A 47901-nucleotide genomic window follows, 5' to 3' on the forward strand; every position below is an offset into this window, starting at 1 on the left:
TTTTCCGTCTCCCCCCCCCCCTTCACCGCTTGGGGGGTTTCCCCCAGGGGCGCCCCTCTCTTTCTTTTTTTTTTCCCGCGCCGCCCCCGACCCCCCCCCCCCCCCCCCCCCCCCCCCGGCAAGGGATGAAGGGGTCAGGTCAGCGCGGCACGGCTGACCATGTCCCCCATGGCCACGATGATCTTCCGCTCGCCCTCGAAGGGGTCACGGCCGTGCGAGACGAGCATGTTGTCGATGATCGCCACGTCGCCGCGCTGCCAGGGGAACCGCTGCGCCAAGGAGTCGTAGAGCGAACGCAGCAGGGCGACGGTGTCGTCGTCGATCGGCGAACCGTCGCCGAAGGAGGCGCTGCGCGGGTACGCGGTCTCGTCGTCGCCGAACAGCGACCTCATCACCTCCCGGACGGACGGCTCCAGGCAGGCCGTGTGGTGCAGGAAGAGCTGGTTGAAGAAGACCTGCTCACCGGTACGGGGGTGCTGGACGACGGCCGGTGCGTTCTGCACCGTCCGCAGCACGTCGTCGGGCAGCCATTCGCACTCCACGCCCTGGGCCCGGCAGCGCTCCTCCACCTCGGCGCGGTCACCGGTGCCGAACATCTGCTCCCAGCCGACGTCGAGCCCGGGGATGAAGTTGCGTACGTAGCGGATGCCGAGCGTCTCGAACCGGCCCCGCAGCTCGTCCGGGAGCGCCTCCCAGACCTTGCGTCCGTCGACGATCGGCGTCGCGCCGCCCTTGCTGGAAGGCTGTATGCAGCAGAAGAACTGGCGGCTGGGCCACTGCGGCATGTGGGAGCTCTCGTGGTGGAACAGGATCGACTGCTGGGCGGGGTACGGCGTCGACTTGTAGACCCGGTCGGCGTCCTTCTCGTGCGGGAGGTCGCCGTAATCGCCGTACAGGGTGTTCACCAGGGAGGAGGCCACGGCCTCGAACGCGTCGGCGTCCGCGACGCCGAAGTCGCGCAGGACGACCGCGCCGTGGGTGAGGAGCAGTCCGTCGATGGCCGGACGGTGCCGCGTCGCCCACTCCACCGCGTCGACGTCCGGTGCCTCGCACCGGAGCAGGGGCGGATAGATCTCGTCATTGAATGAGACGCCAGGACCGAACATTCCCGACCATCCCTTCCTCTCGTGGTCGCAGACACCGGCCGCGCCTCGTCCGAGGCCGCTTCGGTCTGCCCGACGGAGTGACACCGCCGGGAGCCCGGCGGCACCATGGGACGTGTTCGGCTTCTGGTCGTGCGTCAACAGGCTTGGCGCCGTGCTCAGTAGGAACGTGCACGAGTCTAGGAAGGCGCTCCCACGGGAGCCATGCCCTTAAGTTCCGGGCGAAATTCGCAGGTCAGGGCGGGTTTTCCGCCAGCTGCGGCCGGTGGGGCGGGCGGCCACCCCCGGGCGGTACGGGCCGGTGGGGCGGGCGGCCACCCCCGGGCGGTACGGGCCGGTGCGGGCCGGTGGGGCGGGCGGCCACCCCCGGGCGGTGCGGGCGGGGCCCCTCCGGGCTCACCTCCTCGAGGCCGGCGGCCTTGGGCACCGGTACGGGAGCCCTTCTGTTGCCGCCAACCTCTGCGGGGGCGACCCTGCACGGCCCCGCCCCGGCCGTCGGCCGTCTGCGGACCGTGGTCAGGGCCCGAGCGGACCGCTACTCGACGCTCCGGAGCAGCGCCTCGACGGCCTTCACCCGGTCACCCAGCTCCGCGAGCTGGCCCCGCAGGGACTCCTGCTGGGCGACCGCCTCCTCGGCGAGCTTGCGGTACGAGGCCATGGCCACGGCATCGGCACGGTGGCGCTGCAGTCTGAAGTACGCGACCACGCTCGCTGTGATGCCGCCGACGATGATCAGGACGACGGCGATGGCGATGATGGCCCCGGTCATGTGCGTTTCCCCTTCACGTCTTTCAGGCCCTTCTGGTCGTTCGGGCCCTCCGCGTCCGCCCGCTCCGGCGAGGCACCGGCGTCCCCCGCCCGGGCCTCGTCGGCCCGTACGGCCGCCAGGATCGTATCGACATTCAAGTGAAGGTCGAACGCGCCGAGTTCGAAGTACTTCAGCGCCTTGCCATCGTCGGACAACTCCAGGTTGCCGATCACCAGACCGGCCTTTTCCAGCCGTTCCAGGTGCATGTACAGCAGGGGGCGGGACATCCCGAGGCGGCGGGCCAGCTCGCTGACGTACATCCGGCCCTCGGCGAGCTCGGCGATGACGCGGAGGCGCTGTGCGTGGCCCACGGCAGCGAGAACAGCCAGAAGCTCCTCGCTGGTCATGGCCCACCTCTGACATCCCGGGAAACTTTAGGACGAGACTTTCCCACGACCTGCGCGGATGTCAAACGACCCCAGGGTCACCGCGGCGGCCGCCACGCCGTGCCCGACGACCCACCGGCCGCGCAGTTGCCCGTCGAAGAACGCCGGCTCGTTCACACGCTCCCGCCCGGCCGCCCCGTCCGCCCCGCCTCCCACCACACATGCCCGGAACACATCGGTACGGGGCTCGAAGTCGACGTCCACGTCATGGAAGCCCAGCCACACCCCCGTCAGCGGGAACCACGCCTTGTAGACGGCTTCCTTGGCGCAGAACAGCAGCCGATCCCAGCACACGTCCGCGCCGGCGCCCGTCAGTTCCGCCAGCCGGGCGCGCTCGCCGGGGCCCGCGACACTCGCCAGCACGCCGTCCCGCAGCGGCCGGTGCGGCTCGGCGTCCAGCCCGATGGCACGTGCGGCGGTGCGCGGCACCACCGCCGCGGCGCGGTAGCCGCCCCGGCAGTGCGTCATGCTGCCGACCACCCCGTCCGGCCACCGCGGGGCGCCGTGGGCGTCGGGCACGAGCGGTACCGGCGGCCGGCCCAGCCGGGCGAGGGCGAGGCGGGCGCAGTGCCGTACGGTCGTGAACTCGCGCCGCCGCCCCTCCGCCGCACCCGCCACCACGGCCCGCTCCTCCGGGAGCAGCCGGGCGCCCGGCAGGTCGGCGAAGACCTCGACGGCGGCGACGTACGGCGGCAGGATGCGCTCGATCACCCCGAGGTCGCCCCGTCAGCCCCGTCGTCCCGCCACGAACAGCTCGCCGCCGTCGGTGAAGCCCAGGTCCCCGGTGGGGCGCTCCCCGCTTTCCGGCGCGTCCACCCAGATCTCGCCGACGGCCCGCTCCGGGACCGCCCGGCGCGTGGCGGGGTCGACGATCCGCACACCGGTGCCCGGCAACGGCGTTCCCCGGCCGACCAGTTCCACCGCGCCGCGATCGGCCCGGCCCGCCGGCACGGCCTCCCCTCGCGCGAGGGCCGCACGGTCGTAGCGCCCGGTCACGACCGGGTACAGCGGCCGTGCCAGGGTTCCGCCGGGGGCGGCCCCGCCGGGGCTGTAGCCGGGGGCGAACATCTCCTCGCGGAAGAAGCCGGGGCGGAACGCGTCGGCGAACCGCCGCAGCGTCCGGGCCCTGACCGGCCCCCCGCACTCACCGCCACCGACGGCGGCCACCCGCCACGTCGACAGGTCGATGCGCATCCGCTCCGCAGCCGGGACGCGCCGGACGCACAGTTCGTACGCGACGTCCGGGGCCGTGGCGAAGACGTCCTCCTCCGCCTCGATGGCACGCAGCCACACACGCGGGTCCCGTACGAAGGCGCCGGGCTCCATGGTCACCGCCGCGGCCCCGGAGGTGAGCGGCAGGACCAGCGCCGTGGCCAGCCCCGTGCCGTGCCAGAGCGGCAGCCAGCTCACGACGGTCGTGCCGCGGTCGACGTCGCACCGGTCGCGCACGGCGGCCTGGGCGGCCACCAGGGCGCGGTGACCGACGGCGACGGCCTCCGGCGGCTGCCCGGCGGGCCGCGCGGCGTACTGGAGCAGCGCGGGTGCCGACGGGTCGGGGACCACGGGGGTGCCGCGCCGGTGGTGGGGCGCCCCCAGCTCACGCAGGGCGATCCGGGGCACGCCCGGCAGCGACGGCGCCGGGTGGCCGGTGCCGGGCACGAGCACGGCGCCGGGGCGGCAGTCCCGGGCGATGGCGGCGACGGCCGGTCCGGTCGCGGCCGCCACGGGTACGGCGACCATTCCGGCGTACAGGCAGCCGAAGAAGGCGACGTGGAAGTCGAGCGCCGGCATGGTTGGGACGATCACCCGGTCGCCGGGCCTCCCCGTGCGGTGCAGCGCGGCCGCCACCGCGCGGGCACGGGCGTCCAGCTCTGCCGGGGTGATGCGCGCGATCCGTTCGCCTCCCGGCCCCAGGGCGGTGAACAGGGGCCGGTCGGCGTCCGGGCCCGTGGCTCGGTCGAGGAGCATGTCCACGACCGTCCGGGCCGGCGGCAGGCCGGTCTCCCGGTTGCCCTCGACGACGCTGACGGCGTTCTCGATCGGCGGTGCGCTGCTCATCGGCTCGTCCTCCCGGTCCAGCCACTCGTCCCACGGTCATGCTGCCGGGGTGCGCTGACGTGTCACTGACAGCGGGCACGCCGGGGTCGCCGGCGTCGTCGACAGCGCGCACAGTGCGGCTCACCGACAGCGAGCACGGGGAGGCAGTGGGGCCGAACCGTTGTCCGGCGGGCCTGGCCAGCACCGGGAGTGAGCTGGCAGGATCGCGCCATGCTCCAGGTCCTGTCCCGCATCAGCCGCCGCCGCGCCCTCCAGGGGTCGGCGGTGGCCCTTGTGGTGCTGGGCCTGCTCCTGTGGTGGCTGGTCCCGCCCGGCGAGCCGTCCCCGCGTGGAAAGGTCACCTTCAGCACGGGCGTACCGACCGGCGTGTACCAGCGGTACGGCGAGCTCCTGGAGGAGGCGCTCGGGCGGACGGTGCCGGATGTCGCGATAACGCTGCTGGACAGCGAGGGCTCCCGGCAGAACCTGGCCCGGCTCGCGTCCGGGGAGGCCGATTTCACCATCGCCACGGCCGACGCGGTGGCGACGTACATCCGGGACAGCAGGCCGGGTGCCTACGATCTGCGCGGCTGCGCCCGGCTGTACGACGACTATGTGCAGCTGATCGTGCCCAAGGGGTCGAAGGTGCGCTCCACCCGCGATCTGCGGGGCCTGCGGGTCGGCGTGGGGCAGGAGGGGTCGGGCGTACGCCTGATCGCGAACCGGCTGCTCCAGGCCGCCAAGATCGATACGGAGACGGACATCAAGCCCGTGTCGGCGGGGATCGACACGATGCCGACGCTGCTGGAGCAGGGCAGCTTGGACGCGTTCTTCTGGTCGGGCGGCCTGCCGACCAGCGCCGTGCAGAAGCTTTCCGAGCGCTTCCCGATCCGGCTCGTCCCGCTGGAGGGCGACCTGATCAACCGGGTCCACGAGGGTGGCGGCAGTGGCCGCTACTACCGCTCGGCCGTGGTGCCCGCCGACGCCTACGCCCTCTCCCAGGAGGGCCGGCCGGTCGAGACGGTCGCCGTGGCGAACCTGCTCGTCACCACGGACCGCGCGGACCCGGCGCTGGCGGAGGCCTTCACGCGCACGGTGATCCAGAGCCGTGACCGCATCGGCCGCGAGGTGCACCCGGCGCAGCTTGTCGACCTGCGCACGGCGGTCTACACGGATCCCCTCCCCCTCCACGAGGGCGCGCGTCGCTACTACCGCTCGGTCAAGCCGTAGCCCCGACGGCTCGGGCCGGACAGCCGCCCGGTCAAGCCGTAGCCCCGACGGCTCGGCCGGACGGCCGCTCGGTCCGGCCGTGGGCCCGACGGCTCGGCCGGACGGCCGCTCGGTCCGGCCGTGGGCCCGACGGCTCGGGCCGGACAGTCGCTCGGGCAGCCCGTGGAGCCCCGGCCGCCCGGTCAGGCCGTGGGACGGCCCACGGCGCGTTCCGGTGCGGTGCGCGGGACGGTGACCGTGACGCGCAGGCCGTGCGGCTCGTGGTGGGAGTAGGTGATCGAGCCGCCGCCCGCCGCGAGCAGTGCCCGCGAGATGGACAGGCCGAGGCCCGACCCCTTGACGTTCTGGTGGCGATTGCTGCGCCAGAAGCGGTCGCCGATACGGGCCAGCTCGTCGTCGGTCAGGCCGGGGCCGCCGTCCGTGACCACGATCGTGGAGGCGTCCCCGTCGGCGGTGACGGTGACGGTGACCTCCTCGCCGGCGGGCGTGAACTTCAGCGCGTTGTCGATCACGGCGTCGAGGGCGCTCGACAGCGCGACCGGGTCCGCCCAGGCGGTCACGGCCGAGCCGCACCCGGTCAGGCGGACGCCCTTCTCGTCGGCGAGCGGACGCCAGGCGGCCACACGCTCGTCGGCCAGCCGGCCGATGTCGGTGAGCCGCAGATCGGCCGGGGCGTGCTCCGCCAGGGCGAGGTCCAGGAGGTCGTCGAGGACCTGGGCCAGGCGCTTGCCCTCGGTGCGTACGGAGGCGATCTCGTCGTTGCCCGGCGGCAGTTCCAGCGCGAGCAGCTCGATGCGCAGCAGGAGCGCGGCGAGCGGGTTGCGCAACTGGTGCGAGGCGTCGGCGACGAAGGCCCGCTGCTGTTCCAGCACTTCCTCGACGTTGTCGGCCATCTCGTTGAACGACCGGGCGAGGCGCCGCAGTTCGGGTGGTCCGCCGGCCGCCGCGACCCGGGAGTTCAGCCGGCCGGTCGCGATGTCGTGCGTGGCCGCGTCCAGAACCTTGACGGGCTTGAGCACCCACCCGGTGAGGCGGAACGCCGCACCGACCGCCAGCAGCATGGCGGCCACCTCACCGGCCGCGATCAGCAGCCAGCCGTGCAGGATGCGCGAGCGCAGCTGCCCGGTGGGCGAGTCGGTGAGCACGACGGCGACGACGTCCCCGTCCCGTACGACCGGCGATGCCACCGCGAGCCGGGCTCCCGACTGCCAGGGCCACACCTGTGGCGGGTCGTGGCTCCGGCGGCCCAGCAGTGCCTCGCGGAAGGCGCGGCGGGGCTCACCGGTCAGGGGGACGTCCCAGTATTTGGGGGCGCGGGCCATGGCGGTGGTGTCGCGGTAGAAGACGCCGACCTCGATCCCGTACACCTCGTGGTAGCGGACGAGCTCGCCGTACAGGGTGGACTGCCGCTCGTCGATGCCGGGCCCGCGCTCGGTGACGAACTGGGCGAGCGCCGCGAAGCGGGCGGTGTCGTCGATCCGGTCGACCACGACGGTCTGCTGCTGGGCGGCGGCGAGGCTGGCCGCGAGCGGGAAGCCGAGCGCGAGCAGCACGCCCGCCATGAGGACGAGGAGGAGGGGGAGCAGTCGGGTGCGCACAGGGGCTTCAGGGAGTTACGCGGCCGGCGCGACCAGGCGGTAGCCGACGCCGCGGACGGTCTCGATGAGGGCGGGCATCCGCAGCTTGGCGCGCAGGGATGCCACGTGGACCTCCAGGGTGCGGCCGGTCCCCTCCCAGCTGGTGCGCCAGACCTCGCTGATGATCTGCTCCCTGCGGAAGACGACGCCGGGCCGCTGCGCGAGCAGGGCGAGCAGGTCGAACTCCTTGCGGGTGAGCTGGACCTCCGTACCGGCCACGCTGACCCTGCGGGTGGGCAGCTCGATGGTGACGGAGCCGAGGCGCAGCGCCGCCGCGTCGTCGGTACCGGCGGTGGCGCCGCTGTCGTCGCTGTCCGGGGCGGCGGAGCGCCGGCTGACGGCGTGGATGCGGGCGAGCAGCTCGCCCGTGTCGTACGGCTTGGTGACGTAGTCGTCGGCGCCGAGGTTGAGCCCGTGGATCCGGGAGCGGACGTCGGCCCGGGCCGTCACCATGATCACCGGGGTGGTGGTGAGCTTCCGGATCTTGCCGCACACCTGGTAGCCGTCCTGGTCGGGCAGGCCGAGGTCCAGGAGGACGACACCGAAGGGTGCCCGTCCGGCGTTGGCGGCGGGCAGTACGGCCTGGAGCGCCTCCTCGCCGTTGCGGGCGTGGGTGACGTCGAACCCGTGCTTTTTGAGGATCGCGGACAGGGCCGCGGCGACATGGTCGTCGTCCTCGACGAGCAGCAGTCTCATGGCCCCCCTCCGAAAGGTGCGATCGCTTGGGTGACCATACGGCCACCTTGGCATGAACGCTGATGCGCGGGCTGCCAGTCAAGAGGGTTCCGGGTGCGGGAGAGGTTCCGTTATGCACCCGTTCTCCTGACCGCGATCCCGGCACCGTCCCGTTCACGCATAGTGTCCGGTTGCAGCCGGATCGTTATGCTCAATTTCCGCTCAGATGTAATGACGCTGGTCGCACCGCGTGCTTAGGGTCCTCCCAACCGAGGAGGACGGAGCAAGAAGCCGATGAGCGGAGTGTCAGTGACCAAGGGCGCGGAGGACGCCGTACCGACGGCAAGCGACCTGGTCGTGCTGAGCAACGTCAACAAGCACTTCGGCGCGCTGCATGTGCTCCAGGACATCGACCTGACCATCGCCCGTGGCGAGGTCGTGGTCGTCATCGGACCGTCCGGGTCCGGCAAGTCCACGCTGTGCCGCACCATCAACCGCCTGGAGACGATCGACTCGGGCAGCATCACCATCGACGGCAAGCCGCTGCCCCAGGAGGGCAAGGAGCTCGCCCGGCTGCGCGCCGACGTCGGCATGGTCTTCCAGTCGTTCAACCTCTTCGCGCACAAGACCGTGCTGGAGAACGTCATGCTGGGCCAGGTCAAGGTCCGCAAGGCGGACAAGAAGGCCGCGGAGCAGAAGGCCCGGACGCTGCTCGACCGGGTGGGCGTCGGCTCCCAGGCCGACAAGTACCCGGCGCAGCTGTCCGGCGGACAGCAGCAGCGCGTCGCGATCGCCCGTGCGCTGGCGATGGACCCCAAGGTGATGCTCTTCGACGAGCCCACGTCGGCGCTCGACCCCGAGATGATCAACGAGGTCCTCGAGGTCATGCAGCAGCTGGCGCGGGACGGGATGACGATGATCGTCGTCACCCACGAGATGGGCTTCGCCCGGTCCGCCGCCAACCGCGTCGTCTTCATGGCCGACGGCCGGATCGTCGAAGAGGCGACGCCCGAGCAGTTCTTCAGCAGTCCGCGCAGCGACCGGGCCAAGGACTTCCTGTCGAAGATCCTTCACCACTGACGGACCACCCCGCTGGGTGTCCAGCGACGATGACGATCAACGAACCACGACATAAGGGATGTTCACCATGAAGCTCCGCAAGACGGCCGCGCTGGCCGTTGCTGTGCTCGCGCTGTCCGCGACCGCCTGTGGTGGCAAGGAGGGCTCCGCGGGCGACAAGCCGGCCGGCGTCCAGCCCGGCGCCACGAACGCGCCGGCCCTGCCGAAGTACGTCGTCGCGACGAACGTCGAGCTGAACTCGCCGACGTTCAAGGCCGCCAAGGAGCGCGGCAAGCTGATCATCGGCTCCAAGGCCGACCAGCCGTACCTCGGCTTCGAGGACCAGGCCACCAAGAAGCGCTCCGGCTTCGACGTCGAGATCGCCAAGATGATCGCCGCCGAGCTGGGCTTCACCGAGTCCCAGATCGAGTGGAAGACGGTCGACTCCAGCACCCGCGAGACCGCCATCTCCAAGGGCCAGGTCGACTACTACGTCGGTACGTACACGATCAACGACAAGCGCAAGGCCCTGGTCGGCTTCGCGGGTCCGTACTACAAGGCCGGCGCCGACCTCCTGGTCCGCAAGGACGAGAAGACCATCACCGGCCCGGAGACCGTCAAGGGCAAGAAGGTCTGCTCCATCACGGGCTCCACTCCGCTCCAGGAGATCAAGCAGCCGAAGTACGGCGCCGAGACCACCGAGCTCGGCAAGTACTCGGACTGCGTCCAGCAGCTCCTGACCAAGCAGGTCGACGCGGTGACGACGGACGACGCGATCCTCAAGGGTTACGCCGCCCAGAACCCCGGCAAGCTGAAGGTCGTCGGCAAGCCGTTCACGCAGGAGCCGTACGGCATCGGCATGAACAAGGACGACAAGGTCCTGCGCGACGCGGTCAACAACGCGCTGGACAAGGGCATCAAGGACGGCACGTACAAGAAGATCTACGAGGCCACCCTGGGTCTGTCCGGCTCGGCCTACACCGCCCCGCCGGCGCTCGAGCGCTACTGACCGCCCCGGTCCACCGCGCTTCACCGATCGACCGATTCACCGATCGACCGATCGACTGCTCCACCGCTTCACACCGAAGCGCCCCGTACCTGACGCGTACGGGGCGCTCGGCCCCGTGCTCGCCCGCACCGCCCGAACGCGCGGGCACGCACCACGCACGTTCGGCCCGCCCGCACCACGCACCCCCTGGGGCGAACACGGGCGCACCACGCACCTTCCCTGGGCGCACGCACACCGCCCACCCCACACGCACCTTGACCGCCAGCCGCTGACCGCCGACGCGGAGACCCCATGAACGTACTGCTCGACCACTTCTCAGAGTTCCGCGACGGCTTCATAGGAACCGTGTCGATCACCGCCGTCAGCACCGCCATCGCGCTGGTCCTCGGCATCGCCATCGCCGGTTTCCGGGTCTCCCCCGTGCCGCCGCTGCGCTGGTTCGGCACCGCGTGGGTCACCCTGCTGCGCAACACGCCGCTGACGCTGCTGTTCCTGGTGACGACGTTCGTGGTGCCCGAGATCCTGTTCCCGGGCATGAGCGCCTTCGTCCTCGGATCGATCGCGCTCGGCTTCTACACCTCCTCCTTCGTCTGCGAGGCGGTCCGCTCCGGCATCAACACGGTGCCGCTGGGCCAGGCCGAGGCGGCCCGTTCCCTCGGGATGACGTTCTCGCAGACGCTGCGGCTGATCGTGCTGCCCCAGGCCACCCGGACCGTACTGCCGCCGATGAGCTCGATCTTCATCGCCCTCACCAAGAACTCGGCCATCGCGGGCGCCTTCAGCGTCACCGAACTCTTCGGCTGGCAGAAGCTGATGAGCGAGGACGGGTACGACATCATCCCGATCTTCATCTGGGTCTCCCTCGCCTACCTGGTGATCACCTTCACCATCAGTGGCGTCTTCCGCATCCTTGAGCGCCGTATGGAGGTCGCCCGATGAGCGCCAGCGTTCTCTTCGACGCCCCCGGCCCCAAGGCCATCGTCCGCAACCGCATCTACGCCGTCGTCGGCACGCTCGCCATCGTCGGGCTGCTGGCCGTCACCATCGTGCGGCTGAACGACAAGGGGCACCTCGCCCCCGAGATGTGGGACATCTTCAATTACGCGGGCATCCGGCAGAACATCGCCGACGCCGTCCTCGCCACCCTCAAGGCGTTCGGCATCGCGGCCGTCGGCTCGCTGGTGCTGGGCGTGCTCCTCGCCGTCGCCCGGCTCTCGGACCACAAGCCGGTCAGGTGGCTGGCGACCGGTTTCATCGAGCTGTTCCGCTCGATCCCACTGCTGATCACCATCTACGCCGTGTGGGTCGGTTTCCTGACCGACTACTCGATGTGGGCGCTGGCGCTCGGCCTGTCGATCTACAACGGCTGCGTCCAGGCCGAGGTGCTGCGCGCCGGCGTCAACTCCGTGCCGAAGGGCCAGCGGGAGGCCGCGTACGCGCTCGGCATGAGCAAGACGCAGGTCATGACGACAGTGCTGATGCCGCAGGCCGTCCGTGCGATGCTGCCAACGATCATCAGCCAGCTGGTGGTGACCCTCAAGGACACCTCGCTCGGCTTCATCATCCTCTACCCCGAGCTGCTCCAGACCGCCCGCCTGATCGCCTCCAACACGCAGGTCAACGGCATGTACCCGTACGTGTCGACGATCGTGGTGGTCGGCGCCATCTACGTCGCCATGTGTCTGGCGCTGTCCGGGCTCGCGACCTGGATCGAGAAGCGCGGCCGCCGCGCCAAGACCGGCATCGGCCCGGTCGACCCCGCCGGAACCGTGGCCGTGCTGGCCGGAGACGCCGGGAACGCGGCCGCCAACACGACCCTGCTCGACGGTGGCGCCGGTGGTGCCGGGGCCGGCGGTGGGTCCGGTACGCAGGGGAACTGACGGTATGTGACATCATCCGGGTGTCTCACGCGTTGTACGGGGGCAGTGGCGGTCGCGCCGCTGCCCCCGTCACTTGACGCAAGCACCCGCAGTGGGTTGCATACGTTCTGTGATCGCGTCGCGTCGGGCTCCAGCCGCACTTTCCCGAGTTTCCCCTGCTCACCGCACGGCCGTACGGGCCTCAGGAGTCACGCCGTGGACCCGGTGATCGTGGTCGGCGCCGGCCCGGTCGGGCTGGCGCTCGCCCTCGCCCTCGCCGCGCAGGGCGTGCCCTCCGTCGTCCTGGACGAGGGGCCCGGCAAGGAGGAGCCGCGCGCCGCCCGCACCGCCGTACTCCGGGCCGACACGGCCGCGTTCGTCGAGCGGCTGGGCTGCGCCACCGTACGCGACGAGGGAGCGCGCTGGACCGGCTGGAGGTCGATGCGCCGCAGGCAGCAGATGCGGCACGTCGAGTTCGGCCTGGAAGCCCCGTCCCCGCTGCACATCCCGCAGCACGCCCTCACGCGCGGACTGCGGGAGGCCATCGCCGCGCTGCCGGACCCGGAGCTGGTGCGGGTGATCACGCACAGTCGCCTGGACGGCATCGAGCAGGACGCGCACGGCGTCACCGCGCACACCCGTGGGCCGGGGGCCTCCTGGTGGCGGGGCAGCCACCTGGTCGGCTGCGACGGGGCCCGCTCGACCGTACGCAAGCTGCTGGGCGTCCGCTTCCCCGGGCGCACGGCCGTGGAACGGCATGCCGTCGCCACCCTCCACGTAGAACTCCCCTGGCCCGACGAGGCCCTGCTGCACCGTCAGCCGCCGTGGCGCGGTGTCGGTGAGGAGGTCACGGCCCGGCCGTTGCCGGACGGCGGCTGGCGGCTGGACTGGCTGCTGCCACCGCGCGGCGATCTGGTGACGCCGGACGCGCTCGTGGCGCGGATCCGCGAGACGCTGGCCGGCTGGTGCGGTGCGAGTCCGGCGTACGACCTGGTCGACACCGGCGTCTACACGCTGCACCACCGGCTCGCGAAGCGGTGGCGGGTGGAGCGGGCCTTCCTCGCCGGGGACGCGGCCCATCTGCTGGGGGCGCTCGGTACGCAGGGGCTGGACGAGGGGCTGCGCGACGTCGAGAACCTGGCGTGGAAGCTGGCGCTGGCCTGGCACCACGGCGCCTCGGAGGTACTGCTCGACAGCTACCAGGCCGAGCGGCGCACGGCGGTGGCGGCCCGGCTGCGCGCGGCCGACCAGTCCTTGCCGGTGCTGCGCGGTGCGGGCGGGCTGCGGACGTATCTGCGGGGCGGCGGGCATGACACGCTGCTGACGGACGGGCACGTGGGGCGCGGCCCGCTGGGTGCGCCGCCCGCGTACCCGCACTCCCCCTTGGCGCCTCCGTACGCGGAGGCGCACACGAGCGTCGGTACGCCGCTGGGCGCGCCGGTCGAGGACGTGCGGGTCACGGCACCGGAGGACGGCACGACGGCGCGGCTCCGGGACCGGCTGGGCCGCGGCAGGCTCCTGGCGGTGCTGGTCGCGCCGGGGACGGGGGTGTGGGACCGGCGGCACTGGATGTCCGCGGGCGTGATGCCCCGGCTGGTGGAGGCGGTGACCGCGCTGCCCGTCGAGAGCGAGGTGTTGGTCACGGAGGCGTACCCGGGAGCGGCCGCCCACACCGTGCTGCTGGTGCGGCCCGACGGGCACCTGGCGGCGGCCTTCGGCGGGGTCCGGCCCGCGGAGCTGCACGCGGCGGCCGACGCGGTGCGGGGCGGTGCGGTGGAGTCCGACGCGCCGTCGCATGAGCGCAGCGACCGGACGGCCGACGTCAACTGACGTCGGTGGGCCTCGGCCGGCCGTGGTTGGCCTCGGCCGGCACGGACGGGAGTCGGTGGGTGCCGGTTGGCGTCGGCTGACATGGATTGACATCGATTGACGAGGGTCGGAGCCACGTGCTCTACTCCCGATCATGACCGGCACCGATGTGCGCCTGTGGCGGAGGGTCCATATGGACCTGCTCCGCTATGCGGGCTGCGTGTGTCGTCCGTCCTGCTGAACTCGCCCTTTCCTTCACGCGCCACGTGCGCGTGCTTCCGCGACTTCCGGTTCCAGGACGGTTTTCCATGTCCCAGTCTTCCGTGTCCCCGTCTGTCTCCGCCTCCGTACGTGAGGCCCGGTCGGCGGCCCCGACCGCTGCCCAGCTCCTCGATTTCGTCCGCCGCACCGCGGCGGACACCGAACTGATCGCCTCCCTTCCGCTCGACCCGGAGGGCCGCACCTGGGTACGGCTCGACGGCCCGGGCGGGAGCGAGGCCTGGCTCATCGGCTGGCCGCCCGGCACCGGTACCGGGTGGCACGACCACGCCGAGTCGCTCGGGGCCTTCGCCGCCGCGCGCGGTGCCCTCAAGGAGAACTCCCTGTCCGTGCGGCTGCCTTCGGGCGGCTGGCGATCACTCGAACTGGACGAGGGTGTCGACCGTGAGCGCCTGCTGCGGGCGGGCGAGGGGCGGGCGTTCGGCCGGCACCATGTGCACGAGGTGCTGAACGAGTCGCCCACCGAGCACGCGGTGTCGGTGCACGCGTACTACCCGCCGCTGCCGCTGATCCGGCGTTTCAGCCGTACCGGCCCGGTGCTACGGCTGGAGCAGGTCGAGCGTCCGGAGGACTGGCAGTGAGCACGAGCATCGACGAATTGCTGGAGCTGGTCCGTGCCGGACTCGACCGCATCGCCCCCCGGGAGGCGTTCGCGGCGGCCGAGGCGAGGGACGCTCTCCTGGTGGACATCCGGTACGCGGCGCTGCGCGACCGTGACGGGCTGATCCCCGGCGCCCTGGTCGTCGAACGCAATGAGCTGGAGTGGCGCCTCGATCCCCGGGGCAGCCACCGCGCCCCGGAGGCGGTGAGCCACGACCTGCGGATCGTGGTCGTGTGCAACGAGGGATACGCGTCGTCCCTCGCGGCCGCGTCCCTGCACCAGTTGGGCCTTCACCGGGCGACCGACCTCATCGGCGGCTTCCAGGCCTGGAAGTCGGAAGGCCTCCCGATCACACCTCCCTGAGCCACACCCCTTGAGCCGCTCCCGCCCCGGTCGGAGTGCGGACGCCGCGGAGGGTGCCGGGCGCCGACGGGGGCGGGTGAGTGGGGCGGACACCCGCCCGGGCGCGGACGGCCGCCTGGGCGCGGACGGCCGCCTGGGGCGCAGGCGCTCGCCAGGGCGCGACATCCCCCAAGGGCGCGGGCACCCGCCCGGGCGCGGGCACCCGCCTGCGCGCGGGCACCCCCAAGGGTCCAGGCGTCCGCCTGGGCGCGGACATCCCCAAGGTCGCGGACTCCCGCCGAGGCCGCGGACCGGTCAGAAGGGCCCGGCCGGCAGGTCGTCCGTGTCCTCGCCCTCCGCCTCCAGTGCCTGCCGCACCACCCGCAGGGCCATGCCTTCCGGGTAGCCCTTGCGGGCGAGCATGCCCGCGAGGCGGCGGAGACGGCGGTCACGGTCGAGGCCGCGGGTCGCCCGGAGTTTGCGGGCGACCAGCTCCCGGGCCGTCTCCTCCTCCTGCTCGGAGTCGAGCTGTCCCACCGCTTCGTCGATCAGCTCGGCGTCCACCCCCTTGGTGCGCAGCTCCCTGGCGAGGGCACGGCGGGCCAGGCCCCGGCCATGGTGCCGGGATTCCACCCACGCGCCCGCGAAGGCCGCGTCGTCGATCAGGCCGACGTCCTCGAAGCGGGAGAGGACCTCGTCGGCGACCTCGTCCGGGATCTCACGCTTGCGCAACGCGTCCGCGAGCTGCTTGCGGGTGCGCGGTGTTCCGGTGAGCAGGCGCAGGCAGATCGCCCGCGCCCGCTCAGCCGGATCCTGGGGCGACAGCTCCTTCTCGGCCCTCGACGAGTCGGGGCTGTCGCCCGGCCATTCGGTGCGCCTGACCACGGGGTCAGGCCTTGGCGGCCGCGGTCTTGGTCGCCTTGGTGACCTTGGCCGCCGGGGCCGGGACCGACTTCGCCGGCTCGTCGGTGGCCGACGCGCCCGCCGTGCCCGCCGTGTCCGTGCCGGGCTCGGTCGCCTGGGGCTCGGGCCGGACGCCGACGCCCAGCTTCTCCTTGATCTTCTTCTCGATCTCGTTGGCGAGGTCCGGGTTGTCCTTCAGGAAATTGCGGGCGTTCTCCTTGCCCTGGCCGAGCTGGTCGCCCTCGTACGTGTACCAGGCGCCCGCCTTGCGGACGAAGCCGTGCTCGACGCCCATGTCGATCAGACCGCCCTCACGGCTGATGCCCTGGCCGTAGAGGATGTCGAACTCGGCCTGCTTGAACGGCGGCGCGACCTTGTTCTTGACCACCTTGCAGCGGGTGCGGTTGCCGACCGCTTCCGTGCCGTCCTTCAGGGTCTCGATACGGCGGATGTCGATACGCACCGAGGCGTAGAACTTCAGCGCCCGGCCACCGGTCGTGGTCTCCGGCGAGCCGAACATCACGCCGATCTTCTCGCGGAGCTGGTTGATGAAGATCGCCGTGGTCTTGGACTGGTTGAGCGCGCTGGTGATCTTCCGGAGCGCCTGGCTCATCAGACGGGCCTGCAGACCCACGTGCGAGTCGCCCATCTCACCCTCGATCTCCGCACGCGGCACGAGCGCGGCCACGGAGTCGATGACGATCAGGTCGAGCGCCCCGGAGCGGACCAGCATGTCCACGATCTCCAGGGCCTGCTCGCCGTTGTCCGGCTGGGACAGGATCAGGTTGTCGATGTCGACGCCGAGCTTCTTCGCGTACTCCGGGTCGAGGGCGTGCTCGGCGTCCACGAACGCGACCTGACCGCCGGCCTTCTGTGCGTTGGCCACGGCGTGCAGGGTGAGGGTCGTCTTACCGGAGGACTCCGGACCGTACACCTCCACCACGCGCCCGCGGGGCAGCCCGCCGACGCCGAGAGCGACGTCCAGCGCGGTCGACCCGGTCGGGATCACCTCGATGGGCTCGTTCGGCCGCTCGCCGAGGCGCATCACCGCGCCCTTGCCGAATTGCCGTTCAATCTGTGCGAGCGCGGCGTCGAGCGCCTTCTCGCGGTCGGTTCCTGCCATGGGTTCCACCCGATTTGCTTGAGTCGATCGCTTCACGTCAAAGACGCTAACCCCTGCCACTGACAATGGGCCCCGACGTCCCTCCGACCTGTGGATAACTCGGCGGCCCACGCCTCGCCGCCCCCGTGGTTCCGGGGCGGAACCCCATGAGAATGGATGTTCGAATTCGCTGTCAAGCGAGCCACACCGGTCCGTGGCGCCCGCTCGCCATCCCGGCCGCGCACCCCTCCGGACACCCGGTCCGCGCACGCGCCCGCACCCCGGTTGCACGCGGCCGCGAGCCTGCCGGTGGTGACGGCGCTGTTCGCGGTCGGCGGGGCCGTCGGTCTGCTCGCGCTGGCCCCGCACCTCGCGTCCGTGGCCGACTTCACCCCGCCGGTCATGATGCTGGTGGGCCTGGGCGTCGGCATCGACTACGTCTTGCTGGTCTTCTCCCGTTACCGCAGTGAGCCTGCTGGGCGGCGCCGAGCCGGAGAGGGCCACGCGCCTGGCCCTGAACGCGGCCGGGCGCACGGTCTTCTTCGCCGGCTGCACGGCGATCGTGGCGCTGATGGGGCTGGTCGCCCTCGGGCTCGGTTCATGCTGGCCCGTATCCAGGAGGAGTGGGAGCGCACCAAGGACCCGCAGGGCGCGGTACGGGAGGGGCTCGCCGCGACCGGCAAGGTCCTCACCGCGGCGGCGGCCATCATGATCGTGGTGTTCCCGGCGTTCGTCCTGAGCCCGGACCGGATGCTTCAGCAGTTCGGGCTGGGCCTGGCCGTGGCCATCTTCCTGGACGCGCTCGTCATCCGCTGCCTGATCGTCCCGGCGGTCATGCAGTTCCTGGGCCGCGGCGCCTGGTGGCTCCCGTCCCCCCTCGCCCGGTTCCTGCCCGAGCCGGTCCTCGAACGGCCCTGAGCACCCGCCGGAGGGCGGCCTTGGTGCGGGCCGCCCCAGAACGGGCCGGGTGCGGGCCTCAGACGCCGTCCGAGGGCGGTGTCGTCCGTTCCGCCAGTTCCTTCTCCTTCTTGGCGCGCAGGGCCCGCTGCACGCGGGCGAGGACGGCCTCGCCGTGCCGCCGGTGGCCGTGCATACGCGGGTCCTCCGTCACGTCGTACCGCTTCACGTACGCCCCGAGGAACGCCTGCAGGGTGGCGACCGCCGGGATCGCGATGAGCGCCCCGACCGCGCCGAGCAGCGCGGTGCCGGCGACGACCGACCCGAAGGCGACCGCCGGGTGGATGTCGACGGTCTTGGCGGTGAGCTTGGGCTGCAGCACGTAGTTCTCGAACTGCTGGTACACCACCACGAAGACCAGCACCCAGAGCGCGTACCAGGGGTCCTCGGTGAAGGCGATCAGCATCGGAAGGGCGCCCGCCAGGTACGTACCGATGGTGGGGAGGAACTGGGAGACCAGTCCCACCCAGACGGCCAGCGCGGGCGCGTACGGCACGGCCAGGAACTGCAGCAGGACGTAGTGGGCGACGCCGGAGATCAGCGCCATCAGACCGCGCGAGTACAGATAGCCGCCGGTCTTGTCGACGGCGATCTCCCAGGCGCGCAGCACCTCGGCCTGCTTCGCGGGCGGCAGGACCGAGCACAGGGCCCGCCGCAGCCGCGGCCCGTCGGCCGCGAAGTAGAACGAGAACAGGAAGATCGTCAGCAGTTTGAACAACCCGCCGAGCACGGTCGCGGAGATGTCCAGGACCCCACTGGCGCTGTTCTGCACGTACTTCCGCAGCCAGTCGGAGCGCAGCAGGCTGTCCTGGACCTCGACCCGGGAGAGCTCGGTGTGGAAGGTGTGGTTGATCCAGTTGATGAGCGAGTCGAGGTACCGGGGGAAGTCCTCGACCATCTCGATGATCTGACCGGCCAGCATCGAGCCGAGCAGGACGACGAAGCCGACGCCGACCGCCAGGACGGCGAAGAACACCAGGAAGGTGGCGAGCCCGCGGCGCATTCCCCGGGCGGCCATGCGGCCCACGGCCGGCTCGATCGCCAGCGCGAGGAAGAACGCGATCAGGATGTTCAACAGCAGGCCGATGAGCTGGTGGAAGGCCCAACTGCCCAGCTGGAAGCAGGCGTACAGGGCGAGGGCCATGACCATGGCCCTCGGCAGCCAGCGGGGCATGCGGGCGGCGGGGGCCCTGTCGCCGGCCGGCGTGGTCGCGGTCGGCTCCGCGGCCCTGCTCGGCGGCACGGCGGCCGTGTCCATGGCCGGCGACGCGGGTTCGCGCGTCACCGGCTCGGTGGTGCTCGTCTCGGTCTCGTCAGTCGGGGCCACGGGGCAAGTCTCGCCTACGGCTACGACAATCGGCCGGCCAGCCCGGAGATCACCGCCTCACAGTTGTGCCGCACACGGCCGCACCGCGTGGAGCGGTCGCCCCGGCCCGATCACCACTGCCCGGCGGGGCTGCCGCTCACCGGCCCCACCGCACGCACGACACCCACTCCCCCGGCGTCACCGCTTGTCAGCGGGGACGTCCACGGCCGCGCACACCGCGCGCCACACGTCCTTCGCCTCCCACCCCGCGTCCAGCGCCTGGTACACCGTCCGGCCGCCCAGCTCGGACATCACATGGTCCCGAGCGAAGGACTCGGCGTAGACCTCACCGAAGTGGTCCGCCATCCGCTCCCAGAAAATCGTCAACCGCATGCCTCAAGTATCCCGCTCCTGAGAGTGCAGCCCCGTCCACGCCCCTTGCCGAAAGCCCTTTCCGCCCTACGGTCTGAACATGGCTGGAACTCCTCTTTCGCGCGCCGAGCACTTCATCTGGCTGACGGCCCGCGTGCTCGAACAGCGCCGGTTCGCTTACCACTTCCTGGGCGGTGGCGCCGACCCCGTGGAGGCCGCCCTGACCGCGTACGTCAACGAGGACGGGGGGTACGGCCACGCCTTGGAGCCGGATCTGCGCGGACCCGTGAGTCAGCCGCTGCACACCGCGCACGCGCTGCGGGTGCTGGACTCCATCGGCCGCTGCGGCGGGCTGCGCGTGGAGCGCATCTGCCGCTATCTGACGGGGGTGTCCACCCAGGACGGTGCCCTTCCGGCCCTCCACCCCTCCCTCCGGGGCTACCCGGCCGCCCCGTTCATGCCGATCGTGGACGATCCCCCGAGCGAGCTGCTGGCCACCGGCCCGGTGGTCGGTGTGCTCCACCGCAACCAGGTGTGGCACGCGTGGCTGTTCCGCGCCACGGATTTCTGCTGGGCGGCCATCGACGCGCTGGAGAAGTCACACCCGTACGAGATCCAGGCCGCCGTCGCGTTCCTGGACGGTGTTCCGGACCGGAGCCGCGCGGAGGCCGCCGCGGACCGGCTCGGCCGTCTGGTGCGGGACCAGCGGCTGGCCGTGCTGGATCCGGAGCGCGTCGCCGAGTATCCGGTCGCCCCGGGATACGCGCCGGGCGAGCACCACTTTCCGCACGACTACGCGCGCGTGCCGGACTCCCTCGCCCGCCGCTGGTTCACGGACGAGGAGATGGCCCGTTCCCTGGACTTCCTCGAGGGCGACCAGGAGGAGGACGGCGGCTGGCCGGTCAGATGGCGCCAGTGGGCACCGGGCACGGCCCTGGAGTCGCGTCCGATCGTCACGATCGAGGCGCTGCGTACGCTGCGGGCGCACGGCCGCCGGATCGGCGGCTGAGCCGCCGACCGGCGCCGCTCACGGGCGTACGAGGAGGCCGTACCGTCAGCCGCCCACGGCCCGGACGCCCGCCGTCACCACGACGGCGGCGGCGACCACGACCAGGAACGGCGCGCGCAGCACCAGGGCGAGTGCCGCGGCGGCGAGACCGGCCCCCCGGGCGTCCACGACGAGGGCGCTGTTGGTGCTGAACGTCTGCTGTGCGGTCAGCGCGGCCAGCAGGGCGACGGGCAGCAGCGCCGACAGCCGGCGCACCAGCGGCCGTTCCAGTGCCCCTGCGGGCACCAGGAGCCCGACCAGCTTGAGGAGGTAGCAGCCGACCGCGGTCAGGCCGATGGCGAGCCATATGGTCACCGTTCCGTCCCCTTCTTGTCCGTGTTGTTGTGCGCCTTGTCGTAGTACGCGTTCTTGCCGTTGGCTGTGGTTCCGCGGCCCTGGAGCCACAGCACGGCGGGCGCGGCGAGGGCCGCGGCCAGGACCGGCACTCCGGCGGGCAGCACAGGCAGGAGGCCGAGTCCCAGGACGACGGCGATCCCGGCGACCGCCCGCTCGGTGGTCGTCCGCAGCATGGGGGCCAGCAGGGCGAGGAAGACGGCCGGTCCGGCGGCGTCCAGTCCCCAGCTGTCGGTGTCGCCGATGGCCTCGGCGCCCAGTGCCCCGAGGAGCGTGGTCAGGTTCCACAGCACATAGAGGGTGAGCCCGGTGACGGTGAAGCCGATACGGGCTGCCCGCCGGCCGGGCTGGGCGAGCGACACTGCCGCCGTCTCGTCGATGACCCAGTGGGCGGCGAGCGGCCTTACGGACCGTGGCAGGGCCAGGAGCTGTGACAGCCGCAGCCCGTAGAAGGCGTTGCGGGTGCCCAGGAAGAAGGCGCCGGCCGCGGCGGTGAACGGGTTCCCGCCGGCCGCGAGGGCGCCGACGAGCGCGAACTGCGAGGCGCCGGTGAAGACCAGCAGGCTGAGCGCGCAGGTCTGGAGCAGGCTGAGCCCCGCCCCGGCCGAGGTCACGCCGAACGCGAAGCCGGAGAGCCCGACGGCGACGCCCACACCGAGCGCGTCACGGACCACGGCACGGTCGGGCTTGCCCGCGGGCGGTACGCCTGTCCCTTCGAAAGCCGTCTCTTCGAGCGCCGTCCCTTCGAGCGCGGTCTCGTCGCCCGCCGTCCGGTCGCCCGCTGTCCCGTCGCGTGCTGTCCCTCGGAGTGCTGTCCCTGGGAGTGCTGTCTGTTCTGCCACGCCCCGACGCTACGGAGCGGGACGCCCCTCGGTCTTGTACGTTCCTGCACGCTCACGCTGGTAGGCGCCCGGGGGTACCCCCACGATCCGGGTGAAGTGCCGGTTGAGGTGGGGCTGGTCGGTGAAGCCGACGGCGGTGGCTGCAGCGGCCGGCGGCGTGCCGGCCTCCAGCAGGCGGCGGGCGGTACGCACGCGCGCGTTGGTCAGCCAGGTGTGCGGGGGCATGCCGTAGGTGGCCTTGAAGGCGCGCAGCAGGGCGAAGGGGCTGGTGCCGAGCTCCCGCGCCAGCTGTTCCAGGGACGGTGGCTCGACCATGCGCTGCAGGAGGAGCTCCCTGGCCAGGAAGGCCGTGCGGGACCCGGCGGCGAGCGGCCGGCGCCGGGGCAGCGACTGGCCGTGGCGGCGCAGCAGCCGTGCGACGGCCACCCGGAGGAGGCTGTCGGCGGCCAGCGCGTTGCCTTCCTCGGCCGCCCGGTGCACGGCGCGGATGAGCTGGGCCGTGTCCTCGTCCTCGACGATGGTCTCGGCGAAGCCGACGGTGCCACGCAGGGTCGTCTCCTCCTCCGCGATCGCCGCGACGAGCGCCGACGACGGGTAGAGGGTCGCGTAGGACCAGCCTTCGGGCACCCCCGCGTGCGCGGAGTGCGGCACCTCCGGGTTGATCATGACGACGGTGCCGGGGCGGGCCTGGATGGTGCCCTCGGGCATGACGACGTCCTCGACCCCTCGCCGCACGGCGCCGAGGACGAACCCCTCGTGGCTGTGCCGGCTGAAGGAATGGCGCACGTAGCGGGCGCGGAGCAGGTCGAGCCCGGGCACACCCGGGTACTGCCAGTGCCTGGCCCATTCGCCTTCCCGTTCCCGCCCCCGCGTGCTCGTCATTCCTCCATTCTGCGTCCGGCCGCACCACCGCTGACCTCGGCGTCCACGTCCCGGACAGCGCTGCCGCGCCGGATTGTCAGTGGCGGGGTGCACGATGGGGGACATGGCCAGGACTGCGCTCGATTCCTTCTCCCCCGCGACCCGAGGCTGGTTCACGGGGGCCTTCAGCGCGCCCACCGCGGCCCAGGAGGGCGCCTGGCGGGCGATCGGCGAGGGGTCGGACGTCCTGGTCGTCGCCCCGACCGGGTCCGGCAAGACACTGGCGGCGTTTCTCGCCTCGCTCGACCGGCTCGCGTCCACGCCGCCGCCCGCCGACCCGAAGAAGCGCTGCCGGGTGCTGTACGTGTCACCGCTCAAGGCGCTCGCGGTCGACGTGGAGCGCAATCTGCGGAGTCCGCTGACGGGCATCCGGCAGGAGTCCGTCCGCCTCGGCCGGCCCGAGCCGGACGTACGGGTCGGCATCCGTTCCGGCGACACGCCCGCCGCCGAGCGGCGTTCGCTCGCCACCCGGCCGCCGGACATCCTGATCACCACGCCCGAGTCGCTGTTCCTGATGCTGACCTCCGCCACGCGGGACGCGCTCTCCGGCGTGGAGACGGTGATCCTCGACGAGGTGCACGCCGTCGCCGGCACGAAGCGGGGCGCCCATCTCGCGCTGTCCCTGGAGCGGCTCGACGAGCTGCTGCCCCGCCCGGCCCGCCGTATCGGGCTTTCGGCGACGGTCCGCCCGGTGGACGAGGTGGCCCGCTACCTGTCGCCGCAGCGGAGGGTGGAGATCGTCCAGCCCGCGTCCGGCAAGGAGTTCGACCTGTCGGTGGTCGTGCCGGTCGAGGACCTGGGCGAGCTGGGCGGTTCACCGGCCGCGGACGCCGGGGGCAACGCCGACAAGCCGTCGATCTGGCCGCATGTCGAGGAGCGGATCGCCGATCTCGTCCAGGCGCACCGCTCGACGATCGTCTTCGCCAACTCCCGGCGGCTGGCCGAGCGCCTGTGCAACCGGCTCAATGAGATCGCCTATGAGCGGGCCACCGGAGAGGCCCTCCCCGACGACCAGTCCCCCGCCGAGCTGATGGCGCAGTCCGGCGCGGCGAAGGGTGCCCCGCCGCTGCTGGCGAGGGCGCACCACGGTTCGGTCTCCAAGGAGCAGCGGGCCCTGGTCGAGGAGGACCTCAAGGCGGGCCGCCTGCCCGCCGTGGTCGCCACCTCCAGCCTGGAGCTGGGCATCGACATGGGCGCGGTGGACCTGGTCGTCCAGGTCGAGTCGCCGCCGTCGGTGGCCTCGGGACTCCAGCGGGTCGGCCGCGCCGGGCACCAGGTGGGCGCGGTTTCCACGGGCGTGGTGTTCCCCAAGTACCGCGGTGACCTGGTGCAGGCGGCCGTGGTCACCGAGCGCATGCGCAGCGGTTCCATCGAGTCGATGCGGATCCCGGCCAATCCGCTGGACGTGCTGGCCCAGCAGCTGGTCGCCATGGTCGCCCTGGACACCTGGCAGTTCGACGACCTGCTGGCCGTGGTCCGGCGGGCCGCGCCGTTCGCGTCGCTGCCGGAGTCGGCGTTCACCGCCGTCCTGGACATGCTCGCCGGGCGGTATCCGTCCGACGCGTTCGCGGAGCTGCGGCCGCGCGTGGTGTGGGACCGCGTCACGGGCGCGGTCACGGGGCGGCCGGGGGCGCAGCGCCTCGCCGTCACCTCCGGCGGCACGATCCCCGACCGGGGCCTGTTCGGGGTGTTCCTGGCGGGCGCCGACCCCAAGAAGGGCGGCGGGCGGGTCGGCGAGCTCGACGAGGAGATGGTGTACGAGTCGCGCGTCGGTGACGTGTTCACCCTGGGCACCTCCTCGTGGCGCATCGAGGACATCACGCGCGACCGGGTGCTGGTCTCCCCCGCGCCCGGTGTGCCCGGCCGGCTGCCGTTCTGGAAGGGCGACCAGCTGGGCCGTCCGCTGGAGCTGGGCCGTGCGGTGGGCGCGTTCCTGCGCGAAGTGGGCTCGCTGGCACCGGACGACGCGCGGCTGCGGCTGCTGGCGGCGGGCCTGGACGCCTGGGCTGCGGACAACGTCCTGGCATACCTGGAGGAGCAGCGGCAGGCGTGCGGCCATGTGCCCGACGACCGGACGATCCTGGTGGAGCGGTTCCGCGACGAGCTGGGCGACTGGCGCGTCGTGGTGCACTCGCCGTTCGGCGCGCAGGTGCACGCCCCGTGGGCGCTGGCCCTGGGCGCCCGGCTCACCGAGCGGTACGGCATGGACGCCCAGGTCATGCACGCCGACGACGGCATCGTGCTGCGCCTGCCCGATGCCGACCTGATGGGCCTGGACCTGCTCGACCAGGACCCGGCGGCGTCCCCCGGCCTGGAGTACGACAACGACCAGGCGCCGGTCGGCGCCGCCGACGTCCTGTTCGACAAGGGCGAGGTCGACCAGATCGTCACCGACCAGGTCGGCGGCTCGGCCCTGTTCGCGTCCCGCTTCCGGGAGTGCGCCGCCCGCGCCCTGCTGCTGCCGCGCCGCAACCCCGGCAAGCGCACGCCCCTGTGGCAGCAGCGCCAGCGCGCCGCCCAGCTGCTCCAGGTGGCCAGCGAGTTCGGGTCGTTCCCGATCGTCCTGGAAGCGGTCCGTGAGTGCCTCCAGGACGTCTTCGACGTGCCCGGACTGCGGGAGCTGATGGGCGACATCGAGTCACGTCGCGTCCGGCTGGTCGAGGTGACGACCCCCGAGCCGTCCCCCTTCGCCCGCTCGCTCCTGTTCGGCTACGTGGCCCAGTTCCTGTACGAGGGCGACTCCCCGCTCGCCGAGCGGCGGGCCGCCGCCCTGTCCCTGGACTCGCGGCTCCTGGCCGAACTGCTGGGCCAGGCGGAACTGCGCGAGCTGCTGGACGCGGACGTCCTGACCGAGCTGGAGAGCGAGCTCCAATGGCTCACCGAGGACCGCCGGGTCAAGGACGTCGAGGGTGTGGCCGACGTGCTGCGCGTCCTCGGCCCGCTGACCGACACCGAGCTGGTCGAGCGCGGCGCCGACCCTGACTGGCCACGGCACCTGGAGAAGACCCGCCGGGCCATCCGCGTCCGTGTCGCGGGCGCCGACCACTGGGCGGCCGTCGAAGACGCGGGCCGGCTGCGCGACGCGCTGGGCACGGCCCTCCCGGTCGGTGTCCCGGAGGCGTTCACCGAGCCGGTCAAGGACCCCCTCGGCGACCTCCTCGCGCGGTACGCGCGCACGCACGGCCCCTTCACGTCCGCCCAGGCCGCCACCCGGTTCGGTCTCGGCACCGCCGTCACGGACGGTGCCCTTCACCGCTTGGCCGCCGCCGGCCGGTTCGTCCAGGGCGAGTTCCACCCGTCGGGCATCGGCCAGGAGTGGTGCGACGCGGCCGTGCTGCGCCGGCTGCGCCGCCGTTCGCTCGCCGCGCTCCGCCACGAGCTGGAGCCGGTTCCTCCGGCGGCACTCGCCACCTTCCTGCCGCAGTGGCAGCACCTGGGCGGCAGCAGTCTGCGCGGCATCGACGGACTGGCCCGTGCCATCGAACAGCTCCAGGGCGCGCCCGTCCCCGCCTCCGCCCTCGAAAAGCTGGTCCTCCCCTCCCGCGTCACCGGCTACAGCCCCGCCATGCTCGACGAGCTCACCACCACCGGCGAGGTGGTGTGGGCCGGAGCGGGCGCCCTGCCCGGCAAGGACGGCTGGGTCTCGCTCTACTTGGCGGACGCGGCTCCCCTGCTCCTTCCGCAGCCCCACCCGCTGGAGCTCACCGCCCTGCACGAGTCGGTCATGTCCGTCCTCTCCGGCGGGTACGGCCTGTTCTTCCGCCAGATCGCCGACCAGATCCGCGCCACCACCCACCCCGACGCCACGGATCCCCAGCTGGCCGACGCCCTGTGGGACCTGGCCTGGTCCGGCCGGCTCACCAACGACACCCTGGCGCCGCTGCGCTCCCTGCTCGGCTCCGGGCGTACGGCGGGCTCCACCGCCCACCGCGCCAAGCGCACCGTCCCCCGCGGCCGGTACGGCACGCTGACCGCGGCCGCCCGCACCGCTTCCCGCTCCGGCCCGCCCACCGTCAGCGGCCGCTGGTCCCTCCTCCCACCCCCGGAGCCGGAGCCCACCCACCGCGCCCACGCCCTGGCCCGCACCCTGCTGGACCGGCACGGTGTGGTCACGCGCGGCGCGGTGGCCGCGGAGGGCGTGGAGGGCGGCTTCTCGGCGACGTACCGGGTGCTGTCGGCCTTCGAGGACAGCGGCCAGGCCCGCCGCGGCTATGTCGTCGAGGGCCTGGGAGCCGCCCAGTTCGCGATGGACGGCGCCGTCGACCGTCTCCGCGCGGCGGCCACCGCCCGCGACCGCGCCGACTCCGCGACCGCCCCCCGCGCCGTCGTCCTCGCCGCCGCCGACCCGGCCAACGCGTATGGTGCCGCGCTGTCCTGGCCCGAGCCCCCCGCCGACGCCGGGCACAAACCCGGCCGGAAGGCCGGCGCCCTCGTCGTCCTCGTCGACGGCGAGCTCACGCTCTACATGGAGCGCGGGGGCAAGACTCTCCTGTCCTGGCCCACCGAACCGGACGACCCGGCCCTCCAGGCGGCCACCGAAGCCCTCGCGGCAGCCGCCCGCGCGGGTTCCCTCGGCACGGTCACGGTCGAGCGGATCAATGGCGTGGCCGCCCTCATGTCCCCCCTGTCCCGCTCTCTGGAAGCAGCCGGCTTCCACGCGACCCCACGAGGCCTCCGCCTCCGCGCCTGACGCGGCCGCACCCCGGCCGGCCCCGCGCCCGCCCGGAGCCCGGTCAGCCCACCACCCCAGCTACCACCACCCCAGACACCGCCTCAAGCCTCACCACCCCAACCCCCGGATCCGCATCCCCAACCCCCACCGCCACCCGTAGCCGCGCCGCACTCCGCCCCCACCCCCACCGCTTCCCGCATCATGGACGCATGCCCGAAGGAGACACCATCTGGCTGACCGCCCGGCGCCTGCACACCGCACTCGCGGGCAAGCTGCTGACCCGCTCCGACCTGCGGGTCCCGCGCCTGGCGACCGCCGACCTCACCGGGCGGTCCCTGCTCGACGTCACTCCGCGCGGCAAGCACCTCCTCACCCGGATCGAGGGCGGTCTCACCCTCCACTCCCACCTCCAGATGGACGGCTCCTGGCGGGTCTACACGCCCGACGAGCGGTGGAACGGCGGGCCGGGCCACCAGATCAGGGTCATCCTCGGCACCACCACCCACACAGCGGTCGGTTACCGCCTCCCCGTCCTGGACCTGATCCGTACCAGCGACGAACCGTCCGTCGTCGGTCACCTCGGCCCCGATCTCCTGGGGCCGGACTGGGACGCCGAGGAAGCGGTGCGCCGGGTGTGCGCGGACCCCGCCCGTCCCCTCGGCGAAGCGCTGCTGGACCAGCGGAATCTCGCGGGCATCGGCAACGTCTACAAGTGCGAGCTCGCCTTCATGGCACGGGTCACGCCCTGGCTCCTGGTCGGCGACCTGCCCCCGGGCGTCCCCGAGCGGCTGATCGCCACCGCCCACCGTCTTCTGGAGGCGAACAAGGAGCGCTTCGACCGCCGGACGATCCTCACCACCGACCGCCCCGACCGGAAGCTCTACGTCTACGGCCGCAAGAACCAGCCGTGCTACCGCTGCGGCACCGCCGTCCGCCGCAAGGAGGAGACGGGACGGGACCGCATCTCCTACTGGTGTCCGGGCTGCCAGTCCGGCCCGGCTCCCCCTAATTGACGGGCCGTCAGCTCAGTCGTACCGTCCCGGCATGGCCCTCTCGCCGTACGACCTCGCCGGCCGCACCGCGTTCGTCACCGGAGCCGCGAGTGGCATCGGCCGCGCCACCGCCGTCCTGCTCGCGGAGGCGGGCGCCACCGTCCACTGCGCGGACCGTGACGAGCTCGGTCTGCACGAGACCCGGGCCCTCATCGCCCGCCAGGGCGGCACGGCCCACCCGCACGTCTTCGACGTGACCGACCGCGCCGCCCTCCGCGCCGCCGTGGACGGCGTCGGCACGCTCCACGTCATGGCTGCCATCGCGGGCGTCATGCACACCAGCACGGTCCTGGAGACGACGGACGAGGACCTCGATCGCGTATTCGCCGTCAACTTCAAGGGCACCCTGTACGCGTGCCAGGAGGCGGCCCGCTCGATGATCGGGCACGGCGTCGGGGGCTCCATCGTGACGATGGCGTCGGGCGCGGTGGACGCGGCGAGCCCGGGCCTGCTCTGCTACAGCGCCTCGAAGGCCGCCGTGGTCCAACTGACGCGCACCCTGGCCGCCGAGGTGGGGCCGCACGGCGTCCGCGTCAACGTCGTCGCGCCCGGATGGGTCCGTACGCCCATGACACAGCGCCATGCGGCTGACCGGCAACTGGGCTTCGAGGCCGTCATGGTGCGGATGTCCCCGCTCGGCCGGGTGGGTGAGCCGGAGGACATCGCCCGGACGGTCCTCCATCTGGCCTCGGACGCCTCGTCGTTCACGACGGGTCAGATCCTCCGCCCGAACGGCGGCGTAGCCATGCCCTGGTGAGGCGCACGACCCGGGACGACACGCGGGACGATACGCGGGACGGCGCATGGGACGGCCTGGGCGTCGCATGGGACGGCGTGGGCGTCGCATGGGACGGCGTGGGCGTACGCGTCACCGAGACCGTACGGGCCGAAGCCACGTGCACCGGCAGCAGGCTCAGCCCCCAGCCTCCCGCCGCCATGGTCGCCTCGACCGGCCCCGCCTGAGCGGGCGCCAGGACCAGTCTCAGCACCGCCCACCACCACAGCGCGCCCAGCACCAACGCGAGCGCCGGCAGCGCGACCCGTCGCCGTACCATGACCGCCTCCTCCGGTCGACGCTAGTGCGGCCCGATCACATGACGGGAGGGCGTACCGGTGCGCGCCTCCAGCGCACGTGCTCCGGCACACCCTCCTGTCCTGACCATCCCGGCGCCCGGTGACGTTACGGGTTGTCCGCCTGACGGCTCTCCGCCTGGAACATCCACGCGTGCTTTTCCAGGTCGGCCGTCAGCGCGATCAGCAGATCCTGCGTCACCGGGTCGGGCTTGTCGGTCGCCTCGATCCGCTCACGCATCCTCCCGACCACGGTCACCAGCGCCTCGACCATGATCCTCACCGCTTCATCGTCCTTGATCCAGCCCGTCGGCACGTTCTTGATCGCCGTGCTGGACGCGACCGTCGTGGCCCGGCCGTCCGGAGTGACACCCAGCGCCGACGCGCGCTCCGCCATGATGTCGGAGTGCTGGCGGGCGGTGGTCACTACCTCGTCGAGCTGCAGATGAATGGAGCGGAAGCGCGGCCCGACCACGTTCCAGTGCACCTGCTTGGCCACGAGGGACAGGTCCACCGCGTCGACGAGTGCGCCCTGCAGAGCTTCGCCGACCACCTTCAGGTCGGCGTCGGACAGCGGGCTCTTCACGACTGACATTCCGAATCCTCCGTTTCCCGGCGTGCGGCGGGAGCGCACACCCGTCCACCATTGCACATACGACCTGAAACGGGCATTCGGGGTAAACGAAAGCCCCGGTCGGCCATTCGGGTACCCGACCGGGGCTCAGCCCAAAACGTTTGCTCCCAAAACGCGGGAGCCCTAGGCGGCGACGACGTCCACCGCCTCCGCGGGCGCCTTGATGGTCACCCGCTCCGTCGGCACACCCGCCACCGACGTCACGGACACAGAATTGAGCATCGGGCGTACTGGTGCCGGCACCGGCTCACTCGCCGCTGCCGATTCGGCCAGCTCAGCCAGCGAGAGCTCGTCGCTCACCTCTCGCATGAGCTCGGACATCCGTACGTCAAGCGCGTCGCAGATCGCGGAGAGCAGCTCGGAGGAAGCCTCCTTCTGCCCCCGCTCCACCTCGGAGAGATAGCCGAGCGAAACTCGGGCGGACGAGGAGACTTCGCGCAGAGTACGGCCCTGGCGCTGGCGCTGCCGACGCAGCACGTCACCCAACAGGCGACGGAGCAGAATCATCGGTGGCTCCCTCCTCGGACCGTGTAGCCGCATCCTTCACGCCCCACCGTACCGCCTCGCGCTGCGGCCGTGCGGGGAGCGATGACGTGTTCACTCAGGGCTGCAAACATCAGTTCCCCCCGTTCTGTTCCGTATCCTGTGCCCGCGCATTCTCCGAGAGTTCGCCCACGAGCAGTTCCAGCACGCTCCGTACACTCTCTCTACGAATTTCCGCCCGGTCGCCGTTCAATCGCAGTGCGGCGACTTTCCCCGCACCGAGGGGGCCGCCGACCGGCCCACAGACGGCCACGTACACGGTGCCCACCGGCTGTCCGTCCTGCGGTTCGGGCCCCGCGACACCGGTGGTCGCGATCCCCCATCCGGCCTCCAGCCGGGCCCGCACTCCTGCCGCCATCTGCAGCGCAACCTCCGGATCGACGGCTCCGCGCTGGGCGAGCAGGTCCGCGTCGACGCCGAGGAGGTCCTGCTTCAGCGCGGTCGCGTACGCCGTGACCGAGCCCCGGAAGGACTTCGAGGCGCCGGGCACGGAGGTCAGTTCCGCCGCCACCAGGCCACCGGTGAGCGACTCCGCGACAGCGACCGTCTGATTACTCTCCGCAAGGAGGGTCAGAGCGCGCGCTGCCGCGTTCATCGTCCCGGCTCCCTCTCGGAGCGCTCCCGCGCCCGTTCCGCGCGCTCGGCGGCGAGTCCCTGACGTCGCAGGACCACCGCCTGTCGCACATAGTCGAGCCCGGTCACGACCGTCAGCACGACGGCCACCGCCATCACCCAGAAGCGGAGTGTCGCGAGGGGTCCGGTCAGCATCAGAACGTACATACCGACCGCCGTACCCTGCGCCAGCGTCTTCATCTTGCCGCCGCGACTGGCCGGAATGACTCCGTGCCGAATCACCCAGAACCGCATCAGTGTGATCCCGAGCTCCCGGAAGAGGATCACTCCGGTCACCCACCAGGGCAGGTCCCCGAGCGCCGAGAGACAGATCAGCCCGGCGGCCATGATCGCCTTGTCGGCGATCGGATCGGCGATCTTCCCGAAGTCGGTGACCAGGTTGTACGCCCTGGCCAGGTGCCCGTCGAAGATGTCGGTGATCATGGCGACGGCGAACGCCGCCCATGCCCAGGCGCGCCAGGCCGGGTCGTACCCGCCGTCCTGCAGCATGAGCACCACGAAGCCCGGCACCAGGACCAGCCGCACCATGGTGAGGATGTTGGCGATGTTCCACAGGCTGGCCTGATTGACGGCCGCGGCGCCCAGCTTGCCGCCGGGCGCGGGCCTACCCGTACCGCCCGCCGCGGATGCCGGGGCTCCGGTCATCTGCCCGCCTCCTCAAGGCACTGCGCCACCAGGTCGACGCCCTCCGTGCCGACGACCTTGGCCGTGACCATACGGCCGGGCACCAGGCCCTCGGCCGTCGTGAAGACCACCTGGCCGTCGGTCTCCGGCGCCTGGTGCGCGGCGCGCCCGACGGCGCCGTCCCCGTCCGGCGTCTCGTCCACCGACTCGACCAGCACCTCCAGGGTCTCGCCGAGCCGCTCCTCCGCCCGCTGGGCGGTCAGCTCCTCGGCAAGTCGCGACAGGTGCGCGAGCCGCTCGTCGACGATCTCCTGGTCGAGCTTGTTCTCGTACGTGGCGGCTTCCGTGCCGTCCTCGTCCGAGTACCCGAACACGCCGATGGCATCGAGCCGGGCGTGCGTGATGAAGCGTTCCAGCTCCGCGAAGTCCTCCTCGCTCTCGCCGGGGAACCCGACGATGAAGTTGGACCGCACACCGGCCTGCGGAGCCTTGCCGCGGATGGTGTCCAGCAGCTCCAGGAACCGGTCGGTGTCGCCGAAGCGCCGCATGGAGCGCAGCACACCGGGCGCCGAGTGCTGGAAGGACAGATCGAAGTACGGGGCGACCTTCTCCGTCGACGTCAGAACGTCGATGAGTCCGGGACGCATCTCGGCGGGCTGCAGGTAGCTCACGCGAACACGCTCGATCCCGTCGACCGCCGCCAGCTCCGGCAGCAGGGTCTCCAGGAGGCGGATGTCGCCGAGGTCCTTGCCGTACGAGGTGTTGTTCTCGGAGACCAGCATGATCTCCTTCACGCCCTGCTCGGCCAGCCAGCGCGTCTCGCCGAGGACGTCGCTGGGGCGCCGGGACACGAAGGAGCCCCGGAAGGACGGGATGGCGCAGAACGAGCAGCGGCGGTCGCAGCCGGAGGCCAGCTTCACCGAGGCGACCGGGCTGGTGTCGAGCCTGCGGCGCAGCGGGGCGCGCGGCCCGGACGCCGGAGCGACGCCCTCGGGCAGGTCCTCCGGTGCGGGAGCCGGCTCCTGGGAGTGGCCCGGCAGGGCGACCTCGGCGGCGGCGTCCTGCCGCTGCACGGGGCTGAGCGGCAGCAGCTTGCGCCGGTCGCGCGGGGTGTGGGCCTCCACGCTGCCGCCGCTGAGGATGGTCTGGAGGCGGCCGGAGATGTCGGCGTAGTCGTCGAAGCCCAGCACGCCGTCGGCTTCGGGAAGCGCTTCGGCGAGCTCCTTGCCGTACCGCTCGGCCATGCAGCCCACGGCGACGACGGCCTGGGTCCTGCCGTGGTCCTTCAGATCATTGGCTTCGAGCAGGGCGTCGACGGAGTCCTTCTTGGCGGCCTCGACGAAGCCACAGGTGTTGACGACCGCGACATCCGCGTCGGCGGCTTCCTCGACGAGCTCCCAGCCGTCCGCTGCCAAGCGGCCTGCGAGCTCCTCCGAGTCCACCTCGTTACGGGCGCAGCCAAGTGTGACAAGGGCGACGGTACGGCGTTCGGGCATGGACTCAAGACTACTTCGTCCCAGCGACACCCCCACCGCTCAGGGGTCACGCCCGAAGCGCCCCCCACCGCCCCGCTCCCCAAACCACCCGACCCAGTGGTCCGCCCCGGCCCCGCCCGCCCACGGACGGAACCGTCCACCGGCCCCGCCCACCCCGTGGACGGAACCGCCCCACCGGGCCCGACCGACGCCGGGCCCCGCCTCCGGGGCCAAAACCCGACCCCACCGTCCCGGCGCCCCGAGCCCGCCGAACCGCGGCGAGGACCGGACATCCCGCCGACCCGCCGACCCGCCGACCCGACAACCCCACCGTCCGGGCGCCCCGACGCCTCCCACCCGCCGGCTGCCAACCGCCGGCCACCCAGCCGCCGGCCCCAGCCGTCAACCGCCGACCATCAGCAGCGCCAGCCGCCAGCCCCAGCCGTCAGCCGTCAGCCGTCAGCCGTCAGCCGTCAGCCGTCAGCCGTCAGCCGTCAGCCGCCAACGGTCAGCCGACCTGAGGGTCGCCCTTGGTGTAGGTCAGGCGCTCGACCTGGCCGGCCTCGAACTCGTCCTCGACCTTCTTGCCGTTCACGAAGAGCTCGATCGCGCCGGCGTTGCCCAGGATGAGGTCCAGCCGTTCGTCGTCCTGGAACGTCTTGGAGTCACCCTTCAGCAGCAGCCCGTCGAAGAGCAGCTTGCCGTCGCGCGCCTTGGCCGAAATCCAGCTCTTGTCGTCGGTCGCGGTGAGCTTGACCGTCACCTTGTCCTTGGGGACGGCCGCGATGGCGCTCTCCGAGGGCGCGGGCGGCGGGGCGACCGCCTTGGGCGGCTTCGGCTTGCCGGTGGCCTTCTGCGCCGGGGCCGGGCCCTCGGCGACGTTGGTGCTCCGGGAGCCGCCGCCCTCCCCGTTGAACAGGGTGAAGCCCACGAAGCCGATCACCGCGACGATCGCGGCGACCATGGCGGCGGTCCAGTTGGGCCGCCGCCGCTCCGGGCGGATGCGTTCGGCCTCGAACAGCGGAGCGGCGGGCGTCGGGGCCGGGCGGCCACCGTGCGCGGCGTCGTACTGCTCGACCAGGGCCACGGGATCGAGGCCGACCGCACGCGCGAGCGTACGGATATGGCCACGGGCGTACACGTCGCCGCCGCAGCGCGAGAAGTCGTCCTCCTCGATCGCGTGCACGATCGGGATGCGGACGCGCGTGGAGGTGCTGACCTCCTCGACCGTCAGGTCGGCGGCGATGCGTGCCTGCTGGAGCGCACGGCCGATCGAGGGCCGGTCGTCCTCAGGGGTGTCAGGGACATCCGGGACATCCGTGGCGTCGGGGGTCGAAGGCCGGTCGTCTTCGGGGGAGTTGCCGATGGACACGAGGGCGCCTTTCGAGCGTGTAACCACCTGCTGGAGGTTCAGTCTATGGGTGGTACGAAAGGGTGGAGCAACCGGGCGGACGCACTTTGTACGCCATCGGAATGGCGTGCGCCCGAGGGGCGGGACAACTAGTTTCCGCCCGCTCCCTCCAACTTGACGTACAAGAGGGGGAAACGGTTGCTCACGATTCCCTAACGAGTGAGAGTCCTACGAGTCCGACTCCCCACGGATGACAGCGAGTACTCCATCCAGCTCATCCGGTTTGACAAGGACGTCCCGCGCCTTGGAGCCCTCGCTCGGCCCGACGATGTTCCGCGACTCCATCAGGTCCATCAGCCGGCCCGCCTTGGCGAAGCCCACGCGCAGCTTGCGCTGGAGCATCGAGGTGGAGCCGAACTGTGTGGTGACGACCAGCTCGGCGGCCTGGCACAGCAGGTCCAGGTCGTCGCCGATGTCCTCGTCGATCTCCTTCTTCTGCTTCGTACCGACCGTGACGTCGTCCCGGAACACCGGGGCCATCTGGTCCTTGCAGTGCTGTACGACCGCCTGGACCTCTTCCTCGGTGACGAAGGCGCCCTGCATTCGGATGGGTTTGTTGGCCCCCATGGGCAGGAACAGGCCATCGCCCTTGCCGATGAGCTTCTCGGCGCCCGGCTGGTCCAGGATGACCCGGCTGTCGGCGAGGGACGAGGTGGCGAAGGCGAGCCGGGACGGCACGTTCGCCTTGATCAGACCGGTGACGACGTCGACCGACGGCCGCTGGGTGGCCAGCACCAGGTGGATGCCGGCGGCCCGCGCCAGCTGCGTGATGCGGACGATCGCGTCTTCGACGTCCCTCGGCGCGACCATCATCAGGTCGGCCAGCTCGTCGACGATGACGAGCAGGTACGGGTACGGCTGGAGCTCGCGTTCGCTGCCCTCCGGCGGCTTGACCTTCCCGGCCCGTACGGCGGCGTTGAAGTCGTCGATGTGCCGGTACCCGTACGCCGCGAGGTCGTCGTAGCGCAGGTCCATCTCCCGCACGACCCACTGGAGGGCCTCGGCGGCCCGCTTGGGGTTGGTGATGATCGGCGTGATCAGGTGCGGGATTCCCTCGTACGCGGTCAGCTCGACCCGCTTGGGGTCGACCAGCACCATCCGTACGTCCTCGGGGGTCGCCCTTATCATCACCGAGGTGATCAGGCAGTTGATGCACGACGACTTGCCGGAGCCGGTGGCACCGGCGACGAGGATGTGCGGCATCTTCGCCAGGTTGGCCATCACGTAGCCGCCCTCGACGTCCTTGCCGAGCGCGACCAGCATCGGGTGGTCGTCCTCGGCGGCGTCCGCGAGGCGCAGCACGTCGCCGAGGTTGACCATCTCGCGGTCGGTGTTCGGGATCTCGATGCCGACGGCGGACTTGCCGGGGATCGGCGAGATGATCCGTACGTCCGGGCTGGCGACCGCGTACGCGATGTTCTTCGTCAGCGCCGTGATCCGCTCGACCTTCACGGCCGGGCCGAGCTCGACCTCGTACCGGGTGACCGTCGGGCCGCGGGTGAAGCCGGTGACGGCCGCGTCGACCTTGAACTCCGAGAAGACGGTCGTCAGCGACGCGACGATCGCGTCATTGGCCGCGCTGCGCGTCTTGCCGGGCCCGCCGCGCTCCAGCAGGTTCAGCGACGGCAGGGCGTACGTGATGTCCCCGGCGAGCCGGAGCTGCTCGGCACGCGGCGGCAGACCCTCCGGCTCGTCACGGACGGGGGCGGGCTTGGTGAGGTCCGGTACGAGCCCTCCGGGCGTCTCCGCCTCCCGCGCGGGCGGTACGGAGCCGGTGTCACCGCGCTTGGCCGACCGGCCGCCCCGCGCCTCCCGTGCCTCCCGCTCGCGGTCACCGGTCACGTCCCGCGTCAGGTCGGCGACCAGCGGCGAGGGCGGCATGCCGTTGAGCACGGCCCCGTCCAGCGCCGCGGCGGCGGCCGCGGCGACGTCCACGGCGTCCATGGGCCGGTCGAACTCGGGTTCCGCGGGCGCGGCCGCCTTCCGGGGCCGCCTGCGCCGGGTGAGTGCCTCCTCCTCGGCGTCCTCGGGGTCGTACACCCCGGGCTGCGCACCGGCCCGCCGGGACCGGGCGGGCAGGGCATCGCGCCACTGGTCGTCGTACCGCTCGTCGTCCACACCCACCACGCCGGGCGCGGGCTCGACGATGCCCAGCCGCACCCCGAGCGCCCGGAGGCGCTGCGGGATGGCGTTGACGGGTGTGGCCGTGACGACGAGCAGCCCGAAGACGGTGAGCAGCACCAGCATCGGTACGGCGAGGACCTCGCCCATCATGAAGATCAGCGGCTTGGAGGCGCCCCAGCCGATGAGACCGCCCGCGTCCCGTACCGCCTCGCTGCCGAGGTCGCGCCCGGGTGAGCCGCAGGCGATGTGGACCTGGCCGAGCACGCCGATGACGAGCGCGGACAGCCCGATGACGATCCGCCCGTTGGCCTCGGGCTTCTCGGGGTGGAGGATGAGCCGGATGGCGATCGCGCCGATGAGGAGCGGGACGAGCAGGTCGAGCCGGCCGAAGGCGCCGGTCACCAGCATCTCGACCAGGTCGCCGACCGGGCCCTGCAGGTTGGCCCAGGTGCCGGCGGCGACGATCAGCGAGACGCCGAGCAGGAGCAGGGCGAGGCCGTCCTTGCGGTGCGCCGGGTCGAGTCCTTTGGCGCCGCGCCCTATGCCGCGGAACAGGGCGCCGACCGCGTGCGCGAGGCCCAGCCACAGGGCGCGCACCAGCCGGTTGACGCCGGCCGTCGGCGACGATGCCGGTTTGGGCGCGGCCTTCTTCGCGGGTGCCCGCTTGGCGGGCGGCTTCCTGGCGGGCGCCTTCTTCGCGCTCTTCGCGGCGGGCTTGGCCGCCTTCACGGGCACGGTCTTCTTCGCGGGGGGCTTTCCCATGGCCGCCTTCTTGGCCGCGTTCGCAGCACCGGTCGCACGGCCGGCGCGCGGCTGCGCGGTGCCCGCCGTGCCCTGGGAACCCTTGCCGGACGTACGTGAGGCCATGGTGGTGAGGTTACCGGTGTGGGGCGCGGTGGACACGTGTGCCCACCGCTTCACCCGTTCGTGTCGTGCAGGACGTTGCGCAAAGCTGACGGCCGTTCAACCGGGAGGCATCACGCCCGCCTTCCCTGTGGTGAAGGGTCAGTTCTGCGCCGACAGTAGGGTCAGTTCCGTGCCGGCAGCAGGGTCAGTTCTGTGCCGGCAGTGTGGGGGAGCCACCGCTCCCGGTGCCCGGTTCGAGCGCGTCCAGCGCCCTGCGCAGTCCGGTGAGCTTGCGCTCGAGGTGCGCGGCGGTGGCGACGGCGGCGGCGTCCGCCGAGTCGTCGTCGAGTTGCTTGGACAGCGCCTCCGCCTGCTCCTCAACTGCGGCGAGCCGTGCGGACAGTTCCGCCAGGAGGCCGGCGGACTCCTTGACGGCTCCGCCCTGGCCGCCCTCGAGCTGGAGCCGCAGCAGCGCGGCCTGCTCGCGCAGCTGACAGTTCTTCATGTACAGCTCGACGAAGACGGAGACCTTGGCGCGCAGCACCCAGGGGTCGAAGGGCTTGGAGATGTAGTCGACGGCCCCCGCCGCGTACCCCCGGAAGGTGTGGTGCGGGCCGTGGTTGATCGCCGTCAGGAAGATGATCGGGATGTCCCGTGTCCGTTCCCGACGCTTGATGTGCGCGGCGGTCTCGAAACCGTCCATACCTGGCATCTGGACGTCCAGCAGAATGACCGCGAAGTCGTCCGTCAGCAGCGCTTTGAGCGCTTCCTCCCCTGACGATGCCCGCACCAGCGTCTGATCGAGCGCAGAGAGGATGGCCTCCAGCGCCAGCAGATTCTCCGGTCGGTCATCGACCAGGAGGATCTTGGCCTTCTGCACCATGGCCCGTCCTCCTCGCCCCGGCAGTTGGCCGGGCGCCGCCCCAGGGGACGACTCCCTTGCGCCGTCCGTCCTTGTGCCGGTCATGGTAGCCGCACCCCGCCTGTCACCACACCCTGTCACCGCGATGTCACTGTGCACGTAGCAGAAACGCGGTGGGAGACCAGAAGGTTCCCCGAATCCGGCCCTCTCACACGCTTTCGACCACACTCAGTCAGCAACTCGCCAGGTTTTTGCCCTCCTCTGCTCACTCTCCGCTCATCCACTGCTCCATCACCGAGAGCAGATGATCCGGATCCACCGGCTTCGTAACGTAATCGGAAGCGCCCGACTCGATCGCCTTCTCCCGGTCGCCCTTCATCGCCTTCGCGGTGAGCGCGATGATCGGCAGGCCGGCGAACTGCGGCATCCGGCGGATCGCGGTCGTCGTCGCATAGCCGTCCATCTCGGGCATCATGATGTCCATCAGTACGACCGTCACATCGTCGTGCTGCTCCAGGACTTCGATGCCCTCACGGCCGTTCTCCGCGTACAGCACCGACAGCCCGTGCTGCTCCAGCACGCTGGTGAGCGCGAAGACATTGCGGATGTCGTCGTCGACGATCAGCACCTTCTCGCCGTGGAACGCGAAGCTGCGCCTCGGCTCGCTCGCCTCCTGCCCGGCCGCCCCCCACGCCTCGGCAGCCCCCGAGCCACCCGAGGTCCCGGAAGCCCCGGAGGGCGCCGCCGCACCGGCGGGCTGACCGGCCTGACCCGGCTGGCCCGGCAGCGCGGTCCGCTGCTCCGCCGCGCCCAGCGCAGCCCTCCGGCGGTGCCGGAACAGGGCGCCCGCTCCCGAACGACGCTCGGAGTGCTCCGGACCGGCGCCCGAAGCGAGCAGCCCGTGCGCGTCCAGCGCCCCGTCCTCGGCACCCGGGTGGAGGTCGGTCACCGACCCGTGCCCGTAGCCCTGCGGCGGCAGCTCGCTCGGGTGCAGCGGCAGGTACAGCGTGAAGGTGGAGCCGCGGCCCGGCTCGCTCGCCGCGTGGATCTCGCCGCCCAGCAGGCGGGCGATCTCCCGGCTGATCGACAGCCCCAGACCCGTACCGCCGTACTTGCGGCTGGTCGTGCCGTCCGCCTGCTTGAACGCCTCGAAGATCACCCGCATCTTGCTGGCCGCGATGCCGATCCCGGTGTCCGTCACCGAGAAGGCGATCAGGTCACCCTCCGGGTCGCGCAGCGAACCGGCCTCCAGCAGCTGCTCCCGGATCGACTGCGGCACGTCCGCCTTGGCCGGCCGGATCACCAGCTCCACCGCACCGCTGTCGGTGAACTTCACCGCGTTCGACAGCAGGTTCCGCAGCACCTGGAGCAGCCGCTGCTCGTCGGTGTGGAGCGTGGCCGGCAGCTCCGGCGAGACCCGCACCGAGAAGTCGAGTCCCTTCTCGGCGGTCAGCGGCCGGAAGGTCGCCTCCACGTAGTCGACGAGCTGCACCAGCGCGATCCGTGTCGGGCTGACGTCCATCTTGCCCGCCTCGACCTTCGACAGGTCCAGGATGTCGTTGATCAGCTGGAGCAGGTCCGAACCCGCCCCGTGGATCGTCTCGGCGAACTCGACCTGCTTGGGCGACAGGTTCCCGTCCGCGTTGTCCGCGAGCAGCTTCGCCAGGATGAGCAGCGAGTTCAGCGGCGTACGCAGCTCGTGCGACATGTTCGCCAGGAACTCGGACTTGTAGCGCATGGAGACGGCGAGCTGTTCGGCCCGCTCCTCCAGCACCTGCCGCGCCTCTTCGATCTCGGTGTTCTTCACCTCGATGTCGCGGTTCTGCTGCGCCAGCAGCTCGGCCTTCTCCTCCAGTTCGGCGTTGGAGTCCTGAAGCGCCTTCTGGCGGCTCTCCAGTTCGGCCGACCGCTCGCGCAGCTGCTCGGTGAGCTCCTGCGACTGCTTGAGCAGCACCTCGGTCTTGGTGTTGACGCTGATCGTGTTGACGCTCGTGGCGATCATCTCGGCGATCTGGTTGAGGAAGTCCCGCTGGATCTGCGTGAAGGGCTGGAACGACGCCAGCTCGATCACCCCCAGGACCTTCCCCTCGAACAGCACGGGCAGCACGATCACATGCGCCGGGGCCGCCTCACCGAGCCCGGAGGAGATCTTCAGGTAACCCGGCGGTACGTTGACCTGGATGGTCCGCTTCTCCTCGGCCGCCGTACCGATCAGCGTCTCGCCGGGCCGGAACGACGTGGGCATCGCCCCGGACGAGTAGCCGTAGCTCCCGCGCATGACCAGCTCGTACGAGCCGTCCTCGTCCGCCCCGATCTCGTTGCCGCCGCCGGTCGGCATCGCCAGGAAGAACGCGCCGTGCTGCGCCGAGACGACCGGGGTGAGCTCGCTCATGATCAGCGAGGCCACGTCGTCGAGGTCGCGCCGCCCCTGCATCAGACCGGAGATCCGGGCGAGGTTGCCCTTCAGCCAGTCCTGCTCCTCGTTGGCCAGCGTGGTGTCACGCAGGTTGGCGATCATCGTGTTGATGTTGTCCTGGAGGACCTGGATCTCGCCCGCCGCGTCCACATCGATCTTGAGGTTGAGGTCACCCCGGGTCACCGCCGTGGCGACGGCCGCGATGGCACGCACCTGCCGGGTCAGGTTCCCGGCCATCTCGTTCACCGACTCGGTCAGGTCGCGCCACGTGCCGTCGACGTCCCGCACCCGGGCCTGGCCACCGAGGATGCCCTCCGTACCCACCTCGCGGGCGACGCGCGTGACCTCCTCGGCGAACGACGAGAGCTGGTCGACCATCGTGTTGATGGTGTTCTTCAGCTCCTGGATCTCACCGCGGGCGTCGATGTCGATCTTCTTGGTGAGATCGCCCTTGGCGATGGCGGTGGTGACCGTGGCGATCTGGCGCACCTGACCGGTCAGGTTGGACGCCATCGAGTTCACCGACTCGGTCAGGTCCTTCCACGTGCCGGAGACACCCGGCACCCGGGCCTGGCCGCCCAGCTCACCCTCCGTACCCACCTCGCGGGCCACCCGCGTCACCTCGTCGGCGAACGAGGACAGCGTCGTCACCATCGTGTTGACCGTGTCGGCGAGCTCGGCGACCTCGCCGCGCGCCTCCACCGTGACCTTCTTGGTCAGGTCGCCGTTGGCGACGGCCGACGACACCCGCGAGATGTTCCGCACCTGCGAGGTCAGGTTGTTGGCCATCACGTTGACGTTGTCGCTCAGGTCCTTCCAGATGCCGGTCACGCCCCGCACCCGGGCCTGGCCGCCGAGGATGCCCTCGGTACCCACCTCGCGGGCGACTCGCGTCACCTCGTCGGCGAAGTTGGAGAGCTGGTCCACCATCGTGTTGACGGTGGTCACCAGGTCGAGGATCTCGCCCCGGGCGTCGACGGTGATCTTCTTCGACAGATCGCCCTTCGCGACCGCCGTGGTCACCTCGGCGATGTTCCGCACCTGAGAGGTGAGGTTGTTCGCCATCGAGTTGACGGACTGGGTCAGGTCCTTCCAGGTGCCGGAGACGCCCTGCACCTCGGCCTGACCGCCCAGGATGCCCTCGGTACCCACCTCACGGGCCACCCGGGTCACCTGTTCGGCGAAGTTGGACAGCTGGTCCACCATCGTGTTGAGGGTGTTCTTCAGCTCCAGGATCTCGCCGCGCGCGTCCACGTCGATCTTCTGCGACAGGTCACCCCGCGCCACCGCGGTGGCGACCTGGGCGATGTTGCGCACCTGGGCCGTGAGGTTCCCGGCCATGCCGTTCACCGAGTCCGTCAGGTCGCGCCACACACCGGCGACGCCCGGCACCTGCGCCTGCCCGCCGAGCCGCCCGTCCGTGCCCACCTCACGCGCCACCCGGGTCACCTGCTCCGCGAACGCGGAGAGCTGGTCCACCATCGTGTTGATGGTGTTCTTCAGCTCCAGGATCTCGCCGCGCGCGTCCACGTCGATCTTCTGCGACAGGTCACCCCGCGCCACCGCCGTCGTCACCTGCGCGATCTGACGCACCTGCGAAGTGAGGTTGCCGGCCATGAAGTTGACGGAGTCGGTCAGCTCCTTCCACGTACCGGAGACACCCGGTACGCGCGCCTGCCCGCCGAGCCGGCCCTCCGTGCCCACGTCCCGAGCCATCCGCGTCACCTGGTCGGCGAACGACGAGAGCTGCGCCACCATCGTGTTGACGGTGTTCTTCAACTCCAGCATCTCACCCGCGACATCGACGGTGACCTTCTGCGACAGGTCGCCGTTCGCGACCGCCGTCGTCACCTGCGCGATGTCCCGCACCTGACCGGTGAGGTTGCGGAACGCCGTGTTCACCGAGTCGGTGAGGTCCTTCCACGTCCCCGCCGCACCCGGCACCTCCGCCTGGCCGCCCAGCCGGCCCTCGACGCCCACCTCCCGCGCCACACGGGTCACTTCGGAACCGAATGCCGAGAGCTGGTCCACCATCGTGTTGACGGTGTTCTTCAACTCCAGCATCTCACCGGCCACATCGACCGTGACCTTCTGCGACAGATCACCGTTCGCGACCGCCGTCGTCACCTGCGCGATGTCCCGCACCTGCGTCGTCAGGTTCCGGAAGACCGTGTTCACCGAATCGGTCAGGTCTTTCCACGTGCCCGCCGCGCCCGGCACCTGCGCCTGACCGCCCAGCAGCCCCTCGGCGCCGACCTCGCTGGCCACCCGCGTCACCTCGTCGGCGAAGGTACGCAGCGTCTCGGTCATCTGGTTGATCGTGTCGGCCAGCTGCGCCACCTCGCCCCGCGCGCTCACCGTCACCTTCTGTGACAGGTCACCGTTCGCGACCGCCGTCGTCACCTCGGCGATACCCCGCACCTGGGACGTCAGGTTCCCCGCCATCGTGTTGACGGAGTCGGTCAGGTCCTTCCACACACCGGCCACACCCGGCACCTCGGCCTGGCCGCCCAGCTCACCCTCCGTACCCACCTCACGCGCCACCCGCGTGACCTCGGAGGAGAACGACGACAGCTGATCCACCATCGTGTTGACGGTGTTCTTCAGCTGGAGCATCTCGCCGGCCACATGGACGGTGACCTTCCGCGACAGATCCCCCTTCGCGACCGCCGTCGTCACCAGGGCGATGTCCCGCACCTGAGCGGTCAGCCGGTACGCCATGGTGTTGACCGAGTCGGTCAGGTCCTTCCACGAACCCGACATACCGCGCACCTGCGCCTGACCGCCCAGCTTGCCCTCGGTACCGACCTCCAGCGCCACCCGCGTCACCTCGTCGGTGAACGCCGACAACTGGTCGACCAGGTTGTTCACCGTACGGGCGACCTTCAGGAACTCGCCCCGCAGCGGACGCGCCGACCCGTCGGTACCCTCCGAACGCAACTCCATCCGCTGGTCGAGGTCACCCTCCGCCACCGCGGACAGCACCCGCCCGACCTCGGAGACCGGCCGGGTCATGTCGTCCACCAGCGCGTTCGCGGCCTCGATGGCCTGCGCCCACGCGCCCTCGCTGGCCCCGACCTCCAGCCGCTCGGACAGCTTGCCCTCCCGGCCGACCATCCGCCGGACCCGGGACAGCTCACCGGTCAGATGCAGTTTCCGGTCGGCGACCTCATTGAAGACGGCGGAGATCTCCGCCATCACCCCGTCACCGGTCACGGTCAGCCGCTTGCGGAAATTGCCGTCCCGCATCGACACCAGGGCCGCCAGCAGCCGGTCCAGGGCAGCGGCGTCCACCTCGACGGTCCCACCACTCCGGGGCCGCCCGCCCTTCGCGCGCGTGCTACCGCCCCGCGCCGTCACGCCAGACTCCACCGTGTCCCTCCCGAAGGGGTTGACCGTACTGCTCGGGCATTTCCGCTCCCCACTGCCGCTGGAAGCCTTCCCAGTGTTTCACCACGACAGAACCAGGCCATAACAGTTCGGCAGCTTCGCATAACGTCCCCGTCCTCGGGGGACGGAAACAGCGGTGACCACCATCCGCCCGGACAGCGAAGGTAAGTAACCTGGCATCCGGCTGTCCAACCGCCCCGGTCCGCCCGGCAGGGGCGGCGCGACGCTGTGAGACCACCGGGCACCGGGGAGGGGCAGGGCCGATCATGGCAGAGCCGGGCGTCGAGACGCGTACGAGGAGTTCTGTGATCACCGCTCGGGCGGCCGCCACCTTCGAACCCGTGGGACGGTCCGTGGCGACCGCCCGGGCCTTCGTCCGGGACACCCTGCAGGGCTGGGGGTACACCGACGTCGTCGACGACGCCGTGGTCCTGACCAGCGAACTCGTGACGAACGCCGTCATCCACGCCGGCACCGCCGCCGACGTCCTGTGCCTGCGCACGGAGAACGGCGTACGCATCGAGGTCGCCGACCGCTACCCGGAGCGCGAGGTCCCGCTCCAGGGCGCCGGCCTCTCCCTGAGCAACCCGGACAGCGAGAACGGCCGCGGACTGCTCCTGTGCGCCGCCCTGGCCTCCCGCTGGGGCGTGGAGTACTCCCCCACCCGCAAACAGGTCTGGTTCCAGCTCGACCTGCCCGAACGCCCCGTGGGCACCCGCTCCGCGGGCCCCGTCCTGCCGGTCGACCTCCTCCCGGTCGCCGACGACCGGGTCCGCGTCGCCGTCGCCCAGATCGACCGCAGCGGCGCCATCACCGCCTGGAACGAGGACGCCGAGCACCTCTTCGGATACGCCGCCGACCAGGTCGTCGGCAAGCCCCTGGGCGACTTCGCCGCCTGGCCCCACACCCCCGGCATCGGCACCGGCATCGCCGAGGCCCTCCGCCTCTCGCGCTGGGAGGGCAGCTACGGCATCCGCGGCACCGACGGCCGCGTCGTCCCCGTCTACGCCTCCCACCTGCGGGTACGCGACACCAACGGCGAACCGTCCACCGTCTGCCTCCTCGTACGGGACTACGAACGCGCCGTCCTCCAGTCCCCCCAGCGCACCCCGGTCGACTCCAGCAACGAGAGCCGCACCACGGACCCCTTCGAGGTCTTCATCGGCTCCCCCGCCCCCGACGACCTCGACGGCCTCCTGCAGCGCACCGTCGAACGCGCCCGCGACATGCTGGACGGCGACGCCGCCTTCCTCCTCCTCGCCACCGACGACGAGACGGAACTCGAGGTACGGGCCACCACCGGCCTGCCCTCCGCCCGCCAGCGCTTCGCCCGCGTCCCCGTGGAGGCCGCCGGCACCGGCCGCTACTCCTCCGCCCGCATGCCCGCCGTCCATGAGGACCTCTCGGCCGTCCCCGGCGCCGTGCCGCTCCTCAACGGCACCGGCATGCGCTCGGTCGTCACCGTCCCCCTCAAGGTCGAGGGCCGCCTCACCGGCTCCCTCGGTGTCGCCGCCGAAGCCGCGGGCCGGTACTCGAACGAGGAGGCACTCCGTCTCCAGTTCGCCGCCGACCGCATCGCCCTCGCCGTCGAGTCCGCTCGCCTCGGCGAGCTCGAGCGCCTCCGCCGCGGCTCCCTCAGCTTCCTCGTCGAGGCCTCCGACCTGCTCGCCGGCACCCTCGACCGCGACCAGACCCTGGCCCTGATGGCTCAGATGACGGTCCCGACCCTGGCCACCTGGTGCGCCGTCTACACGATCGCCGACCCGACTTCGGAGCCGTACCTCTCGTACGTGCTGCACGAGGACGAGGAGCGCATCGACGGCCTCAAGGCCCTCCTCTCCAAGATCGCCCCGCCCGAGCCGGTCCCGTCCCCCGGTGCCCGCGTCTGGACGGCCCCCGCCGACGCCGCCCACCAGGCGGCCCTGCGCACCTCCATGCGCGAGCTCGGCCTCGCCTCCTCCCCCGTGTCCTCCGGGATCGGTACGACGCTGGCCACGGCCGCCGCGGTCGGCGGGGAGACCGTCGTCCTCCCCCTGGTCGCCCGCAACCGCGTCATCGGCATGCTCACCCTGGGCAAGCCGTCCGACGACCACTTCCGTCAGGAGATCCTGGAGCTCGCCGAGGACCTCTCCCGCCGAGCCGCCCTCGCCCTGGACAACGCCCGCCTGTACTCGGAGCGCATGGCCATCAGCCAGTCCCTCCAGCGCAGCCTGCTGCCCCCGGGTCTGCCCCAGATCGACGGCGTCGAGGTCGACGTGATCTACCGCGCCGCCGGCGAGGGCAACGAGGTCGGCGGCGACTTCTACGACCTCTTCCCCATCCGCGACAACGCGTACGGCTTCGCCATCGGCGACGTCTGCGGTACGGGCCCGGAGGCGGCGGCCGTCACCGGCCTCGCCCGCCACGCCCTGCGCCTTCTCGCCCGTGAGGGCTTCGGCGGCCCCGCGGTCCTGGAGCGCCTGAACGCCGCGATCCTCGACGAGGGCGCCCGCAGCCGCTTCCTCACCCTGCTGTACGGCGAGCTGTGGCCCCAGGAGGACGGCAGCGCCCTCCTCAAGGTCGTCTGCGCCGGCCACCCCCTCCCGCTGCGCCTCCGCCAGGACGGCACGGTGGAGCCGGCCGCCGAGCCGCAGCCGCTCCTCGGCGTCATGGAGGACCTCGAGCTGTACGAGGAGACCGTCACCCTCGACCCGGGCGATGTCCTCCTGTGCGTCACCGACGGCGTCACCGAGCGCCGCGAGGGCAGCCGCATGCTGGGCGACGACGGCCTCGCCGAAGTACTCACCACGTGTACGGGCCTGACGGCCGGCGCGGTCACCGCCCGCATCATGCGCGCGGTCGAACGCTTCGCCGCGGAGCCGCCCTCCGACGACATGGCCATTCTCGCGATGCGCGTCCCGGAGCCTCACACGGATTGAGCACATGGAAAAACGAAGAAGGCCCCCGCCACTAGGGCGGGGGCCTTCTTCATTCTCTGAGCCCCCAAACGGAATCGAACCGTTGACCTTCTCCTTACCATGGAGACGCTCTGCCGACTGAGCTATAGGGGCCGGCCAGTCGCTTCGGGGTTTCCCCCTCGGCAACGGGATAAAGCATACCCCGAACGAGCGGGAATGCCCAACCGGCACTGACGAGCCGACAGGCCCTCAAGGGCCGACCGAGAGAAGCGAACTGATAACCCTTCAGGCACACAAGGCCGTAAACGCAAAAATGCCTCAGTCCCGGACACTATCGTCCGGGGACTGAGGCTAAAAATTGTTCGGCGGCGTCCTACTCTCCCACAGGGTCCCCCCTGCAGTACCATCGGCGCTGAAAGGCTTAGCTTCCGGGTTCGGAATGTAACCGGGCGTTTCCCTAACGCTATGACCACCGAAACACTATGAAGATATCCGAACTACAACCAGCCACCCCAAACGGGGTGTGGGAGTTCGTTACTTCAGAACTAACACAGTGGACGCGAGCAACTGAGGACAAGCCCTCGGCCTATTAGTACCGGTCAACTCCACCCA

Annotated in this window: 37 protein-coding genes, 1 tRNA gene, 1 rRNA gene and 3 pseudogenes; 16 read left to right on the forward strand and 26 right to left on the reverse strand. The window is 71.5% G+C overall.

Going from position 1 to position 47901, the window contains the following annotated elements:
* Positions 1-134: 134 nt before the first annotated feature.
* The 5 genes from ACZ6C1_RS10655 to ACZ6C1_RS10675 form a co-directional block, all read right to left on the reverse strand.
* The gene (locus ACZ6C1_RS10655) at positions 135-1106 is read right to left on the reverse strand and encodes a TauD/TfdA family dioxygenase (protein ID WP_469239808.1); all 972 of its coding nucleotides are present in this window, start codon (positions 1104-1106) and stop codon (positions 135-137) included.
* Positions 1107-1638: 532 nt separating this feature from the next.
* Positions 1639-1872: a hypothetical protein gene (locus tag ACZ6C1_RS10660; protein WP_469239809.1), complete on the reverse strand. Its 234-nt coding sequence runs from the start codon at positions 1870-1872 to the stop codon at positions 1639-1641.
* The gene (locus ACZ6C1_RS10665; RefSeq protein ID WP_469239811.1) at positions 1869-2258 is read right to left on the reverse strand and encodes an ArsR/SmtB family transcription factor; all 390 of its coding nucleotides are present in this window, start codon (positions 2256-2258) and stop codon (positions 1869-1871) included. Before ACZ6C1_RS10665 ends, ACZ6C1_RS10660 begins: the two co-directional genes overlap by 4 nt.
* 27 nt (positions 2259-2285) lie before the next feature.
* Positions 2286-3008, reverse strand: coding sequence for a 4'-phosphopantetheinyl transferase family protein (locus ACZ6C1_RS10670; RefSeq protein ID WP_469239813.1), 723 nt, complete (start codon positions 3006-3008; stop codon positions 2286-2288).
* 15 nt (positions 3009-3023) lie between these two features.
* Positions 3024-4355, reverse strand: a complete 1332-nt coding sequence (locus tag ACZ6C1_RS10675) for an AMP-binding protein (RefSeq protein WP_469239815.1) — start codon at positions 4353-4355, stop codon at positions 3024-3026.
* A 210-nt stretch (positions 4356-4565) separates the two neighbouring features.
* Here ACZ6C1_RS10675 and ACZ6C1_RS10680 point away from each other — a divergent pair, with 210 nt between their 5' ends.
* Positions 4566-5564 carry a TAXI family TRAP transporter solute-binding subunit gene (locus ACZ6C1_RS10680; protein ID WP_469239817.1) on the forward strand — a complete coding sequence of 333 codons (999 nt, stop codon included), beginning with the start codon at positions 4566-4568 and terminating at the stop codon, positions 5562-5564.
* Positions 5565-5746: 182 nt separating this feature from the next.
* Here the strand turns inward: ACZ6C1_RS10680 and ACZ6C1_RS10685 are convergent, their stop codons facing one another.
* Both ACZ6C1_RS10685 and ACZ6C1_RS10690 read right to left on the reverse strand, forming a co-directional pair.
* Positions 5747-7162, reverse strand: coding sequence for a HAMP domain-containing sensor histidine kinase (locus ACZ6C1_RS10685; RefSeq protein ID WP_469239819.1), 1416 nt, complete (start codon positions 7160-7162; stop codon positions 5747-5749).
* 15 nt (positions 7163-7177) lie between these two features.
* Complete coding sequence (locus ACZ6C1_RS10690; protein WP_469239821.1) at positions 7178-7897, reverse strand: response regulator transcription factor; 720 nt, start codon at positions 7895-7897, stop codon at positions 7178-7180.
* Positions 7898-8170: 273 nt separating this feature from the next.
* On the opposite strand from ACZ6C1_RS10690, the gene ACZ6C1_RS10695 reads away from it, so the two are divergent.
* The 8 genes from ACZ6C1_RS10695 to ACZ6C1_RS10730 all read left to right on the forward strand — a co-directional run bounded on the left by ACZ6C1_RS10695 (position 8171) and on the right by ACZ6C1_RS10730 (position 14855).
* Positions 8171-8956 (forward strand): amino acid ABC transporter ATP-binding protein, encoded by a 786-nt coding sequence (locus ACZ6C1_RS10695; protein ID WP_073755456.1) that lies wholly within the window; start codon positions 8171-8173, stop codon positions 8954-8956.
* Positions 8957-9023: 67 nt separating this feature from the next.
* On the forward strand, positions 9024-9944 hold the full coding sequence (locus ACZ6C1_RS10700; protein WP_469239823.1) for a glutamate ABC transporter substrate-binding protein: 921 nt from the start codon (positions 9024-9026) through the stop codon (positions 9942-9944).
* 291 nt (positions 9945-10235) lie between these two features.
* The gene (locus ACZ6C1_RS10705) at positions 10236-10883 is read left to right on the forward strand and encodes an amino acid ABC transporter permease (RefSeq protein ID WP_423636352.1); all 648 of its coding nucleotides are present in this window, start codon (positions 10236-10238) and stop codon (positions 10881-10883) included.
* A complete protein-coding gene (locus ACZ6C1_RS10710; protein WP_469239826.1) occupies positions 10880-11824 on the forward strand; it encodes an amino acid ABC transporter permease in 945 nt (314 codons plus the stop codon). Before ACZ6C1_RS10705 ends, ACZ6C1_RS10710 begins: the two co-directional genes overlap by 4 nt.
* Before the next feature lie 195 nt (positions 11825-12019).
* Complete coding sequence (locus tag ACZ6C1_RS10715; RefSeq protein ID WP_469239828.1) at positions 12020-13633, forward strand: FAD-dependent monooxygenase; 1614 nt, start codon at positions 12020-12022, stop codon at positions 13631-13633.
* A gap of 133 nt (positions 13634-13766) precedes the next feature.
* Positions 13767-13853, forward strand: a complete 87-nt coding sequence (locus tag ACZ6C1_RS10720; protein ID WP_338116662.1) for a putative leader peptide — start codon at positions 13767-13769, stop codon at positions 13851-13853.
* A 67-nt stretch (positions 13854-13920) separates the two neighbouring features.
* Positions 13921-14472, forward strand: coding sequence for a cupin domain-containing protein (locus tag ACZ6C1_RS10725; RefSeq protein WP_469239830.1), 552 nt, complete (start codon positions 13921-13923; stop codon positions 14470-14472).
* Complete coding sequence (locus tag ACZ6C1_RS10730; RefSeq protein WP_469239831.1) at positions 14469-14855, forward strand: rhodanese-like domain-containing protein; 387 nt, start codon at positions 14469-14471, stop codon at positions 14853-14855. The genes ACZ6C1_RS10725 and ACZ6C1_RS10730 overlap by 4 nt, the downstream gene beginning before the upstream one ends.
* 294 nt (positions 14856-15149) lie before the next feature.
* Here ACZ6C1_RS10730 and recX read toward each other — a convergent pair.
* Both recX and recA read right to left on the reverse strand, forming a co-directional pair.
* A pseudogene (recX, locus tag ACZ6C1_RS10735) lies at positions 15150-15797 on the reverse strand (recombination regulator RecX); the annotation flags it as partial.
* The gene (gene recA / locus ACZ6C1_RS10740; protein WP_469239833.1) at positions 15724-16860 is read right to left on the reverse strand and encodes a recombinase RecA; all 1137 of its coding nucleotides are present in this window, start codon (positions 16858-16860) and stop codon (positions 15724-15726) included. The gene recA and the pseudogene recX, both read right to left, overlap by 74 nt.
* A gap of 156 nt (positions 16861-17016) precedes the next feature.
* Here recA and ACZ6C1_RS10745 point away from each other — a divergent pair.
* A pseudogene (locus ACZ6C1_RS10745) lies at positions 17017-17223 on the forward strand (hypothetical protein); the annotation flags it as partial.
* Between the two features lie 225 nt (positions 17224-17448).
* Positions 17449-17757, forward strand: a pseudogene (locus tag ACZ6C1_RS10750) (MMPL family transporter); the annotation flags it as partial.
* A 58-nt stretch (positions 17758-17815) separates the two neighbouring features.
* Here ACZ6C1_RS10750 and ACZ6C1_RS10755 read toward each other — a convergent pair.
* Together ACZ6C1_RS10755 and ACZ6C1_RS10760 are read right to left on the reverse strand one after the other, a co-directional pair.
* On the reverse strand, positions 17816-18970 hold the full coding sequence (locus tag ACZ6C1_RS10755; protein ID WP_469239886.1) for an AI-2E family transporter: 1155 nt from the start codon (positions 18968-18970) through the stop codon (positions 17816-17818).
* A gap of 330 nt (positions 18971-19300) precedes the next feature.
* On the reverse strand, positions 19301-19495 hold the full coding sequence (locus ACZ6C1_RS10760) for a DUF3046 domain-containing protein (RefSeq protein ID WP_433113419.1): 195 nt from the start codon (positions 19493-19495) through the stop codon (positions 19301-19303).
* 79 nt (positions 19496-19574) lie between these two features.
* Between ACZ6C1_RS10760 and ACZ6C1_RS10765 the strand changes: the two genes are divergently transcribed.
* Positions 19575-20483: a hypothetical protein gene (locus ACZ6C1_RS10765; RefSeq protein ID WP_469239835.1), complete on the forward strand. Its 909-nt coding sequence runs from the start codon at positions 19575-19577 to the stop codon at positions 20481-20483.
* Between the two features lie 45 nt (positions 20484-20528).
* Here ACZ6C1_RS10765 and ACZ6C1_RS10770 read toward each other — a convergent pair whose 3' ends face one another.
* From ACZ6C1_RS10770 to ACZ6C1_RS10780, 3 genes are all read right to left on the reverse strand, one after another.
* Positions 20529-20837 (reverse strand): AzlD domain-containing protein, encoded by a 309-nt coding sequence (locus tag ACZ6C1_RS10770; RefSeq protein WP_469239837.1) that lies wholly within the window; start codon positions 20835-20837, stop codon positions 20529-20531.
* Entirely contained in the window at positions 20834-21550 is a 717-nt protein-coding gene (locus ACZ6C1_RS10775) for an AzlC family ABC transporter permease (protein WP_469239888.1), read from the reverse strand. Before ACZ6C1_RS10775 ends, ACZ6C1_RS10770 begins: the two co-directional genes overlap by 4 nt.
* Positions 21551-21727: 177 nt before the next feature.
* Positions 21728-22600, reverse strand: coding sequence for an AraC family transcriptional regulator (locus ACZ6C1_RS10780; RefSeq protein WP_469239839.1), 873 nt, complete (start codon positions 22598-22600; stop codon positions 21728-21730).
* Between the two features lie 103 nt (positions 22601-22703).
* Between ACZ6C1_RS10780 and ACZ6C1_RS10785 the strand changes: the two genes are divergently transcribed.
* From ACZ6C1_RS10785 to ACZ6C1_RS10795, 3 genes are all read left to right on the forward strand, one after another.
* Positions 22704-27329, forward strand: a complete 4626-nt coding sequence (locus tag ACZ6C1_RS10785; protein WP_469239841.1) for an ATP-dependent helicase — start codon at positions 22704-22706, stop codon at positions 27327-27329.
* Positions 27330-27520: 191 nt separating this feature from the next.
* Positions 27521-28324 carry an Fpg/Nei family DNA glycosylase gene (locus ACZ6C1_RS10790; RefSeq protein WP_469239843.1) on the forward strand — a complete coding sequence of 268 codons (804 nt, stop codon included), beginning with the start codon at positions 27521-27523 and terminating at the stop codon, positions 28322-28324.
* Between the two features lie 31 nt (positions 28325-28355).
* A complete protein-coding gene (locus tag ACZ6C1_RS10795; protein ID WP_469239845.1) occupies positions 28356-29120 on the forward strand; it encodes an SDR family NAD(P)-dependent oxidoreductase in 765 nt (254 codons plus the stop codon).
* Here the strand turns inward: ACZ6C1_RS10795 and ACZ6C1_RS10800 are convergent.
* The 10 genes from ACZ6C1_RS10800 to ACZ6C1_RS10845 form a co-directional block, all read right to left on the reverse strand.
* Positions 29068-29418, reverse strand: coding sequence for a hypothetical protein (locus ACZ6C1_RS10800; protein WP_469239847.1), 351 nt, complete (start codon positions 29416-29418; stop codon positions 29068-29070). The genes ACZ6C1_RS10795 and ACZ6C1_RS10800 overlap by 53 nt on opposite strands.
* Positions 29419-29543: 125 nt before the next feature.
* Complete coding sequence (locus ACZ6C1_RS10805; protein WP_469239848.1) at positions 29544-30029, reverse strand: Dps family protein; 486 nt, start codon at positions 30027-30029, stop codon at positions 29544-29546.
* A 162-nt stretch (positions 30030-30191) separates the two neighbouring features.
* Complete coding sequence (locus ACZ6C1_RS10810) at positions 30192-30575, reverse strand: helix-turn-helix domain-containing protein (protein WP_019889909.1); 384 nt, start codon at positions 30573-30575, stop codon at positions 30192-30194.
* A 109-nt stretch (positions 30576-30684) separates the two neighbouring features.
* Positions 30685-31206 (reverse strand): CinA family protein, encoded by a 522-nt coding sequence (locus ACZ6C1_RS10815; protein ID WP_469239850.1) that lies wholly within the window; start codon positions 31204-31206, stop codon positions 30685-30687.
* Positions 31203-31889 (reverse strand): CDP-diacylglycerol--glycerol-3-phosphate 3-phosphatidyltransferase, encoded by a 687-nt coding sequence (pgsA, locus tag ACZ6C1_RS10820; RefSeq protein WP_469239852.1) that lies wholly within the window; start codon positions 31887-31889, stop codon positions 31203-31205. The genes ACZ6C1_RS10815 and pgsA overlap by 4 nt, the downstream gene beginning before the upstream one ends.
* Positions 31886-33364: a 30S ribosomal protein S12 methylthiotransferase RimO gene (gene rimO, locus ACZ6C1_RS10825; protein ID WP_469239854.1), complete on the reverse strand. Its 1479-nt coding sequence runs from the start codon at positions 33362-33364 to the stop codon at positions 31886-31888. Before rimO ends, pgsA begins: the two co-directional genes overlap by 4 nt.
* A 487-nt stretch (positions 33365-33851) precedes the next feature.
* Positions 33852-34709: a helix-turn-helix domain-containing protein gene (locus tag ACZ6C1_RS10830; protein ID WP_469239890.1), complete on the reverse strand. Its 858-nt coding sequence runs from the start codon at positions 34707-34709 to the stop codon at positions 33852-33854.
* A 213-nt stretch (positions 34710-34922) separates the two neighbouring features.
* Positions 34923-37745 carry a DNA translocase FtsK gene (locus ACZ6C1_RS10835; protein ID WP_469239856.1) on the reverse strand — a complete coding sequence of 941 codons (2823 nt, stop codon included), beginning with the start codon at positions 37743-37745 and terminating at the stop codon, positions 34923-34925.
* A gap of 184 nt (positions 37746-37929) precedes the next feature.
* A complete protein-coding gene (locus ACZ6C1_RS10840) occupies positions 37930-38607 on the reverse strand; it encodes a response regulator (protein ID WP_469239858.1) in 678 nt (225 codons plus the stop codon).
* A 244-nt stretch (positions 38608-38851) separates the two neighbouring features.
* On the reverse strand, positions 38852-44251 hold the full coding sequence (locus ACZ6C1_RS10845; protein ID WP_469239892.1) for a HAMP domain-containing protein: 5400 nt from the start codon (positions 44249-44251) through the stop codon (positions 38852-38854).
* 407 nt (positions 44252-44658) lie between these two features.
* Between ACZ6C1_RS10845 and ACZ6C1_RS10850 the strand changes: the two genes are divergently transcribed.
* The gene (locus ACZ6C1_RS10850; protein ID WP_469239860.1) at positions 44659-47310 is read left to right on the forward strand and encodes a SpoIIE family protein phosphatase; all 2652 of its coding nucleotides are present in this window, start codon (positions 44659-44661) and stop codon (positions 47308-47310) included.
* Between the two features lie 59 nt (positions 47311-47369).
* Here ACZ6C1_RS10850 and ACZ6C1_RS10855 read toward each other — a convergent pair.
* A tRNA-Thr gene (locus tag ACZ6C1_RS10855) sits at positions 47370-47442 on the reverse strand.
* A gap of 207 nt (positions 47443-47649) precedes the next feature.
* Positions 47650-47766: ribosomal RNA gene (rrf, locus tag ACZ6C1_RS10860) — 5S ribosomal RNA — on the reverse strand.
* Between the last annotated feature and the right edge of the window lie 135 nt (positions 47767-47901).

It is taken from the genome of Streptomyces sp. NPDC041796, assembly GCF_055590785.1.

Excerpts from the sequence above, each read along its gene's own strand:
- ACZ6C1_RS10655 (WP_469239808.1), bottom strand. The coding sequence starts at position 1,106 with ATGTTCGGTCCTGGCGTCTCATTCAATGACGAGATCTATCCGCCCCTG.
- ACZ6C1_RS10660 (WP_469239809.1), bottom strand. The coding sequence starts at position 1,872 with ATGACCGGGGCCATCATCGCCATCGCCGTCGTCCTGATCATCGTCGGC.
- ACZ6C1_RS10665 (WP_469239811.1), bottom strand. The coding sequence starts at position 2,258 with ATGACCAGCGAGGAGCTTCTGGCTGTTCTCGCTGCCGTGGGCCACGCA.
- ACZ6C1_RS10675 (WP_469239815.1), bottom strand. The coding sequence starts at position 4,355 with ATGAGCAGCGCACCGCCGATCGAGAACGCCGTCAGCGTCGTCGAGGGC.
- ACZ6C1_RS10680 (WP_469239817.1), top strand. The coding sequence starts at position 4,566 with ATGCTCCAGGTCCTGTCCCGCATCAGCCGCCGCCGCGCCCTCCAGGGG.
- ACZ6C1_RS10690 (WP_469239821.1), bottom strand. The coding sequence starts at position 7,897 with ATGAGACTGCTGCTCGTCGAGGACGACGACCATGTCGCCGCGGCCCTG.
- ACZ6C1_RS10695 (WP_073755456.1), top strand. The coding sequence starts at position 8,171 with ATGAGCGGAGTGTCAGTGACCAAGGGCGCGGAGGACGCCGTACCGACG.
- ACZ6C1_RS10700 (WP_469239823.1), top strand. The coding sequence starts at position 9,024 with ATGAAGCTCCGCAAGACGGCCGCGCTGGCCGTTGCTGTGCTCGCGCTG.
- ACZ6C1_RS10705 (WP_423636352.1), top strand. The coding sequence starts at position 10,236 with ATGAACGTACTGCTCGACCACTTCTCAGAGTTCCGCGACGGCTTCATA.
- ACZ6C1_RS10710 (WP_469239826.1), top strand. The coding sequence starts at position 10,880 with ATGAGCGCCAGCGTTCTCTTCGACGCCCCCGGCCCCAAGGCCATCGTC.
- ACZ6C1_RS10720 (WP_338116662.1), top strand. The coding sequence starts at position 13,767 with ATGACCGGCACCGATGTGCGCCTGTGGCGGAGGGTCCATATGGACCTG.
- ACZ6C1_RS10725 (WP_469239830.1), top strand. The coding sequence starts at position 13,921 with ATGTCCCAGTCTTCCGTGTCCCCGTCTGTCTCCGCCTCCGTACGTGAG.
- recA (WP_469239833.1), bottom strand. The coding sequence starts at position 16,860 with ATGGCAGGAACCGACCGCGAGAAGGCGCTCGACGCCGCGCTCGCACAG.
- ACZ6C1_RS10755 (WP_469239886.1), bottom strand. The coding sequence starts at position 18,970 with ATGCCCCGCTGGCTGCCGAGGGCCATGGTCATGGCCCTCGCCCTGTAC.
- ACZ6C1_RS10760 (WP_433113419.1), bottom strand. The coding sequence starts at position 19,495 with ATGCGGTTGACGATTTTCTGGGAGCGGATGGCGGACCACTTCGGTGAG.
- ACZ6C1_RS10765 (WP_469239835.1), top strand. The coding sequence starts at position 19,575 with ATGGCTGGAACTCCTCTTTCGCGCGCCGAGCACTTCATCTGGCTGACG.
- ACZ6C1_RS10780 (WP_469239839.1), bottom strand. The coding sequence starts at position 22,600 with ATGACGAGCACGCGGGGGCGGGAACGGGAAGGCGAATGGGCCAGGCAC.
- ACZ6C1_RS10785 (WP_469239841.1), top strand. The coding sequence starts at position 22,704 with ATGGCCAGGACTGCGCTCGATTCCTTCTCCCCCGCGACCCGAGGCTGG.
- ACZ6C1_RS10790 (WP_469239843.1), top strand. The coding sequence starts at position 27,521 with ATGCCCGAAGGAGACACCATCTGGCTGACCGCCCGGCGCCTGCACACC.
- ACZ6C1_RS10795 (WP_469239845.1), top strand. The coding sequence starts at position 28,356 with ATGGCCCTCTCGCCGTACGACCTCGCCGGCCGCACCGCGTTCGTCACC.
- ACZ6C1_RS10800 (WP_469239847.1), bottom strand. The coding sequence starts at position 29,418 with ATGGTACGGCGACGGGTCGCGCTGCCGGCGCTCGCGTTGGTGCTGGGC.
- ACZ6C1_RS10805 (WP_469239848.1), bottom strand. The coding sequence starts at position 30,029 with ATGTCAGTCGTGAAGAGCCCGCTGTCCGACGCCGACCTGAAGGTGGTC.
- ACZ6C1_RS10810 (WP_019889909.1), bottom strand. The coding sequence starts at position 30,575 with ATGATTCTGCTCCGTCGCCTGTTGGGTGACGTGCTGCGTCGGCAGCGC.
- ACZ6C1_RS10815 (WP_469239850.1), bottom strand. The coding sequence starts at position 31,206 with ATGAACGCGGCAGCGCGCGCTCTGACCCTCCTTGCGGAGAGTAATCAG.
- pgsA (WP_469239852.1), bottom strand. The coding sequence starts at position 31,889 with ATGACCGGAGCCCCGGCATCCGCGGCGGGCGGTACGGGTAGGCCCGCG.
- rimO (WP_469239854.1), bottom strand. The coding sequence starts at position 33,364 with ATGCCCGAACGCCGTACCGTCGCCCTTGTCACACTTGGCTGCGCCCGT.
- ACZ6C1_RS10835 (WP_469239856.1), bottom strand. The coding sequence starts at position 37,745 with ATGGCCTCACGTACGTCCGGCAAGGGTTCCCAGGGCACGGCGGGCACC.
- ACZ6C1_RS10840 (WP_469239858.1), bottom strand. The coding sequence starts at position 38,607 with ATGGTGCAGAAGGCCAAGATCCTCCTGGTCGATGACCGACCGGAGAAT.
- ACZ6C1_RS10845 (WP_469239892.1), bottom strand. The coding sequence starts at position 44,251 with ATGCGGGACGGCAATTTCCGCAAGCGGCTGACCGTGACCGGTGACGGG.
- ACZ6C1_RS10850 (WP_469239860.1), top strand. The coding sequence starts at position 44,659 with ATGGCAGAGCCGGGCGTCGAGACGCGTACGAGGAGTTCTGTGATCACC.